Below are 57,671 nucleotides of genomic sequence, written 5' to 3' on the forward strand. Positions count from 1 at the left end.
GCTCCTCCGCACCCTCGGCGCGAGCGTGACCTTCGCGGCCCCGCCGACGCTGCTGCCCGTCACGACGACCCCGTTCGGCGCCGCCGTGCACCACGACCTCGACACCGCCCTCGCCGAGGACCCGGACGTCGTGATGACGCTCCGCATCCAGCAGGAGCGCATGAACGACGCCTTCTTCCCGAACCCGCGCGAGTACACACGCCACTGGGGCCTCACCGCCGCGCGGTTCGCGCGGCTCTCCGAGCGCACGCTCGTGATGCACCCCGGGCCGATGAACCGCGGCCTGGAGATCGCCGGCGTCGCCGCCGACTCGCCCGCATCGACGATCGTCGAGCAGGTCGAGCACGGCGTCTCCGTCCGGATGGCCGTCCTGTACCTGGCCCTCACGGGCGACCTGGGCCTCACGGGCGCAGGCGCCCCGTCCGGCACCGACCAGAAGGAGTCCGTCGCATGACCGCTCACCTCATCCGCGGCGCGCAGCTGGTCGACGGCTCGCGTGCCGACATCCGCCTGGAGGGACGGCGCATCACCGCGATCGGGTCCGGTCTCGACGCGGCCGGCGCCACCATCGTGGACGCGGACGGCCTGATCGCCCTGCCCGGTCTCGTGGACCTGCACACCCACCTCCGCGAGCCCGGTCACGAGGAGTCCGAGACGGTCCTGTCCGGCTCGCGCGCCGCGGCCGCTGGCGGCTTCACCGCCGTGAACGCGATGGCGAACTCGAGCCCGGTCGCGGACACCGCGGGCGTGGTGGAGCAGGTCCAGGCGCTCGGCGACGACGCGGGCTACGTCACGGTCCGCCCGATCGGCGCCGTCTCGCAGGGCCTGCAGGGCACGCACCTGTCCGAGATCGGTGCGATGGCGACCTCGCGGGCGAAGGTCCGGGTGTTCTCCGACGACGGTTCGTGCGTGTCCGACCCGCTCCTGATGCGCCGGGCGCTCGAGTACATCAAGGGCTTCGGCGGTGTCCTCGCGCAGCACGCACAAGAGCCCCGCCTGACCATCGGCGCGCAGATGAACGAGGGTCGTCTGTCCTCGGAGCTCGGCCTCGCCGGGTGGCCCGCCGTGGCGGAGGAGGCGATCATCGCCCGGGACGTCCTGCTCGCCGACCACGTCGGAGCACGCCTGCACGTGTGCCACGTCTCGACGGCCGGCAGCGTCGAGGTGATCCGCTGGGCCAAGTCCCGCGGGATCGACGTCACGGCAGAGGTCACGCCGCACCACCTGGTGCTCACCGAGGACCTCATCGCGGGGATCGACGGTGCTCCCGGGTACGACGCCCGCTACAAGGTGAACCCGCCGCTCCGTGCTCGTGAGGACGTGGACGCCCTCCGCGCCGCCCTCGCCGACGGCACGATCGACATCGTCGCGACGGACCACGCACCGCACACGGCAGAGGCGAAGTGCTGCGAGTGGCCGGCGGCCGCGAACGGCATGGTCGGTCTCGAGTCCGCGCTGAGCGTCGTCCAGGCCGCGGTGGTCGAGGACGGCCGCCTCGACTGGGCCGACATCGCCCGCGTGCTCTCGAGCGCTCCCGCCCGGATCGGCCAGGTCGAGGGCCACGGTCAGGCGATCGCCGAGGGCGCCCCCGCGGAGATCACCCTCTACGACCCGAGCGCGAGCCGCGAGTTCGCCGTCACCGACCTCGCCGGGCAGTCGCAGAACTCGCCCTACCTCGGGATGCGCCTGCCCGGGCGCGTCGTCGCGACGTTCCACCACGGGTACCCGACGGTGCTCGACGGCGCGGTCGTCGACGCGGAGACCATCGCAGCAGCCGCTGCCGCAGCGCGGACGGCGGTGACCGCGTGAGCGGCGACGCCGCACGCTGGCTCCTCGGCGGCGTGATCCTCCTCGCGGTGGCCGCGCTGTTCGTGGCCATGGCGCGCACGTGGCGGACGCGGGTGCGCAAGCAGACGGAAGCCGTGCCTCCCGTCAGCGTGCCGTCCGACGTCGGACCGGCGGCCGGGTCGTGGGACGGCTTCACCGTCGCGACGACCCGCGCCGACCTGCCGCTCGAACGCATCACCGCCGGCGGACTCGGCTTCCGCGGTCGCGGCGGCGTGACCGTCCACGACGACGGCGTCGTCCTGCACCTCGCCGGCGCGGACGACCGCTGGCTCGCCGCGGACGCGCTCCGCGGCGCCGACCGCGCCACGTGGGCCATCGACCGTGTGGTCGAACCCGGGGGACTGGTCCGTCTGCGATGGACGGCGACCGGCGCCGCAGGTGCGACGGACCTCGACACCTACTTCCGGTTCCCGGAGGACGACGCAGCAGCACTGCGGGCGCTCCAGGAGCTGGCGACGAAGCACAACCACCCGCACACCGCGGGCGAAGGGACGAACTGATGACACGCGAACGGGCCGTGCTGGTCCTCGAGGACGGCACCCGCTACGACGGATGGGCCTACGGCGCCCGCGGACGCACCCTCGGCGAGGTCGTCTTCGCAACCGGGATGACCGGGTACCAGGAGACGCTGACCGATCCGTCCTACGCCGGGCAGATCGTGGTGCAGACCGCGCCGCACATCGGCAACACGGGTGTGAACGACGAGGACCCCGAGTCCCGTCGCATCTGGGTCGCCGGGTACGTGGTGCGCGACCCCAGCCGCGTGGTGTCGAACCACCGTGCGAACGCCTCGCTCGACGACCACCTGGAGCGCGACGGCATCGTCGGGATCTCAGGGATCGACACCCGCGCGATCACCCGCCGGATCCGTGACGCCGGCGCGATGAAGGGCGGCGTGTTCAGCGGCCCGGACGCGGCCCTGTCGCCCGAGGAGCAGGGCCGGCTCGTGCGCGAGCAGGTCGACATGGCGGGGCAGAGCCTCTCCGCGGCGGTCTCCACCGCCGAGCCGTACGTCGTCCCCGCCGTCGGCGAGCAGATCGGCACGCTCGCCGTGCTCGACCTCGGCGTCAAGGCGTCGACCACGCGCTACCTCGCCGCCCGCGGCTTCGAGGTGCACGTGCTGCCGCAGGACTCGACGATCGAGGCGCTCCGCGACCTCGCGCCGGACGCCCTGTTCTACTCGAACGGCCCGGGTGACCCGGCCGCGTCGGAGTCGCAGGTCGCGCTGCTGCAGGAGAGCCTCCGCGACGGCCGCCCGTTCTTCGGCATCTGCTTCGGCAACCAGCTCCTCGGCCGCGCGCTCGGCTTCGGCACCTACAAGCTGCCCTTCGGCCACCGCGGCATCAACCAGCCGGTGCTCGACACCACCACCGGCAAGGTCGAGATCACGAGCCAGAACCACGGCTTCGCGGTCGACGCCCCCGTCGGCGAGGTGCTCGAGTCCCCGGTCGGCTTCGGTCGCGTCGAGGTCTCGCACTACTCGCTCAACGACAACGTCGTCGAGGGCCTCCGCGCGCTCGACATCCCGGCGTTCAGCGTGCAGTACCACCCCGAGGCGGCCGCCGGACCGCACGACAGCATGTACCTGTTCGACCGCTTCCGGGACATGGTCGTGGCGCGCAACGAGGGCCGTCCGCTGGACGCAGCCACCGCCGACGCGACCACCCCCGCAGCCGACGTCACGAAGGAAGGCAACTGATGCCGAAGCGCCCTGACATCAACTCCGTCCTGGTCATCGGCTCCGGCCCGATCGTCATCGGGCAGGCCGCCGAGTTCGACTACTCCGGCACCCAGGCCTGCCGTGTCCTCCGCGCCGAGGGCATCCGCGTGATCCTCGTCAACCCGAACCCGGCGACGATCATGACGGACCCGGACTTCGCCGACGCCACCTACATCGAGCCGATCACGAACGCCTCGATCGAGGAGATCATCCGCATCGAGCAGCCGGACGCGATCCTGCCGACGCTCGGCGGCCAGACCGCGCTGAACGCCGCGATCGCGCTCGACGAGGCCGGCATCCTCGCCGAGCACGGTGTCGAGCTCATCGGCGCCAAGGTCGACGCGATCCAGCGCGGCGAGGACCGGCAGCTCTTCAAGGAGCTCGTGCTCGAGTCCGGCGCCGACGTGGCCCGCAGCCACATCGCCCACACGCTCGAAGAAGCCAAGGAGTTCGCGAAGGACCTCGGCTACCCGCTCGTCGTCCGCCCGTCCTTCACCATGGGCGGTCTCGGCTCCGGCTTCGCGTACACCGAGGAAGAGCTGATCCGGTTCGTCGGTGACGGGCTGCAGTCCAGCCCGACGACCGAGGTCCTGCTCGAGGAGTCGATCCTCGGCTGGAAGGAGTACGAGCTCGAGCTGATGCGGGACAACTACGACAACACCGTCGTGGTCTGCTCCATCGAGAACGTCGACCCGGTCGGCGTGCACACCGGCGACTCGATCACCGTCGCCCCCGCGCTCACGCTGACCGACCGCGAGTACCAGAACATGCGGAACATCGGCATCGACATCATCCGTCGCGTCGGTGTCGACACCGGTGGCTGCAACATCCAGTTCGCCGTCGACCCGGCGAACGGCCGTCTCATCGTCATCGAGATGAACCCCCGTGTCTCGCGCTCCAGCGCGCTGGCGTCGAAGGCGACGGGCTTCCCGATCGCGAAGATCGCCGCGAAGCTCGCCATCGGGTACCGCCTCGACGAGATCCAGAACGACATCACCCGGGTCACCCCGGCGAGCTTCGAGCCGACGCTCGACTACGTCGTCGTGAAGACCCCGCGCTTCGCGTTCGAGAAGTTCCCGGCCGCCGACGCCACCCTGACCACGACGATGAAGAGCGTCGGCGAGGCGATGGCCATCGGCCGGAACTTCGCCACCGCCCTGCAGAAGTCGCTCCGCTCGCTCGAGAAGCGCGGCTCGAGCTTCCACTGGGACACCCCGGCGGCCGAGCTCGACAAGGACGCCCTCCTCGAGAAGTCGAAGATCCCGACCGACGGCCGCATCGTCACGGTGCAGCAGGCGCTCTACGCCGGTGCCACCGTCGAAGAGGTCTTCGCGGCGAACGCGATCGACCCGTGGTACCTCGACCAGATCGTGCTGATCAACGAGGTCGCGGCCGAGGTCCGGGACGCCGAGACCCTCGACGCGGACACGATCCGCTGGGCCAAGGAGCACGGCTTCAGCGACATCCAGATCGCGTCGCTGCGGAGCACCGCCGACCAGCAGGTCACCGAGCAGCAGGTCCGCGACGCCCGGCACGAGCTCGGCATCCGCCCGGTCTTCAAGACGGTCGACACCTGCGCCGGCGAGTTCCCGGCCCTGACGCCGTACCACTACTCGTCCTACGACACCGAGACCGAGGTCGCCCCGTCGAGCCGCAAGAAGGTCGTCATCCTCGGCTCCGGCCCGAACCGCATCGGCCAGGGCGTCGAGTTCGACTACTCCTGCGTGCACGCGTCCTTCGCGCTGAGCGACGCCGGGTTCGAGACGATCATGATCAACTGCAACCCTGAGACGGTCTCCACCGACTACGACACCTCGGACCGGCTGTACTTCGAGCCCCTGACCACCGAGGACGTCCTCGAGGTCATCGAGGCCGAGGCCGCGTCCGGCGAACTCGTCGGTGTCGTCGTGCAGCTCGGCGGCCAGACGGCCCTCGGGCTCGCGAAGCCGCTCGAGGCCGCCGGGATCCCGATCCTCGGCACCAGCCCGACGGCGATCGACTCCGCCGAGGAGCGCGGTCAGTTCTCCGCGATCCTCGACGCGGCCGGGCTGCTCGCGCCGCGGAACGGCACCGCGCACGACCTGGAGAGCGCGACCGCCGTCGCCGAGGAGATCGGGTACCCGGTCCTCGTCCGCCCGTCGTTCGTGCTCGGCGGCCGTGGCATGGAGATCGTCTACGACGCCACCGCGATGGCCGACTACTTCGGCCGGATGGCCGACCAGGCGATCATCGGCCCGGACCTGCCGCTCCTGGTGGACCGGTTCCTCGACGACGCCGTGGAGATCGACGTCGACGCGCTGTTCGACGGCGAGCGGCTCTACATCGGCGGCATCATGGAGCACATCGAAGAGGCGGGCATCCACTCGGGTGACTCGTCCTGCACGCTCCCGCCGGTCGGTCTCGGCCGCGGCGAGATCCAGGCGGTCGTCGACGCCACCGAGAAGATCGCGCGCGGCATCGGCGTGCGCGGGCTCCTCAACGTGCAGTTCGCGATCGGCGCCGGCGTGCTCTACGTGCTCGAGGCGAACCCCCGCGCCAGCCGCACCGTGCCGTTCGTCTCGAAGGCGCTCGGCATCGCCCTGGCGAAGGCGGCCGCCCGGATCATGACCGGCACCTCGGTCGACGCCCTCGTCGAGGAAGGGCTCCTGCCCGCCCGCGACGGCGCGTTCGTGCCGGCGCAGGCCCCGGTCGCGGTCAAGGAAGCGGTGCTGCCGTTCCGCCGCTTCCGCACCGCCGAGGGCCAGGTCGTCGACTCGGTGCTCAGCCCCGAGATGCGCTCCACCGGTGAGGTCATGGGCATCGACCGCGACTTCCCGCGGGCGTTCCTCAAGTCCCAGATCGCGGCGTACGGCGGGCTGCCGACCAGCGGCACCGTGTTCGTGAGCGTCGCGGACACCGACAAGCGCGCCATCGTGCTGCCCGTGCACCGGCTGCAGCAGCTCGGCTTCACGATCACCGCGACCGAGGGCACCGCCGAGGTGCTCCGCCGCAACGGCATCCTCGTCGACGTGGTCGGCAAGTACAGCCAGGGCGGCGAGAGCGTCGTCGACCTGCTCGCGCGCAACGAGGTCGACATCGTGATCAACACGCCGAGCGGCGCGTCGGGTCGTGCGGACGGCTACGAGATCCGCGCGGCCACGGTCGCCGCGGACAAGCCGCTGTTCACGACGATCGCGCAGCTCGGCGCGGCCGTCGCGGCGATCGAGACGATCGGCACCGCGCACAGCGTGCGCAGCCTGCAGGACTACGCGCTCGAGCGGGCGGGCTGGTGACGGAGGGCCCCGTGGACGCTGCGCAGCCTGGGCCCACGCCGCCGGTTCCGGACCGACGCGCCAGCGGCGGGACGGCCGTGCCGGTGGGGGGAGGGCCGACCCCGTTCGGCGTCCGGCTCGCCGCCGCCATCGGGTCGCGTTCCGCCCTGTGCGTCGGGATCGACCCCCATGCCGCCACCCTGGCGGCGTGGGGGCTCGGTCGCGACGAGGCGGGGCTGACCGCGTTCGGCGCGACGCTCGTGGACGCGGCCGCCGGCCGCGCCGCGGTCGTGAAGCCGCAGGTCGCCTTCTTCGAGGCGGCCGGGGTGGCCGGCTACCGCGCGCTCGACGCGACGATCCGTCGGGCACGCGATGCGGGCCTCCTGGTCGTCGCCGACGTGAAGCGGGGCGACATCGGCTCGACCGGTGACGACTACGCGACCGCGTGGATCGACGCCGACGGGCCGTTCGCAGCCGACGCGATGACGGTGTCGCCGTACCTCGGGTACGGGTCCCTGCGCGGCACGATCGACGTGGCCCGGCGGAACGGCGCCGGCGTGTTCGTGCTCGCCGCGACGAGCAACCCCGAGGCCCGGGTGCTCCAGACGGCGGTCCTGGCGGAGGGGCCGCGTGCCGGGCGCTCCGTCGCTGCCGGTATCGTTCTGGACGTGGCAGACGACAACCCGGCCGTGGACGACCAGGCCATCGGGGACGTCGGGCTCGTGCTCGGCGCCACCCTCGACCTGACGGACTTCGGCATCGGCGCGGACGAGATCGGCACGTCGCCGGTCCTCGCACCGGGCTTCGGTGCCCAGGGCGCCCGCATCGAGGACCTCAGTGCCCTGTACGGCTCGCGTGCCGAACAGGTGCTCGTGAGCGAGTCCCGCGGGCTCCTGACCGACGGCCCGGACGGCGTGGCGGCCCTGGTGGCCGACCGTGCGGACCGGATCCGTCTTGCGCTGGCGTCCGACGGCGGGTCGGCCGCATGACGGACGACCGCACGGACCTCCCCGCGCACCGCAACCCGCCGGAGGTGGACCGGGCCGCCGCTGCCCGTGCCGCCGTCGCCGCCCGTCGCGCCCGCGCCGCCGTCAAGGCCGCCGTCGCGTCGGGGGAGCGGTCCGCGCTCGACGTCGCCCGTGCCGCCTGGGACGAGGACGTCACCGCCGAGACCGCCGCGGAGCGCTCGCTCCGGGTCCGCGACCTGCTGACGAGCCTGAGCGGCATCGGCCCGGCCCGTGCCGAGACCATCATGGGGACGCTCCGCATCGCGCCGTCGAAGCGGCTCGGCGGACTCGGCAGCCGGCAGCGTGCCGCACTGGCCGAGTGGCTGGCCGCCCGTGGCCGGAAGCGTGGCACCTCGAAGCTCGTCGTCCTCGCCGGACCCACCGCGGTCGGCAAGGGCACGGTCAGCGCGTACATCCGCGAGCAGTACCCGGACGTGAACCTCAGCGTGTCCGCGACGACCCGGAAGCCCCGCCCGGGCGAGGTCGACGGCGTGCACTACTACTTCGTCGACGACGCCGAGTTCGACCGGATGATCCGGGAACGCGAGCTGCTCGAGTGGGCGACCGTGCACAACTCGTACCGGTACGGCACTCCGCGGCCGCCGATCGACCGCGCGCTCGACGCCGGCGACAAGGTGATGCTCGAGATCGACCTGCAGGGTGCCCGGCAGGTGCGGGACGCCATGCCCGAGGCCGTGCTCGTCTTCCTGCTGCCGCCCACGTGGGAAGAACTGGTCCGCCGGCTCATCGGCCGCGGCACCGAGTCCTCCGAGGAACAGGCCCGTCGGCTCGAGACCGCGAAGGTCGAACTCGCCGCCCAGGACGAGTTCGACGTGCGGATCGTGAACTCCGATGTCGGCACCGCGGCACGTGAGGTCGTAGACTTGTTCACTGCGCCCTAGCCGGGAGCGCGCGCCGTGCCCACGGGCACGACTCATCCTTCGTTGACTGGAGACACCATGGCCAACCCCCAGGGCATCATCGACCCGCCCATCGACGACCTGCTGTCCAAGGTCGAGTCGAAGTACGCGCTCGTCATCTTCGCGTCGAAGCGTGCGCGCCAGATCAACGACTACTACGCCGACCTGCACGAGGGCTCGCTCTTCGACAACGTCGGTCCGCTCGTCGACTCCACGATCGACGACAAGCCGCTGTCGGTGGCCCTCCACGAGATCAACGAGGACAAGCTCACCGTCACCAAGCAGCAGCCGCAGCCCACCGTCTGATCCCGGTGACGTCCAGCACGCTGCGCCTCTTCACGTCCGAGTCGGTGACGGAGGGGCACCCCGACAAGATCTGCGACCAGATCTCGGACAGCATCCTCGACGCCCTGCTCACGGTGGACCCGCACGCGCGCGTCGCCGTGGAGACCATGGTGACGACCGGACTCGTGCACGTCGCGGGTGAAGTCACCACGTCGGGCTACGTCGAGATCCCGAAGATCGTCCGCGACGTCATCACGGGCATCGGGTACAACTCGTCGGAGGTCTCCTTCGACGGCCACACCTGTGGCGTCGAGGTCTCGATCGGCGCGCAGTCGCCGGACATCGCCCAGGGCGTCGACGAGTCGCTCGACTCGCGCTCCGGCGCCGTCGACCCGCTCGACCGCCAGGGCGCAGGCGACCAGGGCATCATGTTCGGCTTCGCGACGAACGAGACCCCGGAGTACATGCCCGTCGCGATCTGGCTCGCGCACCGTCTGGCCGAGCGTCTCGCCGCCGTGCGCAAGTCCGGCGAGCTGACGTTCCTGCGCCCCGACGGCAAGACCCAGGTCACGGTCGGGTACGACGGCGTCGTCCCGAAGACCGTCGAGACCGTCGTCGTGTCGACGCAGCACTCGCCGAGCGTCACGCTCGACGAGCTCACCGCGGCGATCACCGAGCACGTCATCCGTCCGGTCCTCGACCTCGTCGACCTGGACTCCTCGCACGTCGACGTCATCGTGAACCCGACCGGCCGCTTCGAGATCGGCGGCCCCCAGGGCGACGCCGGCCTCACCGGTCGCAAGGTCATCGTGGACACCTACGGCGGTGCCTCCCGGCACGGCGGTGGTGCGTTCAGCGGCAAGGACCCGTCGAAGGTGGACCGTTCGGCCGCCTACGCGCTCCGCTGGGTCGCGAAGAACGCCGTCGCCGCTGGTCTCGCCGACCGGCTGGAGGTCCAGGTCGCCTACGCGATCGGCCGTGCCGCCCCGGTCGGGCTGTACGTCGAGTCGTTCGGCACCGGACACGTCGACGACGCCACCATCGAAGCGGCGATCCGCAGCGTGTTCGACCTCCGTCCGGCCGCGATCATCCGCGACCTCGACCTGCTCAAGCCGCGCTACGCGCAGACCGCGACCTACGGCCACTTCGGCCGCGAGCTCCCCGGCTTCACCTGGGAGCAGCTCGACCGCGTCGACGCGCTCCGCGAAGCCGCAGGACTCGTCGCCGCCGCGGTCTGACCACCGCGTGACCACCGTCGCGCGCGTCGTCCTCGACTCGCCGCTCCCGCAGTTGGACCGTCTGTTCGACTACCGGGTGCCGGCCGAGCTCGAGGACGACTGCGTGCCGGGGGTCCGCGTGAAGGTCCCGCTCCGCACCGGCGCCCGGATGTCCGACGCGTACGTGGTCGAGGTCGTCGACGAGGGCGCGTTCCCCGGGGAGCTCAGTCAGATCGAGACGCTCGTGAGCCCGGTGCCGGTGCTCGCGCCGGAGATCTGGACGCTCGCCCGCGCCGTCGCCGACCGTGCCGCGGGTGTCGCGTCCGACGTGCTGCGGCTCGCGGTGCCGACCCGGCAGGTCCGCGCCGAGAAGGCCTGGCTCGCCCGGGATCCCGAGCAGGTGCTGCCGGCGGTCGACGCCCCTGCCGTCACGGGCTACGCCGAGGGGGTCGTCGAGGAGATCGTCGCGACGAACGGCCGTGCTGCCGTCGCCGCGGTCCCGCACCCCGTGCAGCTCGACGCCGCGGCCGGAGACACGGGCTGGGTCCCCGGCTGGGCAGCCACCCTCGCGCAGGCCGCCGCCCGGACCCTCGCCACCGAGCGTTCCGCCGTCCTCGCGGTGCCGGACTTCCGCGACGTGATGGACCTCGAGCGCGCGCTGCTCGCCCTGGTGCCGGCCGAACGGGTCGTCCGGTTCGACGCGAAGCAGACCAACGGGCAGCGGGCGAAGGCGCTCCTGCAGGCCCGGACGCACCCGGTCGTCGCGATCGGGAACCGCACCGCGATGTACGCCCCGGCCGGCGACCTCGGCCTCATCGCGATGTGGGACGACGGCGACGCCTCGTTCATCGAGCAGCGCGCACCGTACGTGCACACCCGCGACGTCGCGCTCGTCCGTGCGGCGCAGTCCGGCGCGTCGCTCCTGTTCCTCGCGCACGCCAGGAGCACCGACGTGCAGCGGCTCGTCGAGCTCGGCTGGCTCGACGACGTCGTGCCGTACCGCCAGGCGGTGCCGCACGTCGTCCCGACGGCGCAGCAGGTGAACGCCGACGGTCCCGCGGCCCAGGCCCGCATCCCGTCGAGCGCCTGGCGCGCCGCACGAGAGGCGAGCCGCACCGGCCCCGTCCTCGTGCAGGTCGCGAACCCGGGCTTCGGCACCGGGCTCGTCTGCGCGGACTGCGGGGAGCGCGCGCACTGCCGGGTCTGCGGCGGACCGCTCGGTGCCCCGACGCACGGTGCCGTCCCGCAGTGCCGGTTCTGCGGCGCCCTCGCCGCGGGGTACCGCTGCCCGACGTGCGGCGGCGGCGAGCTCAAGGCCGTCGGACAGGGGGCGCAGCGCACCGCCGACGAACTCGGCCGGGCGTTCCCCGGCACGCGCATCGTGGTCGCCGACGGCTCCCGGCCGATCGACGAGGTCCCCGCGAAGCCCGCCGTGGTGGTGGCCACCCGCGGCGCCGAACCGTCGACACCCGGCGGGTACGCCTGCGTGCTGCTCCTCGATGGCGAGAAGATGCTCGGCCGCGAAGGACTGCGCGTGCAGGAGGAGGTGCTGCGCTTCTGGACCAACGCCGCCGCGAAGGGTGCACCTGGTGCGGAGGTGTACCTCGTCGGCATCGGCGGGAAGCTCGCGACGGCGATGGCCCTCTGGCAGCTCGACGGTCCCGCGCACGACGAGCTCGTCGACCGCCGGGAACTCCTCTTCCCGCCGGCCGTCCGGGTCGCCACGCTCTCCGGCACCGAGGCCGCGGTGACCGCAGCGGTCGAGGCCCTCGGCGAGGCGCCCGTCGGTCCGGTCCTCGGTCCGGTGCCGGTGGACGACCCGATCCCGGGGACCGTCCGCGCCATCGTGCGCTTCCCCTACGCGCACGGCGCCGAGGTCGCGGCGACCATCAAGGCCGAGGTGATCCGGCGCTCGTCCACCCGTCGTGTGCTCCCCGGGGGCGCCAAGCGCCGCTCGGCCCCGGCGCTCCGGGCGCGGCTCGACGACGCCGAGCCCTTCTCCGAAGTCTGAGAGACTGGAACCCATGCGTCTCGTCGTCGCCGGCAGCCCCGCTGCGGCCGTCCCCACCCTCCGCCGGCTCGCGGCATCCGACCACGAGATCGCCGCGGTGCTCACCCGTCCGCCGACCCCGCAGGGCCGGAAGCGCGTGCTCACGCCGACCCCGGTCGCACAGGTCGCCGCGGAGCTCGGACTGCCCGTGATCGAGGCCTCCCGCGTCGACGAGGCCGTCACCGCGCAGCTCGCCGCGCTCGACGTCGACCTCGGCGTCATCGTCGCCTACGGCGCGCTGCTCCGCCGCGCCGCGCTCGACACGCCCCGACACGGCTGGGTCAACCTGCACTTCTCCGAGCTCCCCGCGTACCGCGGCGCGGCTCCGGTGCAGCGTGCGGTGATGGCCGGCGACACCCGCACGGCCGCCACGGTGTTCCAGCTCGTCGAGGCGCTCGACGCCGGTCCCGTGTACGCCTCCGAGCCGTTCACCATCGACCCCGAAGCCACCTCCGGTGAGGTCCTCACCGCGATGGCCGAGACCGGTGCCGAGGTGGTCGCGCGGGTCGTCGACGACATCGCCGCCGGCACCGCGGTCGCCACCGAGCAGGTCGGCGAGCCGACGACGGCGCCGAAGACCACCCTCGACGACGGCCGCATCGACTTCGCGCAGCCCGCCGCGGCCGTGCACGCCCGCATCCGCGGCGTCACACCAGAGCCGGGCGCGTTCACGCACCTGGGGGAGACCCGGGTCAAGGTGCTGCGGGCGCAGCGTCCGGACCACCAGCCGGGAGGCCCGGGAGACCCCGCCCCGTCGCTCGCGCCCGGTGCGCTCCGCGTCCTCGGCGGTCGGCTGTTCGTCGGGACCGCCGACGACGCGCTCGTGCTCACCGAGGTGCAGCCGGCCGGCAAGAAGGCGATGGACGCCGCCGCCTGGGCCCGTGGCCTCGGCACGCTCGACGGGAAGGTCTTCGCATGAGCCCGCACCAGCAGCAGCAGCCCCGGACCGTCCGCGGTCCGAGCGCCCGCCGTGTCGCGTACGACGTCATCCGGGCCGTCCAGGTCGACGACGCGTACGCGAACCTCCTGCTCCCCACCCGGATCCGCCGCGCCGCACTGTCCGCGCGGGACGCCGGGTTCGCCACCGAGCTCACCTACGGCACCATCCGGATGATCGGCCGCTACGACGCGATCGTCGAGGCCGCGTCCGGACGCCGTGTCGCCAACATCGAGGCCGACGTGCTCGACGTGATGCGGCTCGGCGTGCACCAGCTCCTCGCGATGCGCACCCCGACGCACGCCGCCGTCTCCGCGACCGTCGAGCTCGCCCGGGAGGTCGGCGCCCACCGTGCCACCGGTTTCGTGAACGCCGTGATGCGCAAGGTCGCCGCGAAGAGCCCGGAGGACTGGGACGCCGAGATCACCCGTGGCCTGTCCGGCGACGACCTGCTCGCGACGCGCTGGTCCCACCCGGCGTGGGTGGTGTCCTCGCTCCGCGACGCGCTGGCCGCCGAGCGGTCCCGCGACGAGCTCGTGGCACTGCTGGCCGCCGACGACGTCGCCCCGCGCGTGCAGCTCGCCGCGCTGCCCGGACTCGCGACCGAGGCCGACGTGGCCGCGGTGACCGCTGCCGTGACGGCGACCGACGACGAACCGACGGCCGACGACGTGACCGGAGCCGAGCCTCCCGTCGGTGTCGGTGCAGAGGTCGTGGCGGACGCGGACGCCCTGCCGGTCTCGCCCGTCGGGATCCGCGGCGTCACCGGCGACCCCGCGCGGGTGCCGGGTGTCGCCGCCGGACGGCTCCGCGTGCAGGACGAGGGCTCGCAGCTCGCGGCGCTGGCGCTCAGCCGGGCGTCCGCGGTGCGCGCGGGGGAGCGGTGGCTGGACCTGTGCGCCGGACCCGGCGGCAAGGCGGCGCTCCTCGCCGCCGAGGCCGCACAGGGCGGTGCGACCCTCGTCGCCAACGAGCTCGTCCCCGCGCGTGCCGGGCTCGTCCGGAAGGCCCTCGCGGACTTCGGCGAGACCGTCACCGTCGTCGAGGGCGATGCCCGTCGCTACGGACTCGACGGCGCCGGCGTGACGTACGACCGGGTGCTGCTCGACGCGCCGTGCACCGGGCTCGGGGCGCTCCGGCGTCGCCCGGAGGCGCGCTGGCGGAAGGTACCGGAGGACGTCCAGGAGCTCGCGGTCCTGCAGGCCGAACTGCTCGACGCAGCCGTGCGGGTGCTGGCGCCCGGCGGGACGCTGGCGTACGTGACGTGCTCGCCGCACCTCGCGGAGACGCGCGGGCAGGTCGACGCGCTGATGGCGCGGCACGGTGACGTGCTCGAGCAGGTCGACACGGCCGCGGTCGTGCGGTCCGTGGCCGCGCGGGACCCGCAGGTCGCGGACGGCAACACGGCGCAGCTGTGGCCGCACCGGGTCGGCACGGACGCGATGTTCATCGCGCTGTTCCGGCGGGTCGCCTGACGGATTGCACCGCGTGCCGCCCGCGTGATATGTTGGCTGGACAAGACCGGTTCCGCCTGCTCCGCAGGTCCAGGGCCGGTCCTTTTTTCGGCCGGGGGAGGCGACGGGTGGGAGCGCCGAAGCCGTTTCGGTCGTACGAGGTCTCCGCGGTCAGCGGTCGACGCGGAAGCTGAAGGCGGGCTTCGTCACGAGCCTGGCCGCCGCACGCACGAACCGGGCACCTTTGCCCGGGGTGCCGTCCGGGGCCGGAGCACGGTGCTCCTCGGCCTCGCGGATGCGCCAGGCGAGGTCGGTGCCGCGAGCCTGGTACGCAACGCGCTCCATCGCCTCCAAGACGTGCTTCTCGGCGACGTCGATCGTCACCACGGCGGGCGCGGCCGTACTCGACGCTGCGGTGCGCAGCACTGCCTCGACGGCGCTCACCCCTTCGTGAACCTGCGGGTAGGCAAGGCCGAGGCCGCCGGACATGACCAACCGGAGGGCCACCGACACCGGCTTCCCGTGGTCCAGTTCGTCGACCCGCACCTGCCCCCGACCTCCGCCGTGCTCCCACCGGCGGGCATCGCCGTGCGCGAGGAAGAAGGCGAAGTCCACCGCCTCGTGGACGTCCTCGAGTGCTCCGATCGTCTCGCTCAGCGGCACACCACGGTCCTCGGCGAACTCGACCCGCACGCGGATCGACTCCCCGTCCGAGCGGATCTGGTCATCGGTCACGATCTGCAGCCTACGGGCGCCGGTAGGGTGGTGCGGTGACGATCCGCATCTCGCCGAGCATCCTGTCCGCCGACTTCGCGAACCTCGAGCGGGAGCTCGACCGGATCGCGACCGCCGACATGGTGCACGTCGACGTGATGGACAACCACTTCGTGCCGAACCTGACGCTCGGCCTCCCGATCGTGCAGCGCCTGCAGGAGGTCTCCCCGGTGCCGCTCGACGTCCACCTGATGATCACCGACGCCGACACCGAGGCCCCGAAGTACGCCGAGACCGGCGCCGCGAGCGTGACGTTCCACTTCGAGGCGGCGACCGACCCGATCGCCACCGCCGCCGCGATCCGCTCGAACGGCGCCCGCGCGGCCGTCGCGGTGAAGCCCGGCACGCCGATCGCCCCCGTGCTCGCGCACCTGGACGCCTACGACATGATCCTGCTGATGACCGTCGAGCCCGGGTTCGGTGGCCAGTCCTTCATGCCCGAGGTGATGCCGAAGCTCGCCGACGCACGCGCCGCGGTCGACGCCTCCGGGCTCGACGTCTGGCTCGAGGTCGACGGCGGCATCTCGGTCGAGACCGTGCCGACGGCCGTGCGGAGCGGAGCCGACACCCTGGTCGCCGGGTCCGCGGTCTACGGCGGCGAGCCGGAGCCGCGCATCCGGGACCTCCGCGACGCGGCGCAACGTGCGCTCGCGGGACGGTAGCCTGGGAGCGTGAAGACGTTCGACGAGCTGTTCGCGGAGCTGACCGAGAAGGCCGCATCGCGCCCCGAGGGCTCCGGCACCGTCGCCGAACTGGACGCCGGCGTGCACCAGATCGGCAAGAAGATCGTGGAGGAAGCGGCCGAGGTCTGGATGGCGGCCGAGTACGAGGGTGACGTCCGCACGGCTGAGGAGATCTCCCAGCTCGTGTACCACCTGCAGGTGCTCATGGTCGCGAAGGGCCTCACCCCGGCGGACGTCTGGCGACATCTGTAGGACGCGCTCCGGCGCACCCACAGAGAAGTCACCGACCCCGCCGACAGAAAGCAGACCCCCTGATGCTCCGCATCGCCGTGCCCAACAAGGGTTCCCTGTCCGAGACCGCCTCCGAGATGCTGCGGGAGGCCGGGTACGCCGGTCGCCGTGACCCGAAGGCCCTGCACCTGGTCGACGAGCGCAACGGGGTGGAGTTCTTCTACCTCCGTCCGCGTGACATCGCCACGTACGTCGGCTCCGGCGCACTCGACGTCGGCATCACCGGCCGTGACCTGCTGCTCGACTCCGGGTCCGCCGCGCACGAGGTCGAAGCGCTCGGGTTCGCCGACTCCACGTTCCGCTTCGCCGGGACGCCCGGTCGGTTCTCCTCCTTGCAGGACCTCGACGGCGTCCGGGTCGCGACGAGCTACCCGGGCCTCGTGGGCGAGTTCCTCGGCCGGCACGGCGTGACGGCGACCCTGGTGCAGCTCGACGGCGCGGTGGAGAGCGCGGTGCGCCTCGGCGTGGCCGACGCGGTCGCCGACGTCGTGTCCACCGGCAGCACCCTCCGCCAGGCCGGCCTGGAGATCTTCGGCCCGGTCATCCTCGAGTCGACGGCGCTGCTCATCAGCACCGACGAGACCATCGCCGGCATCGACGTGCTGCGCCGGCGGCTGCAGGGCGTCCTCGTCGCACGCGGCTACGTGATGCTCGACTACGACATCCCGACCGACCTGCTCGAGCAAGCGACCGCGATCGCGTCGGGCATCGAGTCCCCGACGGTGTCGCCGCTGCACGGCCGGGACTGGTCCGCCGTCCGGGTGATGATCCCGAAGGACGACGCCAACCTCATCATGGACGCGCTCTACGACCTCGGCGCCCGCGCCATCCTCGTGAGCCCGATCCACGCCGCACGCCTGTGAACGCCGACGTGGCCGGCGCGCTCGGCGGCGTCGCGATCCGCGTCGTGCCCTGCCTCGACGTCTCCGGCGGCCGCGTGGTCAAGGGCGTCAACTTCCTCGACCTGCAGGACGCCGGCGACCCGGTGGAGCTCGCCGCGCGGTACTACGAGCAGGGCGCCGACGAGCTGACCTTCCTCGACGTCGGCGCGACGGTGGAGAACCGCGCGACGATGTACGAGACCGTGACCCGGACCGCCGAGCAGGTCTTCATCCCGCTGACCGTCGGCGGCGGCGTGCGGAGCGTCGACGACGTGTCCCGCCTGCAGCAGTGCGGCGCGGACAAGATCGGCGTGAACAGCGCCGCGATCGCCCGACCCGACCTCGTCGGTGAGATCGCCGACCGGTTCGGGGCGCAGGCCGTCGTGCTCTCGCTCGACGTCAAGCGCTCCGACCGGATGCCGTCCGGCTTCGTCGTCACCACGCACGGCGGGCGTACCGAGACCGACATCGACGCGGTCGCCTGGGCACGCGAAGCCGTCGAGCGGGGCGCGGGGGAGCTCCTCGTGAACTCGATCGACGCCGACGGCACGAAGAACGGCTTCGACCTCGAACTCGTCCGTGCCGTGCGCGCCGTGTCCACCGTCCCGGTGATCGCCTCCGGCGGCGCCGGGCGCGTCGAGCACTTCGCCCCGGCCGTCGACGCCGGGGCCGATGCGGTGCTCGCGGCGAGCGTGTTCCACCGCGGCGAGATGACCATCGGCGACGTCAAGGCAGCGCTCCGGGAGACCGGGCACGCCGTACGCTAGGAGCCTCATGACCGACAGCACCAGCACCAGCACCGATGCGGTCCTCGACCGCGCGCGCTTCGGTGCGGACGGGCTGCTCCCGGCAGTCGTGCAAGAGGAGTCGTCCAAGGACGTCCTCATGCTCGGCTACATGGACCGGGAAGCCCTCCGCCGCACCCTGACCGAGGGGCGGGTGACCTTCTGGTCCCGCTCGCGGCAGGAGTACTGGCGGAAGGGCGACACCTCCGGACACGCGCAGTACGTGCGCGCCGCGGCGTTCGACTGCGACGCGGACACCCTCCTCGTCACCGTGCAGCAGGTCGGTGCCGCGTGCCACACCGGGGCGCACCGCTGCTTCGACGTCGACCCGCTCGACCCGACGACCGCGACCGCACCCGACACGACGGGGGCGACCCGATGACGAACGCGACCACGTCGCCTGCCCCGGCGGTCTCCGACGAGCCGCACACGACCTCCCGTCCGGAGTTCGACGACCTGGTGGCGGACGGCCACCGCGTCGTCCCGGTGGTGCGTGCGCTGTACGCCGACAGCGAGACCCCGGTCGGCGTCTACCGGAAGCTGGCCGACGGCCGGCCCGGTTCCTTCCTGCTCGAGTCCGCCGGACAGGGCGGTCTCTGGTCCCGCTGGTCCTTCGTCGGCGTGCGGAGCTTCGGCGTCCTGACGCAGGAGGGTGACCACGCCGCGTGGATCGACACCGGCATGAGCGCCGAGCGCGCCGTCGGGTCGCTCGACGGCGAACCGCTCCACGTCCTGGCACGGCTCCACGAGCGCTGGGCGACCCCGCGCGTCCCCGGCACACCGCCGCTCGTCGGCGGGACCGTCGGGTTCATCGGCTGGGAAGCCGTCCGGCAGCTCGAACACCTGCCGAACGTCCCGCCGGCCGACTTCGACGTCCCCGGGCAGTCGCTCGCCTTCGTCGCGGAGCTCGCCGCCCTCGACCACCGCACCGGGCTCGTGCTGCTCGTCGCGAGTGCGCTGAACGACGGCACCGACGACGCCGACACGCTGTGGGCCGGGGCGCAGGAACGACTCGACCGGATGCAGGCCGACCTCGTGCAGCCGAGCATCGCCACCGTCGCCGAGGCGTTCGAGATGGCCGAGCCGACCCCGACGCACCGGTCGACGCCGGACGAGTACATGGCCTCGGTCGTGCGCTCGAAGGACTTCATCCGCGACGGCGACGTCTTCCAGGTCGTCATCTCGCAGCGCTTCGACCACGACGTCACGGCGGACCCGCTCGACGTGTACCGGGTGCTCCGCACGCTCAACCCGAGCCCGTACATGTACTACCTGTCGCTGCAGGACACCGCGGGCAAGCCGTTCTGGATCGTCGGCGCGTCCCCGGAAGCACTCGTCAAGGTGCAGGGCGGCCGGGCGATCACGCACCCGATCGCCGGTTCACGCCCGCGCGGCGCGACGCCGGAAGAAGACGTCCGCTTCGGCGAGGACCTGCTCGAGGACCCGAAGGAGCGCGCCGAGCACCTGATGCTCGTGGACCTCTCCCGGAACGACCTGCAGAAGGTCTGCGAACCCGGCACCGTCGCGGTGACCGAGTTCATGACCGTCGAGCGGTTCAGCCACATCATGCACCTCGTGTCGAGCGTCGAGGGCGTCCTGCGTCCGGACGCCTCGGCGATCGACGTGTTCCGGGCGACGTTCCCCGCCGGGACCCTGTCCGGTGCGCCGAAGCCGCGCGCGCTGGAGATCATCGACGAGCTCGAACCCGCCAAGCGCGGGGCGTACGCGGGGGTCGTCGGCTACTTCGACTTCGCCGGGGACGCCGACCTCGCGATCGCGATCCGCACCGCGCTCATCCAGGACGGCGTCGCCCGCGTGCAGGCCGGTGCCGGTCTCGTCGCGGACTCCGACCCCGCGACCGAGCACGCCGAGGCGGTCAACAAGGCAGCGGCGCCGCTCCGGGCCGTCGCCACCGCCAACCGGATGCGGGAGGTCCGTTCGTGAAGCGCTCGCGCCCGCTCGTCGTCGTCATCGGGCTCGCCGTCGCCGGCATCGTGATGCTCTCCTGGACCCAGACCTGGTTCACGGTGCACCTCGACACGTCCGCCGCGGTCACCTCGACCGTGGTGGCCGACGGGTCCAAGGCCGTCCCGCAGTTCACCGCGCTGGCGATCGCGTCGCTCGCGCTGTTCCTCGCGATGACCATCGCCGGCAAGGTCGTCCGCATCGTGCTCGCCGCGATCGAGATCCTGCTCGGCCTCGGCATCGTGGTCTCCGGCATCACCGCGCTCCGTGACCCGGTCGGCGCCGCGAAGGGCGCCATCGGGGACGTCGCGGGCGTCAGCGACCTCGCTGCCGTCCGGCGCATCGTGACGAGCGTCGACGTGAGCGCGTGGCCGGCCGTGGGCATCGCCGGGGGAGTCCTCGCGGTGCTGCTCGGGGTCGTCGTGCTCGTCGTGCAGCGGTCCTGGCCCGGGCCGAGCCGGAAGTACGCGGCGAACCCGGCGGGGACCGCGCCGAAGGCCGCTCCGGTCCAGCGCGACGCGATCGTGGACTGGGACGACCTGAGCGCCGGGGTGGACCCGACGGACGCCGCTGCCGTGGACGGGCCCGACGCCGCTGTCGTGGGCGCGCCCGACGCCACCGTGGTGGACGCGCCCGACGCCGCCGTGGTGGAGCCGACCGGAGCCGACGACACGATAGGATCGGGAGTGCGCCGGTCGACCGACGGCGCCACCGACCACGAGGAGCACCGTGAGCACCACTGAGCCCGCAGAACTCGGCGAAGGCCACTCGCCGGCAGCCTGGACGTCCGTCATCATCATGCTGGTGGCGTTCGCGATCGGCACGATCTGCTTCTGGTTCAGCATCGTGTGGGGTGTCTGGGCCGCTGCCGCGCTGCTCGTCGTCGGACTCATCGTCGGCTACGTGATGGGCAAGGCCGGCTACGGCGTCAACGGTCCGAAGTACGTCGCCAAGCACCACAACGAGTAGGCCCGGCATGCCGAACGTGCTCGAGACCCTCGTCGCGGGCGCGCTCGAGGACGCCGCAGCCCGTCGCCTCGACCGCCCGTACTCGGACGTCGAACGCGACCTCGACCGGGTGGCATCGCCGCTCGACGCCCTCGACTTCCTCGCCCCCGGTGACCGGGTCAAGGTCCTCGCCGAGGTCAAGCGGGCCAGCCCGTCGCGCGGTTCGATGGCCCCGATCGCTGACCCGGCTGCCCTCGCGGCCGAGTACGAGCGTGGCGGTGCCTCCGCGATCAGCGTGCTGACCGAGGGACGCAAGTTCCTCGGCACGCTCGCCGACCTCGAAGCGGTGAAGGCCCGCGTCACCGTCCCGGTGCTCCGCAAGGACTTCATCGCCGACCCGTACCAGGTGATCGAGGCGCGGGCGTCCGGAGCGGACCTCGTGCTGCTCATCGTCGCCGCGCTCGACCAGCCGCAGCTGACCGAGCTGCACGCCCTGGCGGAGGAACTCGGCATGCGCGTCCTCGTCGAGGCCCACTCCGCGGACGAAGTCGCCCGTGGCCTCGACGCCGGTGCCCGCATCCTCGGGATCAACGCCCGTGACCTCACCGACTTCTCGCTCGACCGCGACCTCTTCGGCTCGCTCGCCGACCGGATCCCCACCGGGGTCGTCCGCGTCGCCGAGTCCGCGGTGTCCGGTCCCGACGACGTCGCCCACTACCGCGCAGCGGGTGCCGACGTCGTCCTGGTCGGGGAAGCGCTCGTGACCGGCGCCGACCCCGCAGCAGCCCTCGCGTCGTTCCTCGACGCCTGACATCCCGTCCGGCCCCGCGCCGGACAGATCCGTCCGGCACCGTCCGGACTCGTCTGGAGCACCATCGTGACCTCACTCCGCGACCTCCACGGCCCGTACTTCGGCGACTTCGGCGGACGGTTCGTCCCCGAGTCCCTCGTGCTGGCGCTCGACGAGCTCGAAGCCGCGTTCCGCGAAGCCTGGGCGGACCCGGCCTTCCACGCCGAACTCGACGCCCTGCAGCGTGACTACACCGGTCGGCCGTCGATCATCACCGAGGTGCCCCGGTTCGCCAAGCACGCCGGTGGCGCCCGGGTGATCCTCAAGCGCGAGGACCTCAACCACACCGGCTCGCACAAGATCAACAACGTGCTCGGCCAGGCCCTCGTGGCGAAGCGGCTCGGCAAGACCCGCCTCATCGCCGAGACGGGTGCGGGTCAGCACGGCGTCGCCACCGCCACGGCCGCCGCCCTGTTCGGGATGGACTGCGTCGTGTACATGGGCGCCGTCGACACCGACCGTCAGGCGCTCAACGTCGCGCGGATGCGGCTGCTCGGCGCCGAGGTGATCCCGGTCGAGACCGGCTCGAAGACCCTCAAGGACGCGATCAACGACGCGCTCCGCGACTGGGTGGCGAACGTCGACTCCACGCACTACCTGCTCGGCACGGTCGCCGGCCCGCACCCCTTCCCGGAGATGGTCCGCGAGTTCCACAAGGTGATCGGCGTCGAGGCGCGCCAGCAGGTCCTCGACCTCGTCGGCCGCCTGCCGGACGCCGTCGCCGCGTGCGTCGGCGGCGGGTCGAACGCGATGGGCATCTTCGAGGCGTTCCTCGACGACGAGTCCGTCCGGTTGCACGGGTACGAAGCGGGTGGCGACGGCGTCGAGACCGGTCGGCACGCGGCGAGCATCACGCTCGGGCGTTCCGGTGTGCTGCAGGGGGCGAAGTCGTACCTGATGCAGGACGAGGACGGCCAGACCATCGAGAGCCACAGCATCTCCGCCGGCCTCGACTACCCGAGCGTCGGGCCCGAGCACGCGTACCTGGCGTCGATCGGCCGCGCGCAGTACGAGCCGATCACCGACACCGAGGCGATGGAGGCGTTCCGGCTCCTCAGCCGCACCGAGGGCATCATCCCGGCGATCGAGTCGTCGCACGCCCTCGCCGGCGCGATGAAGCTCGGCAAGGAGCTCGGACCGGAGGGCGTCATCCTGGTGAACCTGTCCGGGCGCGGTGACAAGGACGTCGCCTCCGCCAGCCGGTACTTCGGCATCCTCGACGAGAGCGCGGTGCAGCTGTGAGCACGACGAACCCCACCCCGACCCGGACGGTCGCGTCGACGATCGACCGCGCCAACGCCGACCGTGACGGTGCCGTCATCGGCTACCTGCCCGCCGGGTACCCGGACGTGCAGACCAGCGTCGACGCGGCGGTGGCCCTCGCCGAGAACGGCGTCGACGTCATCGAGCTCGGCCTGCCGTACTCCGACCCGGTGATGGACGGCCCGGTCATCCAGCGCGCGGCCGAGGAGTCGCTCGCGAACGGCTTCCGCGTCGCGCAGGTCTTCGACGCGGTCAACCAGATCACCGAGCGGGCCGACGTCCCCGTGCTCGTGATGACGTACTGGAACCCCGTCCTCCGCTACGGCGTGGAGCGGTTCGCAGACGACCTGGTCGCCTCCGGCGCCGCCGGGCTCATCACGCCGGACCTCATCCCGGACGAAGCCCGGGAGTGGATGGACGCCTCCGAGCGCACCGGCCTCGACCGGGTCTTCCTCGCTGCGCCGTCGTCCTCGGACGTCCGGATGCGCCAGGCCGTCGAGGCCAGCCGCGGGTTCGTGTACGCGGTGTCGACGATGGGTGTGACGGGTGCGCGTGCCGGGGTGGACTCCGCCGCGCGCACGGTCGTCTCGCGGCTCCGTGACGCCGGGGTCGCCCGCACGTGCGTCGGCCTCGGGATCTCCACCGCCGACCAGGTGGCCGAGGTCCTCGACTACGCCGACGGTGCGATCGTCGGGTCCGCGTTCGTCCGCGCCCTCGCGGACCTCGGGGTCACGGGCGTCGGCCAGCGCGCAGCGGAGCTGACGGCGGGCGCGCGCCGCCGCTGACGCAGCGTCCCCTGACGATCCGGACGGGAGGCCCGGCTCGCGTCCGCCGGATCGGCGGACGTCAGCCGGGCCTCCCGTCCACCGCGCATCACGGTTTCCACAGACAGCCGCCGCTGGTTCCTGACCACCGCGCCACCCGCGCTACAGTGATCCGGGGCCGAAGCAACGTGATCGGCGTCCCCGCCCGGCCGCAATGAAAGGCACCGCACCTCCATGCCCCTCCTGAGCATCCCGAGCCCCAGCACGGCCTGGCAGTACTTCGACCTGACGGCCTGGCTCCGCGACGTGTTCGGCTGGTCGCTGCCCCTCGACTTCCGCATCCACGCGTACGCGATCTGCATCCTGCTCGGGATCGTCGCGGCCGTCATCGTGACGAACCGCCGCCTGAACGCCCGCGGCGTCGAGCGCTGGATCATCATCGACATCGCGATCTGGGCGGTCCCCGCCGGCATCATCGGCGGCCGCCTGTTCCACGTGTTCACGCACGTCAGCGACTACTTCGGCCCCGGCATCGACCCCTGGTCCTTCCTCTACATCTGGGAAGGCGGCCTCGCGATCTTCGGGGCGCTCATCCTCGGGTCGGTCGGCGCCTACATCGGCTGCCGTCAGGTCGGGCTCCGCTTCACCGCGTTCCTCGACGCCGTCGCGCCCGCGATGCTCCTCGCCCAGGCGTTCGGTCGCCTCGGCAACTACTTCAACCACGAGCTGTTCGGCATGCCGACCAGCCTGCCGTGGGGCCTGCAGATCGAGTCGTCGAACGCGGCCTACCCGACCGGCCTGCCCGAGGGCACGCTGTTCCACCCGACGTTCCTCTACGAGATCATCTGGAACGTCCTCGGCTTCGTCGTGATCATCCTGCTCGACCGCAAGTTCTCCCTGCAGTGGGGTCGCGTCCTCGCGCTCTACCTCATCTGGTACGGCGTCGGCCGGTCCTTCCTCGAGTCGATCCGCGTCGACACCAGCGAGACCTTCTTCGGCATCCGCACGAACGTCTGGGCCGCCTTCGCCGCGATCATCCTCGGCGTGATCATCTTCTGGGTGCAGTCGAAGCGGCACACCGGCAAGGAGCCGAGCCCCTACCGGCCCGGTCGCGGGCCCGCCGCGAAGTCCGATGTAGACTCGGACGACACCTACTCGGAGCACGGTGAGGACGCACCCCTCGTCACCGGTTCCGGTTCGGTCGCCACAGCAGTCGACCGTTCCTGAGTGCGCACGCCGTCGGGCCACCAGCTCCTGACGGCGAGCACGGGCACCAGTCCCGCCCGCTCCGGGCGGAACGCATCGTCGGGCCACCGCTGTCCCTGTTCCACTTCCTCGTGAGGACGGTTCCCCATGGCGCTCCTGCCACCCCAGTACTCGTCTCCGGCCAAGGCCGACGCAACGGCCACGGCCGGTGTCGCACGGCTCCGTCCGGCGCACCAGCGGTTCTCCGCGGTGCCCGAGGCCACCGGCATGTACGACCCGACGAACGAGAAGGACGCCTGCGGCCTCGCGATGGTCGCGACGCTCCGTGGGACGGCCGGCCACGACATCGTCGACGCCGCACTCGGCGCGCTCCGCAACCTGGAGCACCGCGGCGCGGTCGGCTCGGACGCGGGCACCGGTGACGGCGCCGGCATCCTCTGCCAGGTCCCCGACGAGTTCTTCCGCGCGGAAGCGCCGTTCGCGCTGCCGGCAGCGGGGGAGTACGCCGTCGGGACCGCCTACCTGCCCGTCGACGCGGCCGACCGCGCCGCCGTGAAGACCGCGGTCGAAGCGGTCGCCGTCGACGAGGGACTCCGTGTCCTCGGGTGGCGCGAGGTCCCGGTCCGCCCCGAGGTCCTCGGCACCCTGGCACGCGCGGCGATGCCCGCCTTCGAGCAGCTCTTCGTCGCGTCGACCCGGCACGACGACCAGGGCGAGACCTGGCGCGGGATCTCCCTCGACCGGCAGACCTTCCGGCTGCGCAAGCGCGTCGAGCGCGAGCACGAGATCTACTTCATGTCGCTCTCGAGCCGCACCATGGTCTACAAGGGCATGGTCACGACCCTCCAGCTCGAGCCGTTCTACCCCGACCTCAGCGACGAGCGCTTCGCATCGAAGCTCGCGATCGTGCACTCGCGGTACTCGACGAACACCTTCCCGTCCTGGCCGCTCGCGCAGCCGTTCCGCACGCTCGCGCACAACGGCGAGATCAACACCGTCCGCGGCAACCGCAACTGGATGCGGGCGCGGCAGTCGCAGCTCGAGAGCGAACTGCTCGGGGACATGGCGCCGCTGCTGCCGATCGTCAGCCCGGGTGCGAGCGACTCGGCGTCCTTCGACGAGACCCTCGAACTCCTGACCCTGACGGGTCGGTCGCTGCCGCACGCGGTGTCGATGATGGTGCCGGAAGCCTGGGAGAACCAGGTCGACATGGACCCGGACCTCCGGGCGTTCTACGAGTACCACTCGATGCTCATGGAGCCGTGGGACGGCCCCGCCGCCATCACGTTCACCGACGGGTCGCTCGTCGGCGCCACGCTCGACCGCAACGGTCTGCGCCCCGGTCGCTTCCTCGTCACCGACGACGGTCTCATCGTGATGGGGTCGGAGACCGGCGTCATCGACGTGCCCGCAGCCAAGGTGGTCCGCAAGGGCCGCCTGCGTCCCGGCCGGATGTTCCTCGTGGACACCGAGGCCGGCCGCATCATCGAGGACGACGAGGTCAAATCGGGCCTCGCCGGCTCCGGGCCGTGGGGCGAGTGGCTCGAAGCCGGGCGCATCAACCTCCGCGACCTGCCCGAGCGTGAGCACATCGTGCACACCCCGGCGTCCGTCACCCGTCGGCAGCGTGCCTTCGGCTACACCGAGGAAGAAGTCCGCATCCTCCTCCGCCCGATGGCGCAGACCGGCGCGGAGCCGCTCGGTGCGATGGGGTCGGACACGCCGATCGCCGTGCTGTCCGAGCGCCCCCGGCTGCTCTTCGACTACTTCACGCAGCAGTTCGCGCAGGTGACGAACCCCCCGCTGGACTCCATCCGCGAGCAGGTCATCACCTCGATGGGGATGGGCCTCGGTCCGGAGCGCAACCTGCTCGACGCGGGGCCGGAGCACGCGAAGCAGATCGTGCTCGACTTCCCGGTCATCGACAACGACCAGCTCGCCAAGGTCCAGCACTTCGAGACCGAGTCCGGCCGGCACCTCACCGTGACGATCAAGGGGCTGTACCGCGTCGACGCCGGCGAGCAGGCGATGGAGCAGCGCATCCAGGCAGTCTGCGACGAGGTGGACGAGGCGATCGAGTCCGGCAAGCAGTTCATCGTGCTGTCCGACCGTGACGGCAACGCCGAGAACGCGCCGGTCCCGAGCCTGCTGCTGCTCGCCGCGGTCCACCACCACCTGATCCGCACCGAGCAGCGCATGAAGGTCGGGCTCATCGTCGAGGCCGGCGACGTGCGGGAGGTCCACCACGTCGCGACCCTGATCGGGTACGGCGCGTCGGCGATCAACCCCTACCTGGCGATGGAGACCTGCGAGAACCTGGTCCGCCAGGGGATGATCAGCGGGATCACGCCGGAGCAGGCCGTCAAGAACGTGATCAAGGCGCTCGGCAAGGGCGTCCTGAAGATCATGTCGAAGATGGGCATCTCGACGGTGTCCAGCTACGCGGGCGCCCAGGCGTTCGAGGCGGTCGGGCTCTCCCAGGCGTTCGTCGACCGGTACTTCACCGGCACCTCGTCGATCCTCGGCGGCGTCGACATCGACGTCATCGCGAAGGAGAACGCGGAGCGCCACGTGCAGGCGTACCCGCAGGACGGTGCGGTGCTCGCACACGAGCGCCTGCAGACCGGTGGCGAGTACCAGTGGCGTCGCGACGGCCCGCCGCACCTGTTCAACCCGGACACGGTGTTCCGCCTGCAGCACGCCACGCGTGCCCGCCGGTACGACATCTTCAAGGAGTACTCGAGCGCGGTCGACGACCAGTCCGAAGCGCTGATGACCCTCCGCGGGCTGTTCCGCTTCAAGCACGGCGAGCGGAAGCCCGTCTCGCTCGAGGACGTCGAGCCGATCGAGTCCATCGTCAAGCGGTTCAACACCGGCGCGATGTCGTACGGCTCCATCTCGAAGGAAGCCCACGAGACCCTCGCGATCGCGATGAACCGGCTCGGCGGGCGGTCGAACACGGGTGAAGGCGGCGAGGACGTCGACCGCCTCCTCGACCCGGAGCGCCGCAGTGCGATCAAGCAGGTCGCGTCCGGGCGCTTCGGCGTCACGAGCATGTACCTGACGCACGCCACCGACATCCAGCTGAAGATGGCGCAGGGCGCGAAGCCGGGCGAGGGCGGCCAGCTGCCCCCGCAGAAGGTGTACCCGTGGGTCGCGCGCACCCGGCACGCCACCGCGGGCGTCGGGCTCATCTCGCCGCCGCCGCACCACGACATCTACTCCATCGAGGACCTCAAGCAGCTGATCTTCGACGTCAAGCGCGCCAACCCCTCGGCACGCGTGCACGTCAAGCTCGTCAGCCAGTCCGGCATCGGCGCGGTCGCGGCCGGCGTGACGAAGGCCCTCGCCGACGTCGTGCTCGTGTCCGGCCACGACGGCGGCACCGGCGCGTCCCCGCTGAACTCGCTGAAGCACGCGGGCACCCCGTGGGAGATCGGCCTCGCCGAGACGCAGCAGACCCTGATGCTCAACGGCATGCGGGACCGCGTCGTGGTGCAGGTCGACGGCCAGATGAAGACCGGCCGCGACGTCGTCGTCGCCGCGCTCCTCGGCGCAGAGGAGTACGGCTTCGCGACCGCACCACTCGTGGTGGAGGGCTGCATCCTGATGCGCGTCTGCCACCTGGACACGTGCCCGGTCGGTGTCGCGACGCAGAACCCCGAGCTCCGCAAGCGCTTCTCCGGCAAGCCGGAGTTCGTCGTGAACTTCTTCGAGTTCATCGCCCAGGAAGTCCGCGAGATCCTCGCCGAGCTCGGCTTCCGCACCCTCGACGAGGCGATCGGCCGTGCCGACGCACTCGACGTCGACCGTGCGGTCGAGCACTGGAAGGCGTCCGGTCTCGACCTCGAACCCGTGCTCACCGGCCCGGACTTCGCTGCGGACGAGCCCCGTCGGCACCACCGTGAGCAGGACCACGAGCTCGAGCAGCACTTCGACGTGCCGCTCATCCACCAGGCCTCGGACGTGCTCGAGCACGGGGGCACGCTGACGCTCGACCTGCCGATCCGCAACACGGAGCGTGCAGTCGGCACGATGCTCGGCCACGAGGTCACCCTGCGCCACGGTGAGAACGGCCTGCCCGCCGGGTCGATCGACATCACGCTGCGCGGCTCCGCGGGGCAGTCGCTCGGTGCCTTCCTGCCCGCCGGCATCACGCTGCGGCTGATCGGTGACAGCAACGACTACGTCGGCAAGGGCCTCTCGGGCGGTGACATCGTCGTGCGTCCGACCGAGACGAGCGGCTTCGAGCCATCGGAGAACGTCATCGCCGGCAACGTCATCGGCTACGGCGCGACCCAGGGCAGCATGTTCATCCGCGGCATCGTGGGCGAGCGCTTCCTGGTCCGGAACTCCGGCGCCACCGCGGTGGTCGAGGGCGTCGGCGACCACGCGCTCGAGTACATGACCGGTGGTCTGGCGCTCATCCTCGGGGAGACCGGCCGCAACCTCGGCGCCGGCATGTCCGGGGGCACCGCGTACGTCCGTGGCCTCCGCACCGAGCACGTGAACCAGGACTCGCTCGGCAGCGGGGAACTCCGGCTCGAGGAGCTCGACAGCGCCGACGTCGCGATCGTGACGGACCTGCTCCAGCGGCACGCCGCCGAGACGGGGTCGACCCTCGCCGCCGACCTGCTCGAGTCCGGCGACCTGTCCGAGTTCGTCAAGGTGCTGCCGCGCGACTACGCGGCGGTGCTCGAGACCCGCAAGCAGGCCCTCGACGAGGGCCTCGACCCCGATGGCGACGTCGTCTGGAATCGCATCATGGAGGTAACAGGTGGCTGACCCCAAGGGATTCCTGAAGGTCCAGGAACGCGAGCTGCCGAAGCGTCGGCCCGTCCCCGTGCGGCTCATGGACTGGAAAGAGGTCTACGAGCAGCAGGAGTCCGGCCAGCTGAAGCGCCAGGCCGGCCGCTGCATGGACTGCGGCGTGCCGTTCTGCCACCAGGGCTGCCCGCTCGGCAACCTCATCCCGGAGTGGAACGACCTCACGTGGCGCGGCGAGGGTCGCCAGGCGATCGAACGCCTGCACGCGACGAACAACTTCCCCGAGTTCACCGGCCGGCTCTGCCCGGCCCCCTGCGAGTCGTCCTGCGTGCTGGGCATCAACCAGCCCCCGGTGACGATCAAGCAGGTCGAGGTCTCGATCATCGACGAGGCGTTCCAGAAGGGCTGGGTCACCCCGCACCCGCCGGAGCGCCTGACCGGCAAGACGGTCGCCGTCGTCGGTTCCGGCCCAGCCGGGCTCGCCGCCGCGCAGCAGCTGACCCGTGCCGGCCACACCGTCGCGGTGTACGAGCGCGACGACCGGATCGGCGGGCTCCTCCGCTACGGCATCCCGGACTTCAAGATGGAGAAGCGCCAGATCGACGCGCGCCTCGCCCAGATGCAGGCCGAGGGCACCCGCTTCCGCGCGGGTGTGGAGATCGGCCGCGACATCACCTGGGACGACCTGAAGTCCCGCTACGACGCGGTCGTCGTCGCCACGGGTGCCACGGTCCCGCGTGACCTGCCGATCCCGGGGCGTGACCTCGAGGGCGTGCACTTCGCGATGGAGTACCTCGTCCAGCAGAACCGTGCGGGCGCCGGCACCGTGGTCGACAACCAGATCACGGCCGAGGGCAAGCACGTCGTCGTCATCGGCGGTGGCGACACCGGCGCGGACTGCATCGGCACCGCGCACCGTCAGGGCGCGCTCAGCGTCACCAACCTGGCGATCGGCAAGCAGCCGCCGCTCGAGCGTCCGGACACCCAGCCGTGGCCGATGTTCCCGACCGTGTTCGAGGTCACGAGCGCCCACGAAGAGGGCGGGGAGCGCAGCTTCCTCGCCTCGACGGTCGAGTTCCTCGCGAACGAAGCCGGCGAGGTCCGTGCCCTCCGCGTCGCGGAGACCGAGTACCTCGACGGCCGTCGCGTCCCGAAGGCCGGCACCGAGCGCGAGATCCCCGCGGACCTCGTCCTCGTCGCGATGGGCTTCACCGGTCCGGAGACCGACACGCTCGAGCCGCAGCTCGGGCTCCCGGTCGCCGTCTCCGGTGCCGTGGCCCGTCAGGCCGACTACACGACCAACGAGCCGGGTGTCTTCGTCGCGGGCGACGCCGGCCGTGGCCAGTCGCTGATCGTCTGGGCGATCGCGGAGGGCCGTGCAGCCGCCGCGAAGGTCGACGAGTACCTCGAGGGCACGACGATGCTGCCCGCCCCGGTCAAGGCGACCGACCGGGCGATCTCCATCTGATGCCCACCTCAGGGTGAGCGGGAGGCCACCAGCACTCGATAGGGTGCTGGTGGCCTCTCTTCGTATCTGCGAAGCCCCACGCACGACCAAGCAGCAGCCGCAAGCCCCACAACCACCACACGAAGGAATCCATTGAGACGCGCAAAGATCGTTTCGACCCTCGGACCGGCCACCTCGGACTACGAGACCGTCAAGGAGATCATCGAGGCAGGCGTCGACGTCGCTCGACTCAACCTCAGCCACGGTGACTACAGCGTCCACGAGGCCAACTACGAGAACGTCCGCCGTGCCGCCGCGGACCTCGGCAAGCCCGTCGCGATCCTCGTCGACCTGCAGGGTCCGAAGATCCGCCTCGCGAAGTTCGCCGACGGCCCGCACGACCTCGCGGTCGGCGACGTGTTCACCATCACGACGGAGGACGTCCCCGGCTCGAAGGAGATCTGCGGGACCACGTTCAAGGGCCTCCCGCAGGACGTCAAGCCCGGCGACCCGCTGCTCATCGACGACGGCCGGGTCCGCCTCCGCGTGCTCGACACCGACGGCGTGCGCGTCCGCACGGAGGTCGTCGTCGGCGGCACCGTCTCGAACAACAAGGGCATCAACCTGCCCGGTGTCGCCGTGAACGTCCCCGCGCTGAGCGAGAAGGACGAGGCCGACCTCCGCTGGGGCATCCGCCAGGGCGCCGACCTCATCGCGCTCTCGTTCGTCCGCAACGCCTCGGACGTCGTCCGCGCCCACGAGATCATGGACGAGGAGGGCAAGCGCCTCCCCGTCATCGCGAAGATCGAGAAGCCGCAGGCCGTCGATGCGCTCGAGGAGATCATCGACGCCTTCGACTCGATCATGGTCGCCCGTGGTGACCTCGGCGTGGAGCTCCCGCTCGAAGCCGTCCCGATCGTGCAGAAGCGCGCCGTCGAGCTGGCCCGTCGCATGGCGAAGCCGGTCATCGTGGCAACGCAGATGCTCGAGTCGATGATCTCGTCGCCGATCCCGACCCGCGCCGAGACGTCCGACGTCGCGAACGCGGTCCTCGACGGTGCGGACGCGGTCATGCTCTCCGGTGAGACCAGTGTCGGCGAGTACCCGGTGCAGACCGTCCGCACGATGGCCCGCATCGTCGAGTCCACCGAGGACCACGGCCTCGAGCGCATCGCGCCGCTCGGCACGAAGCCGCGCACGCTCGGTGGCGCGATCACGCTCGCCGCGGTCGAGATCGCCGAGTTCACCGAGGCGTCGTACCTCTGCGTGTTCACCGAGTCCGGCGACTCCGCGCGCCGCATGTCGCGCCTCCGCCACGGCCTGCCGATCATCGCGTTCACGCCGAACGAGGCCACCCGTCGTCGCATGGCGCTGACCTGGGGCGTCCGTTCGTTCCTGGTCCCGCGCATGAAGCACACCGACGAGCTCTTCGGTCAGGTGGACGACGTCCTCATCCACAACGGCCTCGCCTCGCCCGGCGACCGCGTCATCGTGACGGCCGGGTCGCCCCCCGGACTCGAGGGGTCGACGAACGACCTCCGCGTGCACCGCGTCGGTGACGCGCACGCCGAGGCGGCGCCGGCGTACGTTCGGGACTAGTCCAGACAGTCCCAGCGCGCTGACGGGGCGCGGACGGGAGGCCCGGTGCAGGTTCTGCAGACGGCCTCCGGTCCGCGCCCCGTCGCGTGCTCCCGCCCCCGTCCCGTCGACAGGAGACGACCGCGATGACCGAACCGAGCCTCCAGACCGGTGTGGGTGCCAGGCGTCCTGCGGACGTGCGCCGGTGGCGTCGCTACCTGGCGGACGAGCGCGCCGAAGCGGCGGTGTACCGGAACCTCGCCGCCCGACGTTCCGGTGAGGAACGCGAGATCCTGAGCGCGCTGGCCGAGGCGGAGGGCCGCCACGAGCAGCACTGGACCGACCTGCTCGGTGCCGACGTCGGCCGGCCGCTCCGGGGGAGCCTCCGCACGCGCGTGCTCGCGTCCCTGGCGAAGCGCTTCGGGTCGGTGTTCGTGCTCGCGCTGATGCAGCGGGCGGAGGACCGGTCCCCGTACGCCGACGACGCCGACGCGACCGCGACCATGGCGGCCGACGAACGGATCCACGGTGAGGTCGTCCGCGGACTGGCGAACCGGGGTCGGATGCGGCTCTCGGGGACGTTCCGTGCCGCGGTCTTCGGGGCGAACGACGGCCTGGTGTCGAACCTCGCGCTCATCATCGGCATCAGCGCGTCCGGTGCGGACCGGCACTTCGTGCTGCTGAGCGGCATCGCCGGTCTCCTCGCCGGAGCGCTCTCGATGGGCGCGGGGGAGTACGTCTCGGTGCGGTCGCAGCGGGAGCTCCTCGAGGCGTCGGCACCGCACCCGGACGCCGGGGACGCCGTGGCGGACCTGGACGTCGACGCCAACGAGCTCGCACTGGTCTACCGCGCGCGGGGCATGCCCGAGGCCGAGGCGGAGGCGCACGCGACCGAGGTGCTCGCCGGGCTCGGGAGCGGTCCGGACACCCGCCCGACGCGGGTCGTCGACGACCACGAGGCGGTCGGGAACGGGATGAGCGCGGCGATCTCGAGCTTCTGCTTCTTCGCGTCCGGCGCGATCATCCCGGTGCTGCCGTACCTGTTCGGCCTCGACGGCTGGGCCGCGATCGGTGTCGCCGCCGTGCTCGTCGGGATCGCCCTGCTCGGCACCGGCGCCGTCGTCGGCGTGCTGAGCGGCGCGTCGCCACTCCGCCGGGCGCTCCGGCAGCTCGCGATCGGGTTCGGCGCCGCGGTGGTCACCTACCTGCTCGGGCTGCTCTTCGGGACCGGCTCCGCGTAGGGGACGGCCGGCTCCGCGGAGTGGCGCCGCGTCCCGTCGCGTCGCGTTGCGCTCAGCGGCGGACGGCTGCGCGCGGGGGGAGCAGGAGCAGCGCTCCGGCACCGACGACGATGAGCGCGATCCCGGCGAACACCATGAACACCGTCAGCGCCAGACCCGGGGCGACGAGGACCGCGACACCGCCGAGGATCGAGAGCACGCCGCTCACGAACGACGGGACGCGGGACGATCCGGGGTGGCCGACGAAGCCGCCGACGATGGCCGCGATGCCCTCGATCAGGAACCCGACGCCGGCGAGCACCGCGTAGACGACGAGCGGGACGACCGGGTCGAGGAGCGTCACGAGGCCGGCGATCGCGACGAGTGCCCCGACGACGCCGGAGGTCCAGCGCCAGACCGGGGGCGTCCCGTGCCCGCGGACCGCGGCGAACACGCGGAGCACCCCGGCGACGACGAGGTACACCCCGAAGAGGAGCGCGACCACGACGAGCGAGGGGCGGGGCCAGACGATGGCGACGATGCCGAGCGCGATCGCGACGACTGCGGTGACGACGACGAACACCCGGAACGTGCGGACGGCACGGGAATCCACGAGCACTCCTCCCTGATCTGGACTGCTGGTCGCCTCGAACGCTACCCGGCGGAGCGTCCCGCGTCCGTGCAACCGGATGCAACCCCCACGCTCGTACCGTCGGGCGCAGGCGCGCGGACCGTGCGCCACGACAGCGTCGTCGAGAGGCACCACCATGACCATCGCACCATCGCCCACCACCTACGCCGCACCCGGCGAGGAGGGCGCGCTCGTCTCGTTCCGGTCGCGCTACGACCACTTCATCGGCGGGGAGTACGTCCCGCCGGCGGGTGGGCAGTACTTCGAGAACCCGACGCCCGTCACCGGCAAGACCTTCACCGAGGTCGCACGGGGCGACTCGTCCGACGTCGACCGCGCGGTACAGGCGGCGTGGAAGGCGTTCCCGGCGTGGGGGAAGACCAGCGTCACGGAGCGCGCGAACATCCTGAACCGCATCGCGGACCGGATGGAGCAGAACCTGGAGCTCCTCGCCGTCGCCGAGACGTGGGAGAACGGCAAGCCGATCCGGGAGACCCTCGGCGCGGACATCCCGCTCGCGATCGACCACTTCCGCTACTTCGCCGGGGCCATCCGGGCGCAGGAGGGTTCGACGGGGGAGATCGACCACGACACCGTGGCGTACCACTTCCACGAACCGCTCGGGGTGGTGGCACAGATCATCCCGTGGAACTTCCCGATCCTGATGGCGGTGTGGAAGCTCGCACCGGCCCTCGCCGCGGGCAACTGCGTCGTGCTGAAGCCGGCGGAGCAGACCCCGGCATCGATCCACGTGCTCATCGAGCTCATCCAGGACCTCATCCCCGCCGGCGTGCTCAACGTCGTGAACGGGTTCGGGTTCGAGGTCGGGGCACCGCTCGCACAGCACCCCGACGTCCGGAAGGTCGCCTTCACCGGTGAGACCACCACCGGCCGCCTGATCATGCAGTACGCGTCGCAGAACCTCATCCCCGTGACCCTGGAGCTCGGCGGCAAGAGCCCGAACGTGTTCTTCGCCGACGTGGCCCAGGAGAAGGACCCCTTCTACGACAAGGCGCTCGAGGGCTTCGCGTTCTTCAACCTCAACCAGGGCGAGGTCTGCACGTGCCCGTCCCGGGCGCTCGTCGCGAAGGAGATCTACGACGGCTTCGTCGCGGACGGTCTCGAACGGGTCCGTGCCGTGAAGCAGGGCCACCCGCTCGACATCTCGACCATGATCGGCGCGCAGGCGTCGAACGACCAGCTCGAGAAGATCCTCAGCTACATCGACATCGGCAAGCAGGAGGGCGCGAAGCTGCTCACCGGCGGCGAACGGGCCGACCTCGGTGGGGAGCTCTCCGGCGGGTACTACGTCACGCCGACGGTGTTCGAGGGCGACAACGCGATGCGGATCTTCCAGGAGGAGATCTTCGGCCCGGTGCTCGCGCTGACGTCCTTCAGCGGGTACGACGACGCCATCGCGATCGCCAACGACACGCTCTACGGCCTCGGCGCCGGGGTCTGGAGCCGCGAGGCCACCACGCTCTACCGGGCCGGCCGGGACATCCAGGCGGGTCGCGTGTGGGAGAACACCTACCACCAGTACCCGGCCGGTGCGGCGTTCGGCGGGTACAAGCAGTCCGGCGTCGGACGCGAGAACCACAAGATGATGCTCGACCACTACCAGCAGACGAAGAACCTGCTCGTGTCCTACGCCGAGGGTCCGATGGGGTTCTTCTGATGCCGCACACCGAGCGCGTCGCGGTGACGGCGGCGGCGGGGGAGCTCCTGCGCTCCCTCGCCGCCCGGCACGGGCCGCTGATGTTCCACCAGTCGGGCGGCTGCTGCGACGGCTCCAGCCCGATGTGCTACCCGGTCGGGATGTTCATGACCGGGTCCGGGGACGTGCTCCTCGGCGCGCTGGAGGTCGAGGGGATCGACCGCGTCGAGGTGTACATGTCCCGGTCCCAGTTCAAGTACTGGAAGTACACGCACCTGACGATCGACGTCGTCGACGGTCGGGGCGGTGGCTTCTCGCTCGAGGTCCCGGAGGGCAAGCGCTTCCTCACCCGCTCGCGGATGTTCACCGACGCGGAACTGGAGGAGCTCGGTCTGGTCCCGGCGGCCGGCCGGACGTAGGCTGACCGCACCCGGCGCGACGACGCGGCGGGCGGACCCGGGACGGAGGACGCATGCGCGCACCCCGACCCGGATCCGTCCGGCCGCTCGTCGCCGAGTCGTGGCGACGCTCCGCGCGGGTGGACCCCGACGGAGCGCCACGACTGACGCTCGGCACCGACGAACTCGACGCCGCCCGGCGCGACGGGCCCCTCGCCACCCTGCTGCCGATCGTGCGGCGGCTGCTGCTCGACGACTCCCGCTCGGCGGGCTGCGTCGTGGCGGTCGGCGACGCCGCGGGCCGGCTCGTCTTCGTCGACGGTGCCCGTTCCGCGCGCCGGGCCGCCGAGGACATGGGGTTCGTCCCCGGCGCCGACTGGGCCGAGGAGCACGTCGGGACGAGCGCCCCCGGCACCGCACTCCGGCTCGACCGGCCCGTGCAGATCCGCCGCGACGAGCACTACGCCACCGCCGTCAAGCCGTGGTCCTGCACCGCGGTGCCCGTGCACGACCCCAGCGGCCGGGTGGTCGGGGTCCTCGACGTCACCGGCGACGAGCGGGCCGTCGAACGCCACACCCTGCCGCTCCTCACCGCGACCGTCGCCGCCGCGGAGGCCGAGCTCGCCCTGGCGGTCCTCCGGGCGCCGAACCCACCCGCACCACGGGCCCCGGCGACCACCGCGGACGCCGAACTCGTGCTGCTCGGGGCCGACACCGCCACCCTCCGCGTCGACGGCCGCGCGGTCGGGCTCTCCGCCCGGCACTCCGAGATCCTCGCGGTCCTCGCGACCGCCCCCGGCGGGCTCCCCGCCGCCGACCTCGCCGCCGCCGTCTACGGCGACCCCGGCGCGACCGTGACGCTCCGGGCAGAGGTGGTCCGGCTCCGCCGGGTCCTCGCCGCGACGGCCCCGTGCGTGACGATGGCCTCGCGCCCGTACCGGGTGGGCGGTGTGCGCACCGACGTCGACACCGTGCTGGCGGCGCTCGATCGCGGGTCGCGCCTCCAGGCCGTCAGCCGGTACCCCGGACCCGTCCTGCCGGGATCCGACGCCCCGGGGGTGGACGCGCTCCGCGACCTGGTCCGCGGACGCTTCCGGGAAGCCGTGGTGACCGACGGGTCCGCGGAGGCGCTGCTCGCCTGGGCGCGGACACCGGACGGGGCAGCGGACACCCGCGTGCTGCGGGCGTTGCTCCGGACGCTGCCGCCGCGATCGCCGCGACGGGCCGGGTTGGTGGCGGCCGTCGAGGCGCTCGAAGGGGTGTGACCGGCTGGTAGTCTGGCCACCTCGCGAGTGTGGTGGAATCGGCAGACACGGGGCACTCAAAATGCTCTGCCTCACGGCGTGCGGGTTCAAGTCCCGCCACTCGTACAACGCGGCTCACGGCGTGCGGGGCAGTCCCGGACACCCGTGTCCCGCCACTCGTACAACGCCTTTCATGCGAAGCAGCACTTCCGACGTCTAGTAGGCTTTCGGTCGTGAGTGACTCAGAAGCAACTGCAACCGCACCCCGTCGCGTCGTCGTCGCCGAGGACGAGTCGCTCATCCGTCTCGACATCGTCGAGATCCTCCGTGACAACGGCTTCGACGTCGTCGGCGAAGCGGGTGACGGCGAGACCGCCGTGCAGCTCGCGACCGACCTCCGTCCCGACCTCGTCATCATGGACGTCAAGATGCCCCAGCTCGACGGCATCTCCGCGGCCGAGAAGCTCTCGAAGAACCACATCGCCCCGGTGGTCCTCCTCACGGCGTTCAGCCAGAAGGAACTCGTCGAGCGTGCGACGGAGGCCGGAGCGCTCGCGTACGTCGTGAAGCCCTTCACCCCGAACGACCTGCTGCCCGCGATCGAGATCGCACTCTCCCGGTACCAGCAGATCATCACCCTCGAAGCCGAGGTCGCCGACCTCGTCGAGCGCTTCGAGACCCGCAAGCTCGTCGACCGCGCCAAGGGCCTGCTCAACGAGAAGATGGGCCTCACCGAGCCCGAGGCGTTCCGCTGGATCCAGAAGGCCTCGATGGACCGCCGCCTCACCATGCACGACGTCGCCAAGGCGATCATCGAGCAGCTCAGCGCGAAGAAGTAGTCCGCCGGACCGGGCAGCGCTCGTGCCGGTGACCAGGGACGACCTGCCCGCCATCGTGGTCGACACGAGTGACGTCGCCGCGGTCCGGACCCCTGCAGGACGCGGTGCGTCCACCTCGGTGTACGCGCTCGCCTACGCGTCCGGCGTGCTCGCGTTCATCGCCATCGGCGTGTACCAGAACGCCTGGCTGCACCGGAGCGTCGGCACCTCGTTCCTGCTCGCAGCCCTGTGGGTCGTGCCGTTCATCGCGCTCGCACACGTCCTGGACGCCGCCCTGTACCGGGGGCGTCGTCGTGCTCGGAGCGCGACGGGCCGTCGCGCAGCCGTCCGGATCGCCGCCGCCGCCGCAGCCGCCGGGTATCCGGACCTCCCCGTCGAGCTCCTCGCGTCGCGACTGCTGCAGGACGACAACGGTCCGGTCCCGTACACCGGGGTCGGGCGGGAGCCGTACCAGCCCCTCCGCACGTGGGAACTCGCCACGGCGGACCCCTCGATCGCGGTCACGGTCACCCGCGACGGCGCTCCTGAGACCACCCGTGTCAGCGCGGCCACCGTGCCCGCACGACGCGATGGCGCACCGTAGGATCCGAGCTGTGGGGTTCTTCGACAGGTGGCGGCGACCGAAGGGCGTCGACGACGGCGTCGACCAGACCGGGTACGACATCCTGGACGAGGTCGAGCCCGACGACCAGATGGTCGCGGAGGCCGTCACGGAGCGCGTGCTCCCGGGCTTCCTCCGGTTCGACGACGTCGTCGAGGCGGTCGTCGAGTGGTACGCCGACGACGTTCCCGACGAGGCCGAGTTCCGGGCGATCGTCGTCGCGCGGGCGCGTCCGATCTGGGACGCGCGGCGCCGCGAAGAAGCGTCGTGGACGTGGGGCAGCAGCCAGCACGACGAGCTCGAGCTCGCGTTCCGACGACTCGAGCGCCTCGGGTTCGTGACGGGGATGGACCTCGGCGTCGACCAGGGCGACGGCTTCCTCGAGGCGCGTGACCTGCGCACGCCGGACGAGGACGCACCCGGCGGGTTCCGGGAGTGGGCGTACGCGTACTTCCACACCCAGGACGCCGAGGGGCTCTGCCTGGACCGCCACGTGCTGCGCCTGGCCTTCGGGTCGTTCCGCCCGGCGCCCGACATCGACCCGGACCTCGTCGCGACGGCGATGCGCTCCAGCCGTGGCGAAGCCACGATCAACGAACGGTCCCAGCTCTCGGCCGGGCAGCAGGTCGCCGACGTCCTGACCGACCGCGGGTTCGAGCTCGACTGGGACGGCACCGCGGGCAAGCGCATCGGGATCGTCATCGAGCAGTGGCGGAAGGCGCTGCCGTTCAGCGACCTCGACGAGGCCCGACGGGTCGTCGCGGACGAGCACCTCCGCGTGCTGTGGCCCGGCGAACGGGGCACCTCCGACGCCGCTGCACTCGAGGAGCACGACGGCCGGTGGCACGTCTGGGCGACCGACGAGAAGGGCGGCCCGTGGTCGAACGGCTCGTGGCACGATGACCTCGGCGCAGCGCTCGACCGATTCGTCCAGATCGCCCGCATCAACGCGAGGTACGCAGGGCGGTAGGCCGAGCGGACCCGAACGCACGCCCGTGACCGACGTGCCCTCGAGCCGACCATCTGCGAAGGTGGAGCCGTGAACGACGTGGTGATCCGAGCCTCCAGTCCGGCCGACATGCCCGCGGTGGCCGACCTGCGGTGGCGGTGGAGCATCGACGAGGACGGGCGCACCCCCGGACAGTCGCCCGCGGCGTACCGGGACGCGATGACGGCCTTCGCGCTGGAACACCCGGAGACGCACCGGTGCGTCGTCGCCGAACGCGACGGCGCCGTGCTCGGCATGGCGTGGCTCGGGCTCACCGCACGACCGCCCGCGCCGAATCGCCCGGGGGGACGGATCACGGCGGACGTGCAGACCGTCTACGTGCACCCGGACGTGCGTGGGCAGGGTGTCGCCGGACGGCTGGTCCACCGGCTGCTCGAGATCGCGGACGAGCTCGGCGCCGAACGCGTCTCGGTGCACTCGAGTGTGGACGGCGAGCGGCTCTACCGGCGGCTCGGCTTCGGCGACGCCCGGCTGCTGCTGCAGCGCCCACCGGAGGACTGAACGCCCGCTGGCGCCTCGGCTGCTGTCAGCTCCGGACGGGCAGCTGCTGCAGGGTCCAGGCGTTGCCGTCGGGATCGATGAAGAAGACGAAGCGGCCCCAGGCCATCTCGTCGACCCCGACGGCGTTCACGTCGAGCGACTGCAGGTGTGCCAGTGCCTCGTCGGCATCGGGCACCACGACCTGGATGGACTTCAGCGACCCGGGCACGACGTCGGGCGACATGATGCCCTGGCCGAACGCGATCGAGCACGCGGATCCGGGCGGGGTGGCCTGGACGAAGCGGACCTCGTCGGAGACACGCTGGTCGTGGTCGATCGTGAAGCCGAGCGATGCGTAGAAGTCGCGGGAGCGGTCGACGTCGCTGACGGGGACCATGATGAGTTCGATCTTCCAGTCCATGAGGACTCCCTGGTGTTGCACGGGCGCGCGGCCCCGCGGGGGCGTCAGCGCACGTCGCGGATGAGGTTGGTGATGCGGACGGTGGAGCAGCGTCGCCCCTGGTCGTCGGTGAGCACGATCTCGTGCGTGGTGAGCGTGTTGCCGAGGTGGATCGCGGTGCAGACACCCGTGACGACGCCGGAGGTGGCGCTCCGCGTGTGGGACGCGTTCAGCTCGATGCCGACGGCGTAGCGCCCTTCGCCAGCGTGGACGGTGGCCGCCATCGAGCCGAGGCTCTCCGCCAGGACGACGAACGCGCCACCGTGCAGGAGCCCGACGGGCTGGCGGTTGCCCTCGACCGGGATGGTGCCGACGGCGCGCTCCGCGGAGAGCTCCGTGATGACCATGCCCATCTTGTCGGCGAGTTCGCCCATGCCCCGTTCGGCGTACTTCGCGATGCCCTCGGCGGACCCGGTGAGTGTCTGTTCGTCGGTCACGTCGAGGTGCCCTTCGCGCTGGTCGGCCCTGTCGGGGGCCGTCGGTAGGCTGTCCAGGTGTCGGACTCCGCAAAGCCTACCCTCATGGTCATCGACGGCCATTCGCTCGCCTTCCGGGCCTTCTACGCCCTGCCGGTGGACAGCTTCGTCAACCGCGACGGGCAGCACACCAACGCCATCCACGGCTTCATCTCGATGCTGCTGATGCTCCTGCAGCGGGAGAAGCCGACCCACCTGGCGGTCGCGTTCGACATCTCCCGGTTCTCCTTCCGCACGCGGGAGTACGAGGACTACAAGGGCACGCGCTCGGAGACCCCGGCGGAGTTCAAGGGGCAGATCCCGCTCCTGCAGCAGGCGCTGGAGGCGATGGGCATCACGACCGTCACGAAGGAGGACTACGAGGCGGACGACATCCTCGCGACGCTCTCCTCGCAGGGCTCCGCGCAGGGGTACCAGGTCTACGTGGTGTCCGGCGACCGCGACTCGATCCAGCTCGTCAACGACGACGTCACGCTGCTCTACCCGTCGGTCCGCGGCGTCTCCGAGCTCACCCGCTACGACCGCGACAAGGTCTACGAGCGGTACGGCATCGAACCGCACCAGTACCCGGACATCGCCGCGCTCGTCGGTGAGACCAGCGACAACCTGATCGGCATCGACAAGGTCGGCGAGAAGACCGCCGTCAAGTGGATCACCCAGTACGGCTCGCTCGACGGCGTGCTCGAGCACGCGGACGAGATCAAGGGCGTGGTCGGCAACAACCTGCGCGAGCAGAAGGACCGTGCGATCCGCAACCGCAAGCTGAACCGCCTCGTCACCGACGTCGAGCTGCCGGTCGGCCCCGGTGACGTCGCCCTGCGGCCCCTCGACGAAGCCGCCGTGCGCGAGCTCTTCGCGAAGCTGCAGTTCCGGACGCTGCTCGACCGTGTGTTCAAGGTCGCGGGCAACGGGGAGCCGAGCGACGCCACCGCGGTCGAGGGCGGCATCGAGGATGCCGGCGTCACCCCGCCGCCCGTCAAGACCCTCATCGACGAAGAGCTCGGCTACTGGCTGGAGCGCAAGAACGCCGCCGCCGCGGAGAACGGGTACGGCGTCGCGGTCGAGGTGATCGACGGCCGCCTCAGCGCCATCGGCATCGCCACCCACGACGACGCCGTGCTGGTGCCGGGCGGCAGCGGCGCGAAGGACTACGAGCAGCTCAGTGCCTGGTTCGCCTCGGACGCTCCGAAGCACTTCCACGACGCCAAGGCCGCCATCAAGGCGCTCGGCACCGTGGGCATCACCGTCAACGGGGTCGCCGGCGACGCCCGGATCATGGGCTGGCTCGCGAACCCCGGCAAGCAGGGGCAGCCCCTCACCGACCTCGTCTACCAGGAACTCGGCGAGGAACTCCCCACCGCCGACCCGAACCAGCTCGTCCCCGAGACCGACCCGGTGAACGTCGGCGTGCACGCCTGGTACGTCCTCCGGGTCACCACCGCGCTCCGCGCCCGGATCGACCCCGGCTCGCTGCAGGTCCTCGACGACATCGAGCTCCCGCTCGTCTCGGTGCTCGCGCAGATGGAGACCACGGGCGTCGGCATCGACCGCCCGGTGCTCACCGGCCTGTCGAAGGAACTGGGGGAGCGCGCCGCCGAACTCGCCCAGCAGGCCTTCGCGGAGATCGGGCACGAGGTCAACCTCGGGTCACCGAAGCAGCTGCAGGAAGTGCTGTTCACCGAGCTCGCGATGCCGAAGACCCGCAAGACGAAGACGGGCTTCTCCACCGACGCGGCCAGCCTCACGGACCTGCAGGAACAGCACCCGCACCCGTTCCTCGGGCTCCTGCTGCAGCACCGCGACGCGACGAAGCTCCGCCAGATCGTCGACACCCTCGACGCCGCGGTCGTCGACGGCCGCATCCACACCCGGTACGAGCAGACCGGCACCAGCACCGGCCGGGTGTCCTCGACGGACCCGAACCTGCAGAACATCCCGGTGAAGACCGCGGTCGGCCGTCGGATCCGGTCGGCGTTCGCCGTCGCCGAGCCGTACACGACGCTCCTCACCGCGGACTACTCGCAGATCGAGATGCGGATCATGGCGCACCTCTCCGGCGACCCCGGGCTGATCCAGGCCTTCAACGAGGGCGAAGACCTGCACCGGTTCGTCGGTGCCCGGGTCTTCGGGGTCGAGCCGTCGGACGTCTCCGCGGAGATGCGCACCAAGGTCAAGGCGATGTCCTACGGGCTCGCGTACGGCCTCAGCGCGTTCGGGCTCTCGAAGCAGCTCCGCATCGAGCAGAGTGAAGCGCGGACGCTGATGACCGAGTACTTCGCCCGGTTCGGTGCCGTCCGCGACTACCTCCGGAACGTCGTCGAGCAGGCGCGGGAAGACGGCTACACCGAGACGATCTTCGGCCGTCGCCGTCCCTTCCCGGACCTCAAGAGCCCGAACCGGGTGCTCCGCGAGAACGCCGAGCGTGCGGCGCTGAACGCCCCGATCCAGGGCTCGGCGGCGGACATCATGAAGATCGCGATGCTCGGCGTCGCGGCCGACCTGCGCGACGGCGAGCTCGAGACCCGCCTGCTGCTGCAGGTGCACGACGAGCTCATCCTCGAAGTCGCGCCCGGCGAGCAGGACCGCGTCGAGGAGATCCTCCGTACCCGGATGGGCGGCGCGGCGGACCTGACGGTCCCGCTCGACGTCCAGGTCGGGACCGGCGCCAACTGGGAGGCAGCGGCGCACTGACGCGCGGCTCACGGGGCACTGCGCCCGCGTCGTGACCAGGGGGCGCTGCGCCCGGGTCGTGACCCGGGGCACGGCGGCCGCGTCGTGACGGACGGGAGGCCCGGTGCCGGCTGGCACCGGGCCTCCCGTCGGTCATTTGGTTGCGGTGCCGCCGCCGTGGCTCCGGTCGCGGCGCGGCAGCCGTCGGTCAGACGGCGACGACGGCGAAGACCTCGCCCTGGGCTCCGGCCACGACGGCGGAGCGACCGAACGGGCTGTCGAACGGCCCCATCAGCACGGAGCCGCCGTGCGCGGTGACCGTTGCGACCGTCGCGTCCGTGTCGGTCGAGCCGAACCAGGTGAGCCAGTACCCGGGGACGCCGTCGGGCAGTCCGCCGGGCGGCGTGAACACCCCGGCGACGGGCGCGGGGTCCTCCGGGTGCAGCTTGGCGGCCGCGTACGGTTCGGCGGGGTCGCCGAACACGTCGTAGGTGTACCTGAACAGCGTGGCGTAGAAGGTCTTGGCGGCCTCGGCGTCGCGGGTGTGGACCTCGTTCCAGCAGGGTGCGCCCGCCTGGTTCACGAGGCCGTACCCGTCGTGTGCCCGGCCCTGCCACAGTCCGAACACGGCACCGGTGGGATCGGCCGCGATCGCCATCCGGCCGACGTCCATCACGTCGAAGGGTGGCGTGACCACGGTCCCGCCGGCGCTCGTGACGGCCGTCGCGGTGGTGTCGGCGTCGTCGGTCGCGAGGTACGCGGTCCACGAGACGGGCTGTCCCTCGCCCATGAGCGGGCCGACGCCCGCGACGGGACGGTCGTCGAGGAGCGCCATCACGTACCCGCCGGACTCGGGCGGACCGTCCTCGAACCGCCAGCCGAAGACGCCGGCGTAGAAGTCTCGCGCCGCAGGCACGTCGCCGACGCCGAGGTCCGACCAGCACGGTGATCCCGGTGCCCACGCACCAGTGTGTTCCGACATGCAACATCCCCTCGACTGGCCGGTTGGTCCGGCGGGTCGAGCGTAGCGCGCGGCACCGACGGCGGTCGGTGGGTGCCCGCGCGCCGCGTCGACGCCTGTCGGTAGGGTCGGAGCATGACCGAAGAGCGCCCCGTCCGCCAGCCGTCCGCCGTCGACCGCGTCGCCGAGGGATGGGTGTCCACGCTCGTCGACCTCGACCCGACGATCGCCACGTACATCGGCGTCCCCGGGCGCACGGGGGAGTACGGCGACACCTCGCCGGCCGGCGCCGCGGCGATGGCGGACGCGGCGAGGTCGGCCGCGCGGTCCCTGGCCGCGGCCGAGCCGGTGGACGACGTCGACCGCGTGACGAAGACCGACCTCGGCGCCGAGCTCGACCTCGTCGTCGAGTCGTACGACCGGAAGCTCCACCTCCGTGACCTCAACGTCATCGCGAGCCCGGCCCAGTCGCTCCGCGAGATCATCGACCTCATGCCGACCGCGACCGAGTCGGACTGGGCCGACATCGCCAGCCGCGTGCGTGCGCTGCCCGGTGCACTCGAGGGGTTCCGGGAGACGCTGCTCGAGGGCACGCGCGAGGACGTCACCCCGGCGAAGCGACAGGTGGAGCTCGTCGCGGAGCAGGCCGCCCGGAGCGGTGCGGCGGACGGGTTCTTCCAGCAGCTCGCCGCGGAGGCCACCCTGGACGACGGGTCGCCCGTGCCGGACGCACTCCGCGCGGAGCTGACCCGGCACGGCGAGGTCGCAGCGGCCGCCTACCGTTCGTTCGGACGCTTCCTCGAACACGAGCTGATGCCGCTCGCGACGCCGGTCGACGCGGTCGGACGGGACGCCTACGAGCTGCACTCCCGCCGCTTCCTCGGCGCGGTCGTCGACCTCGACGAGACCTACGAGTGGGGGCTCGAGGAGCTCGCGCGCATGCGCGACGAGCAGGAGCGCATCGCGGACCGCATCGACCCGGGCGCGTCCGTGGCGCGCGCGGTCGAGGTGCTCGACGCCGACCCGTCCCGCATGCTGCACGGCACCGACGCGCTGCAGCGGTGGATGCAGGAGACGAGCGACGCCTCGATCCGTGCGATGGACGGCGTCTACTTCGACATCGCGGACCCGATCAAGCGGCTCGAGTGCCGGATCGCCCCGACGCAGGAGGGCGGGATCTACTACTCCGGCCCCTCCGACGACTTCTCCCGCCCCGGCCGCATGTGGTGGTCCGTGCCGCAGGGCGTCACCGAGTTCCAGACCTGGCGCGAGAAGACGACCGTCTACCACGAGGGCGTCCCCGGCCACCACCTGCAGATCAGCCAGGGCGTCTACAACCGCGGCGAGCTCAACACCTGGCGCCGGCAGCTGTCCGGGTCGTCCGGCCACGTCGAGGGCTGGGCGCTCTACGCGGAGCGCCTTATGGAGCAGCTCGGGTTCCTCGACGACGAGGGGGACCGGCTCGGCATGCTCGACGGGCAGCGCATGCGTGCGGCCCGGGTCGTGCTCGACATCGGGGTGCACCTGCAGAAGACGAACCCCGACGGCGGCGGGTGGACGTGGGAGTACGCGCTCGACTTCATGCGCCAGAACGTGAACATGGACGACGCCTTCGTGCGCTTCGAGGTGGCCCGGTACTTCGGGTGGCCGGGACAGGCACCGTCGTACAAGGTCGGCCAGCGCGTCTGGGAGGCCATCCGTGACGAGGTGGCCGCGCGTGAGGGTTCGGCGTTCGACCTGAAGTCCTTCCACCACCGGGCGCTCGCCCTCGGCAGCATCGGGCTCGACACGCTGCGTTCGGCGCTGCTCGACTAGACGCCCGGCGACACGCGCGGCACCCCGCTTGTGAGGGGTCGCGCGCACCGGTTAGACTTGTGCGGCGCAATCCGCGCGCCCACAACCAACCGCCACGGCGGCACCATGCGGGGACATGTCTCCCGCGTCGTCCTGGCCCGACTCATGTCCGTTCGGAGCAATCTCTACATGACAACCACTACGACCAAGGCTCCTAAGCAGGTCGCCATCAACGACATCGGTTCGGCTGATGACTTCCTGGCCGAGGTCGAGAAGACCCTGAAGTTCTTCAACGACGGCGATCTCATCTCCGGCACCGTCGTGAAGATCGACCGCGACGAGGTCCTCCTCGACGTCGGTTACAAGACCGAGGGCGTCATCCCCTCGCGCGAGCTCTCGATCAAGCACGACGTGGACCCCAACGAGGTCGTCAACGTCGGCGACGAGGTCGAGGCCCTGGTTCTCCAGAAGGAGGACAAGGAAGGCCGCCTCATCCTGTCGAAGAAGCGCGCGCAGTACGAGCGTGCGTGGGGCGACGTCGAGAAGATCAAGGAGTCCGACGGGGTCGTCACCGGCACCGTCATCGAGGTCGTCAAGGGTGGCCTCATCGTGGACATCGGTCTCCGCGGCTTCCTCCCGGCCTCGCTCATCGAGCTCCGCCGCGTGCGTGACCTCACGCCGTACCTCGGCCAGGAGATCGAGGCGAAGATCCTCGAGCTCGACAAGAACCGCAACAACGTGGTCCTATCGCGCCGTGCGCTCCTCGAGCAGACGCAGTCCGAGTCCCGGACCACGTTCCTCAACAACCTGCACAAGGGCCAGGTCCGCAAGGGCGTCGTCTCGTCGATCGTCAACTTCGGTGCGTTCGTCGACCTCGGCGGCGTCGACGGTCTCGTCCACGTCTCCGAGCTCAGCTGGAAGCACATCGAGCACGCCAGCGAGGTCGTCGAGGTCGGTCAGGAAGTCACCGTCGAGATCCTCGAGGTGGACCTGGACCGCGAGCGCGTGTCGCTCTCCCTCAAGGCCACGCAGGAAGACCCGTGGCAGGTCTTCGCCCGCACCCACGCGATCGGCCAGATCGCACCGGGCAAGGTCACGAAGCTCGTGCCGTTCGGTGCCTTCGTCCGCGTCGCGGACGGCATCGAGGGTCTCGTCCACATCTCGGAGCTCTCGAACAAGCACGTCGAGCTCGCCGAGCAGGTCGTCTCCGTCGGCGACGAGGTCTTCGTGAAGATCATCGACATCGACCTCGACCGTCGCCGCATCTCGCTCAGCCTCAAGCAGGCGAACGAGGGCGTGGACCCGGAGAGCGCCGAGTTCGACCCGGCTCTCTACGGCATGCCGACCGAGTACGACGACAAGGGTGACTACAAGTACCCCGAGGGCTTCGACCCGGAGACCAACGAGTGGCTCGAGGGCTACGACACCCAGCGCGAAGAGTGGGAGCGTCAGTACGCCGCCGCCCAGGGTCGCTGGGAGGCCCACAAGGCCCAGGTCGCCAAGTCCCTCACCGAAGAGGCGCAGGGTGGCTTCGACCTCCCGGCCAGCGCTTCCTCGTCGTTCACGAGCGAGCAGGCCGGTCAGGGCACCCTGGCCGACGACGCCTCGCTCGCGGCGCTCCGCGAGAAGCTCAGCTCGACCAACTGATCGCAGCTGCGTGAACCGGAAGCCCGGCACCCTCACAGGGTGCCGGGCTTCCGGCGTCCCAGGAGACAGCGATTCCCGAGAAGCAGCCGCCTACGCTGGTCGCCGTGCGCATCATCGGACTCACGGGCGGCATCGCCGCGGGCAAGTCGACCGTCTCCGGACGCTGGGCCGACCACGGGGCGGTGATCGTCGACGCCGACCGGCTCGCCCGCGACGCCGTCGCCCCCGGCAGCCAGGGTCTGGCCCGGGTCGCCGAGCGGTTCGGCCCCGGCGTCATCGCGGCGGACGGCTCGCTCGACCGGCCGGCGCTCGGCGCGATCGTCTTCACGGACCCCGCCGCGCGGAAGGACCTCGAGGGGATCACCCACCCCGAGGTGTGGCGCCTCGCGCAGCAGGCCTTCGACGCGGCCGCGGCAGCCGACCCCGACGCGGTCGTCGTCTACGACGTGCCGCTCCTCGCGGAAGCGCGGGGGTCGCGCCCGCTGCACTTCGACGCGGTCGTCGTGGTGGACGCGCCCGCCGCCGTCCGGGTCGAGCGCCTCGTCGAGCACCGCGGCATGTCCCGCGAAGAGGCCGAGCGTCGCGTCGGTGCGCAGGCCTCGGACGCGGAACGCCTCGCACTCGCCGACCACGTCGTCGACGCCACCGGGACGCTCGAGGACACCATCGCCTCCGCCGACGCCGTGTGGCGCCGGGTGCGTGGCTGACGCGGTCATGCGGCACCGTGTCCTGCTGATCCTCGCCGCCGTGCTCCTGGTGGCGATCGGTGGCGGCACCCTGGTCGCCGCGAACGTGATGGCGGAGCAGCGTGTGGAGCAGCACGGCCGCGAAGCGGTGCACGCGAACGGTGGCCGGAACACCAAGGCACGCGGGGACGCGAACGGCCCGCAGGACGAGTTCCACCGGTTCCGGCTCGGTGCGATCGACGGCGAACGGCTCTCCCCGAACCGTGACGACTTCGCCGCCAGGACCGCCAGCGACGGCCCGCTGCTGCTCTTCCTGCCCGCGACCCGCGCTCGCCCGGCCGAGTACCAGCGGTTCCTGACGACGGCGCTCGGGGACGGGTACCACGTGCTCGGGCTCGACTACTGGAACCTCGGCAGGACGCTCTCCGGCACCTGCGAGGCCGACCCGCACTGCTACGGCGCGGTCCAGCGGAACCGGTTCGACGGCTCCCGCCCGTCCGACTTCAGCGCCGTGTCCCCGGCCGGCTCGATCGTGTCGCGCTTCCGGGACGCGATCGCGCACCTCGACGACGTGGACCCCGACGGGGGTTGGGGTCGGTTCGTGACACCGGCGAAGGAGAACCCGGGCAAGGGCCAGGACGCCGTCGACACCATCTCCTGGAAGGACATCGTCGTCGCCGGGCACTCGCAGGGCGGCGGCGAGGCGGCGTACATCTCGCACATCCGTCCGGTGCTCGGCGCACTGATGTTCTCCTCCCCGGTGGAGTCCCTCGGTCCGGTGCACGCGGCGTGGATGGACCGACCCGGTCGCACCCCGCCGGCGCGGATGTACGCCATCGACGACGTCCGGGACGTCTTCGGTCCGCGCATCCGCGGGTCGTGGCGCGCGCTCGGGCTCGACACCCCGGCGACCCCGGGCGGCGCCGCGGGGCCGTGGCGCACCGACACCGCGGCACCGCCGGAGGGGTCGGATCCGCACGCGATCCTCACCGACATCCGCGTCGGCACGCCCGCGGAGTCGCACTCGCGCACGATCAAGGACACCACGCCGCTCGACGCCTCCGGGCAGCCCCGGATGGAGGGGCTCTGGCAGTGGCTGCTGCACCGCTTCGCGCCTCATGGCGCATCCTCCGGCGAGTCATAGGAAGCGGATCTAGCATTGGCTGGTGCAGCAAGAAGGTCGATCACCTGAACCCAGCCTGCGCGCGCTGATCCGGGAGCGCGCAGCCACCGACGCGAACCGCGTGTACCTGGAGGACGCCCGGTCCGACCGGATCCTCAGCTACGGCGCGCTCGGTGCCGCCGTCGACGCGTGGGCCGCCACCTTCGACGTGATCGGGGTCGGTGACTCCGGTGCGGTGCTCGTGGACGTGGGGGACCCGCTGTCCTTCGCCGTCGTGCACCTCGCCGCCGTGGCCTCCGGCCGTCGCGCGGTCCCCGTCGACACCGGACAGCCGACCACCGAGCCGGCACGCCTCGCCGACCTGCTCGGCGGCGCGTCGATGGTGGTGTCGGACCGTGCCGTGGACGCGACCATCCCCGGGGCGCCGGCCGCCCGCGTCGACCCGGCCACGGGCCTCCCGTCCGACGTCCGTGACGGCGACCTGCCCGGCGAGAGCCCGGACGCGCCGGGGGAGGGCTCCGTCGTCCTGTTCACGTCCGGTTCGACCGGGACGCCGAAGGGCGTCGAGCTGCCCGAGTCGCAGCTGCTGTTCGTGGCGCACGCCGTCGCCCGGCACAACCGGCTGGCGCGGGACGACCGCGGGTTCAACTCGCTGCCGCTGTTCCACGTCAACGCCGAGGTGGTCGGCCTGCTGGCGACGCTGGTCGCCGGCGCCACGCTCGTGCTCGACCGCCGCTTCCGCCGGACCGGCTTCTGGGAGCTCCTCGCCGAGCGCCGGATCACCTGGCTGAACGCGGTGCCGGCGATCCTCGCGGTGCTCGCGAAGACCGGCCCGCTCGACTTCCCGGCCGGACTGCGGTTCGTCCGGAGCGCCTCCGCGCCGCTGCCGGACCCGGTCCGCGCCGCGCTCGGGGACGTCCCGCTCATCGTCAGCTGGGGCATGACCGAGGGTGCCAGCCAGATCACGGCGACGCCGCTCGACGCTCCCGCGCGTGCCGGCACCGTCGGTGTGCCGGTCGGCTCCGAGGTCCAGGTCCGCGGTGAGGACGGCGCCGTGCTGCCCGCGGGACAGGTCGGTGCGCTCTGGGTGCGCGGGCCCGGCATCGTGCACTCGTACCTGTTCGGTCGGGCGTCCGAACGCTTCGACGCCGACGGCTGGCTCTCGACGGGTGACGTCGGCTCGGTGTCCGAGGACGGCTGGGTGGCCCTCGCCGGCCGCTCCGACGACGTGATCAACCGCGGCGGCGAGAAGGTCTACCCGTCGGAGGTCGAGGACGTGCTCCTCGGCGACGCCCGCGTGCTCGAAGCCGTCGTGGTCGGCCGCCCGGACGACGTCCTCGGGAGCGTGCCGATCGCGTACGTGATCCCGCAGCCCGACGAACCCGTCGACGCCGAGGCACTGGTCGCCGACCTCACCGCACGCGCCGAACGCTCGCTCACGCGGTTCCGCCGCCCGGTCGAGATCGTCGTCGTGCCGGACCTGCCGCGCGCACCGACGGGCAAGATCCAGCGGGCGCGCGTCCGCGGGATGGCGGCGTCGTGAGCGGAACGGACCAGCGAACGCGCCCGGGCTCGGACGGCACGGTGGACGCCCCGGCGAAGCCCGACGGCACGGTGGTCGCCCCGGCGAAGCCCGACGGCGCGGTCGACGCGCCGGCGCAGCCCGTCGGTGTGCAGACCCCCACCAGGACCGCTTCGGGCAAACCGCGGCACCTGTACGAGGTCGACGTCCTCCGGATCCTGACGTTCGCGTGCGTGCTCGGCGTGCACACCACGAGCCACACGATGGCGTCCGACGACATCGGGCTCGCCGGGCTCCTCTCGCTGCTGCACTTCACGCGGCTGGTGTTCTTCACGCTCACCGCGTTCGTGCTCGTCTACAGCTACTCGATCCGCCCGAAGCCGATGTCGGTGTTCTGGCCGAAGCGCTTCCTGCTCGTCGGGGTGCCGTACCTGGCGTGGTCGTTCGTCTACGTGGCGTCCGCGTGGCTGCTCGACCCCGGGCAGCGTGGCGACGTGCCCGCACTCGTGACGACCTTCGCGACCGGGGTCGTGACGGGGACCGCGAAGTACCACCTGTACTTCCTGCTCGTGACGATGCAGGTCTACCTGTTGCTCCCCGCGATCATGTGGCTGGTCCGGAAGACCCGCGGGCACCACGTGTGGGTGCTGGTCGTCTCGCTCGTCTTCCAGCTCGTGGTCTTCGCCGGCTACAAGTACTTCCCCGCGAGTGACGCGTGGCTGAACGGGTACCAGAAGCAGTTCTTCTTCTCGTACGTGTTCTTCATCGTGTCCGGTGCGATCGCGGCGGACCACGCCGAACGGTTCCTCGGGTTCATCCGCACGTACCGTCGCGGGATCATGTGGGCCTTCCTCGGGGGAGCGCTGCTCACCCTCGCGGTGTTCGTCGTGCAGCTGCTCGCCGGGCAGTCGCCGTACGCTGCCGGCACGCCGCTGCAGCCGATCGAGGCCGTGTGGAGCACCGTGGTCTTCGTCGGCTTCCTGGCGATCGGCGCCTGGTGGGCAGACCGTCGCGTCCCGGGGAGCCGGCTGGCGAAGGTCGTCGACTACGCCTCGGACCGGTCGTTCGGCATCTTCCTGAGCCACCCGCTGGTCATCTGGCTGCTGCTGTACGGGTCGAGCCCGCTCGAGGCGCTCGTCCCGAAGCCCTGGCTGACGCTCGTCACCTACCTGCTCGTGGTCGTGCTCGCGGTCGCGATCACCGAGGTGTTCCGCTGGACCCCGCTCAGCGTGCCGCTGACCGGTCGTCCATCGTTGTCGTCCCGGAAGATGCGTGCGGCGCGCGCCGCGAAGTGTGCGGCGGCTGCGGCTGCGGCCGCGCCGTCTGCTTCGGCGGCTTCGCGGACCCGTCGGGTGGTGCGTCGACGTCGCGGCGTGCGCCCGGCGGTGGACTGGCCACGTGCCGGCCTGGAGGCTCGGTGCGGGCCCGACCCGAGCCTCCGGTCGCGTGGGTGGTCGCGCACGGGTGCGCGCGACAGACCCGGGCCTCCCGTCGGGTGGGTGGTCGCGTACGGGTGCGCGCGACAGACCCGAGCCTCCCGTCGGGTAGAGCGTCGCGCGCGGGTGCGCGCGACCGACCCGAGCCTCCCGTCGGGTGGGTGGTCGCGGCGCGCTGCGCGTGGTGCGGGTCGGCCGGTCGATGGTCGACGCGCCGTCCCTGCGGCGGGCCGGTGTCGGCGTGCCATGCGACACCGTGCGTCGATCTGCGCCGCGCATTCGTGTACCCGATGTCGCCTGCCCCGATGCATGCACATCGAGCGACAGGCGACGGTGGGAAGCGCGGCGCGAACGCACGTGCGGTGTCGCTTTCGTCGCGCCCGCGCCCGCGCACCTGCCCGAGCGCCCGCCCGCGCACCGGACGCACGAGAGCCCGCGCGGTCGGGGACCGGGCGGGCTCTCGGGGTGGCGGGGGTCAGGCGGTGGGCTGCTGCTCCGCCTTCGGGGTGCCGATCTCGAGCACGCCGTCGGTCATGGTGAGGCGCTGCGGCTTCATGAACCAGGCGACGACCGCGGCCGCGAACAGCAGCGCGCAGGAGAGCGCGAACGGCAGCTGCCAGCCCGAGGCGTCGATGAGCAGACCGAACACGATGGGGGAGACGACGCCGGCGATGCCGAAGCCGGTGTTCATGAAGCCCGAGGCGGTGCCGGACCACTGCGGTGCGACGTCCATCGGGATCGCCCAGAGGTTCGCGTTGCAGAGCTCGAGGAAGAAGAACGACAGCGCGAGCGAGATCGTGGCGACGACGAGCCCCTGCCCGATCACGAGCGGGATGAGGCAGATCAGGGAGCCGCCGAGGCCGATCACCAGGATCGTTCGCCGGGCGTTCCGGGTGTTGCCGCCGCGGTGGATGATGCGGTCGCTGAGCATGCCGCCGACCGTGTCCCCGACGACACCGGCGAGCAGGATCAGCGTCGTGAAGAGTGCGAACGACCCGATCTCCAGGTTGTACGTGGAGCTGAGGAACGTCGGCAGCCAGGTGAGGAACACCCAGAGCGTCCAGCCGTACCCGAAGTCGACGAACGTGACCGGGAGGATCTGCTTCGCCATCTGGCCCCACGGGACCGGCGGACGCGTGGCGCGGGTCTCGACGGGAGGCAGCTCGGAGAGCTCGATCGGCTTGATGCCCTTCGCGGACTCGGGCTTGTCGCGGAAGAAGAACCACCAGACCACGGCCCACGCGAAGGACAGCACGGCGGTCGCGAAGAACGCGAGGCGCCAGCCGCTGATCGCGATGAAGTAGGCGACGACGAGCGGTGCGAGCGCGTTGCCGAGGCGGGCGGCCGAGTGCACGACGCCCTGCGCGAAGCCGTTCCGGTCGCGCGGGATCCACCGGCTCATCGCCTGGGTCGCGGTCGGGAACGCCGCCGCTTCGCTGAGGCCGAGGAGCGCGCGGGCGGCGAAGAGCGTCCAGAACCCGACCGCGAACCCGGTGAGGAGCGTCGCGACGCCCCAGATCACGGTGATCACGAAGAGCGACTTGCGGGGACCGAACTTCTCGCTGATCGTTCCGCCGAACACCTGCAGCAGCGCGTACGGCAGCGAGAACGCGGAGATGATCAGGCCGGCCGTGGCCTCGTTGAAGCCGAACTCCGCGGTGATGTGCGGCAGGGCGGTGGAGATGTTGGTGCGGTCGACGTACGAGATCGCGTACATGAAGCACAGGAGGATGAGCACGCGCCCGCGGATGCGTCCGCGGAACGGGGTGCCCTTCGTCGGTGCGGCGGGAGTCGCCGTGGTCATTGGGGGCCTCTTCGGGGGAGTGAGCGCTGGTCGGGTTGCTGAACGGTTGGGACGCTAACCCTGGTTTCTATCAGGATCCTCGATGGTTCGTCGCGGAATCCGATGGGCCAACGGGACGCGCTACGCCGTGGGCGAGCACCCCGGCTCGCTGTCGGTGGCCCCGCCTAGCATTGAGGGCATGGCAGTGGCAATCGAACCCACCCGCGCGGTCCGCCCGTTCGAGGTGATCAGCGAGTACTCGCCGAGCGGCGACCAGCCCGCGGCGATCGCCGAACTCGCAGGCCGGATCAACGCCGGTGAGACCGACGTGGTGCTCCTCGGCGCGACCGGTACCGGCAAGTCCGCGACCACCGCGTGGCTGATCGAGCAGGTGCAGCGTCCGACGCTCGTCCTCGCGCACAACAAGACCCTCGCGGCGCAGCTCGCGACGGAGTTCCGCAGCCTCCTGCCGAACAACGCGGTCGAGTACTTCGTCTCGTACTACGACTACTACCAGCCCGAGGCGTACGTCCCGCAGACGGACACCTTCATCGAGAAGGACTCCTCGGTCAACGCCGAGGTCGAGCGCCTCCGGCACTCCACCACGAACTCGCTGCTCAGCCGGCGCGACGTCGTCGTGGTCTCGACGGTCTCCTGCATCTACGGCCTCGGCACGCCGGAGCAGTACATGAACGCCTCGGTGGCGCTGACCCGCGGCCAGACGATCTCCCGCGACCAGCTCGTCCGCCGGTTCGTCGCGATGCAGTACCAGCGCAACGACGTCGACTTCGCCCGCGGCACCTTCCGCGTGCGCGGCGACACCATCGAGATCATCCCGATGTACGAAGAGCACGCGATCCGCATCGAGATGTTCGGCGACGAAGTGGAAGCGCTCAGCTCGCTGCACCCGCTCACGGGCAACGTGATCGAAGACCTCGACGCCGTGTCGATCTTCCCGGCGTCGCACTACGTCGCCGACACCGACGTGATGCACCGCGCAATCGGCACCATCAAGGAAGAACTGGCCGAGCGGCTCGCCGAGCTCGAAGGCCAGGGCAAGCTGCTCGAGGCCCAGCGGCTCCGGATGCGCACCACGTTCGACATCGAGATGATGGAGCAGATCGGGTTCTGCTCCGGCATCGAGAACTACTCCCGGCACGTCGACGGCCGGATGCCGGGGGAAGCCCCGCACTGCCTCCTCGACTACTTCGCGGACGACTTCCTCATCGTGATCGACGAGTCGCACGTCACCGTCCCGCAGATCGGCGCGATGTACGAAGGCGACGCCTCCCGCAAGCGCACGCTCGTGGAACACGGCTTCCGGCTCCCGAGCGCGATGGACAACCGCCCCCTGCGGTGGGAAGAGTTCCTCGAGCGCGCGGGCCAGAAGGTCTACCTCTCGGCGACGCCCGGACGGTACGAGCTCGGGATCACGGACAGCGTCGTCGAGCAGATCATCCGCCCGACCGGCCTGGTCGACCCGGAGATCGTCATCAAGCCCTCGGACGGCCAGATCGACGACCTGCTCGAAGAGATCCAGGTCCGCGTCGAGAAGGACGAGCGCGTGCTCGTCACCACGCTCACCAAGCGCATGGCCGAAGAGCTGACGGACTTCCTCGGGAACGCCGGCGTGCGGGTGCGGTACCTGCACTCCGACGTCGACACCCTGAAGCGCGTCGAGCTCCTGACCGAGCTGCGGCAGGGCGTCTACGACGTGCTCGTCGGCATCAACCTGCTGCGTGAGGGCCTCGACCTGCCCGAGGTGTCCCTCGTCGCGATCCTCGACGCCGACAAGGAAGGCTTCCTGCGCTCGTCGACCTCGCTCATCCAGACCATCGGTCGTGCCGCCCGCAACGTCTCCGGTCAGGTGCTGATGTACGCGGACAAGATGACCGACTCCATGAAGCAGGCGATCGAGGAGACCGACCGCCGTCGTGAGAAGCAGGTCGCGTACAACCTCGAGCACGGCATCGACCCGCAGCCGCTCCGCAAGAAGATCGGCGACATCACCGAGGCACTGGCGCGCGAGAACGACGACACCAAGGAACTCCTCGAACGCCGGAACAGCAGCGCGCGGGACGGCAAGCGGTCGCCGACGCCGTCGCTCAAGCGCACCGGCATCGCGGGCGAAGGTGCGACGCAG

General features: G+C 71.5%; 49 protein-coding genes and 1 tRNA gene (2 of these 50 running past the window's edge). 44 read left to right on the top strand and 6 right to left on the bottom strand.

The window, feature by feature from the left end:
* The 12 genes from EDF24_RS16535 to EDF24_RS16590 all read left to right on the top strand — a co-directional run.
* On the top strand, positions 1-454 hold the end of the coding sequence (locus EDF24_RS16535) for an aspartate carbamoyltransferase catalytic subunit (protein ID WP_123704290.1). It extends 542 nt beyond the left edge of the window; the window shows 454 of its 996 coding nt (coding positions 543-996); its start codon lies off the left edge, out of view; the stop codon is at positions 452-454.
* A complete protein-coding gene (locus EDF24_RS16540) occupies positions 451-1,809 on the top strand; it encodes a dihydroorotase (RefSeq protein ID WP_123704292.1) in 1,359 nt (452 codons plus the stop codon). The genes EDF24_RS16535 and EDF24_RS16540 overlap by 4 nt, the downstream gene beginning before the upstream one ends.
* Entirely contained in the window at positions 1,806-2,348 is a 543-nt protein-coding gene (locus EDF24_RS16545) for a hypothetical protein (RefSeq protein ID WP_123704294.1), read from the top strand. The genes EDF24_RS16540 and EDF24_RS16545 overlap by 4 nt, the downstream gene beginning before the upstream one ends.
* Positions 2,348-3,547 (top strand): glutamine-hydrolyzing carbamoyl-phosphate synthase small subunit, encoded by a 1,200-nt coding sequence (gene carA, locus EDF24_RS16550; RefSeq protein ID WP_123653561.1) that lies wholly within the window; start codon positions 2,348-2,350, stop codon positions 3,545-3,547. Before EDF24_RS16545 ends, carA begins: the two co-directional genes overlap by 1 nt.
* On the top strand, positions 3,547-6,840 hold the full coding sequence (gene carB, locus EDF24_RS16555) for a carbamoyl-phosphate synthase large subunit (RefSeq protein WP_123704296.1): 3,294 nt from the start codon (positions 3,547-3,549) through the stop codon (positions 6,838-6,840). Before carA ends, carB begins: the two co-directional genes overlap by 1 nt.
* A 77-nt stretch (positions 6,841-6,917) precedes the next feature.
* Positions 6,918-7,808, top strand: coding sequence for an orotidine-5'-phosphate decarboxylase (pyrF, locus tag EDF24_RS16560; RefSeq protein ID WP_185021703.1), 891 nt, complete (start codon positions 6,918-6,920; stop codon positions 7,806-7,808).
* Positions 7,805-8,728 (top strand): guanylate kinase, encoded by a 924-nt coding sequence (gmk, locus tag EDF24_RS16565; RefSeq protein ID WP_123704300.1) that lies wholly within the window; start codon positions 7,805-7,807, stop codon positions 8,726-8,728. Before pyrF ends, gmk begins: the two co-directional genes overlap by 4 nt.
* A gap of 57 nt (positions 8,729-8,785) precedes the next feature.
* Positions 8,786-9,052 (top strand): DNA-directed RNA polymerase subunit omega, encoded by a 267-nt coding sequence (gene rpoZ / locus EDF24_RS16570; RefSeq protein ID WP_056124209.1) that lies wholly within the window; start codon positions 8,786-8,788, stop codon positions 9,050-9,052.
* Between the two features lie 5 nt (positions 9,053-9,057).
* Complete coding sequence (gene metK / locus EDF24_RS16575; protein ID WP_185017084.1) at positions 9,058-10,269, top strand: methionine adenosyltransferase; 1,212 nt, start codon at positions 9,058-9,060, stop codon at positions 10,267-10,269.
* A gap of 7 nt (positions 10,270-10,276) precedes the next feature.
* Positions 10,277-12,259, top strand: a complete 1,983-nt coding sequence (locus tag EDF24_RS16580; RefSeq protein WP_123704302.1) for a primosomal protein N' — start codon at positions 10,277-10,279, stop codon at positions 12,257-12,259.
* Between the two features lie 13 nt (positions 12,260-12,272).
* On the top strand, positions 12,273-13,217 hold the full coding sequence (fmt, locus tag EDF24_RS16585) for a methionyl-tRNA formyltransferase (protein ID WP_123704304.1): 945 nt from the start codon (positions 12,273-12,275) through the stop codon (positions 13,215-13,217).
* Positions 13,214-14,710: an RsmB/NOP family class I SAM-dependent RNA methyltransferase gene (locus EDF24_RS16590; protein ID WP_123704306.1), complete on the top strand. Its 1,497-nt coding sequence runs from the start codon at positions 13,214-13,216 to the stop codon at positions 14,708-14,710. The genes fmt and EDF24_RS16590 overlap by 4 nt, the downstream gene beginning before the upstream one ends.
* 150 nt (positions 14,711-14,860) lie before the next feature.
* Here the strand turns inward: EDF24_RS16590 and EDF24_RS16595 are convergent, their stop codons facing one another.
* Positions 14,861-15,424 carry a hypothetical protein gene (locus EDF24_RS16595; protein WP_123653553.1) on the bottom strand — a complete coding sequence of 188 codons (564 nt, stop codon included), beginning with the start codon at positions 15,422-15,424 and terminating at the stop codon, positions 14,861-14,863.
* 35 nt (positions 15,425-15,459) lie between these two features.
* On the opposite strand from EDF24_RS16595, the gene rpe reads away from it, so the two are divergent.
* From rpe to EDF24_RS16675, 16 genes are all read left to right on the top strand, one after another.
* Positions 15,460-16,125: a ribulose-phosphate 3-epimerase gene (rpe, locus tag EDF24_RS16600; RefSeq protein ID WP_123704308.1), complete on the top strand. Its 666-nt coding sequence runs from the start codon at positions 15,460-15,462 to the stop codon at positions 16,123-16,125.
* A gap of 9 nt (positions 16,126-16,134) precedes the next feature.
* On the top strand, positions 16,135-16,398 hold the full coding sequence (locus EDF24_RS16605) for a phosphoribosyl-ATP diphosphatase (RefSeq protein ID WP_071275117.1): 264 nt from the start codon (positions 16,135-16,137) through the stop codon (positions 16,396-16,398).
* A gap of 62 nt (positions 16,399-16,460) precedes the next feature.
* On the top strand, positions 16,461-17,300 hold the full coding sequence (gene hisG, locus EDF24_RS16610; RefSeq protein WP_123704310.1) for an ATP phosphoribosyltransferase: 840 nt from the start codon (positions 16,461-16,463) through the stop codon (positions 17,298-17,300).
* Positions 17,297-18,085: an imidazole glycerol phosphate synthase subunit HisF gene (hisF, locus tag EDF24_RS16615; protein ID WP_243698366.1), complete on the top strand. Its 789-nt coding sequence runs from the start codon at positions 17,297-17,299 to the stop codon at positions 18,083-18,085. The genes hisG and hisF overlap by 4 nt, the downstream gene beginning before the upstream one ends.
* A 7-nt stretch (positions 18,086-18,092) precedes the next feature.
* Complete coding sequence (gene hisI, locus EDF24_RS16620) at positions 18,093-18,485, top strand: phosphoribosyl-AMP cyclohydrolase (protein ID WP_123653550.1); 393 nt, start codon at positions 18,093-18,095, stop codon at positions 18,483-18,485.
* Positions 18,482-20,047 carry an anthranilate synthase component I gene (locus EDF24_RS16625; RefSeq protein ID WP_123704312.1) on the top strand — a complete coding sequence of 522 codons (1,566 nt, stop codon included), beginning with the start codon at positions 18,482-18,484 and terminating at the stop codon, positions 20,045-20,047. The genes hisI and EDF24_RS16625 overlap by 4 nt, the downstream gene beginning before the upstream one ends.
* Positions 20,044-20,811, top strand: coding sequence for a Trp biosynthesis-associated membrane protein (locus tag EDF24_RS16630; RefSeq protein ID WP_123704314.1), 768 nt, complete (start codon positions 20,044-20,046; stop codon positions 20,809-20,811). Before EDF24_RS16625 ends, EDF24_RS16630 begins: the two co-directional genes overlap by 4 nt.
* Positions 20,798-21,037 carry a DUF6704 family protein gene (locus EDF24_RS16635; protein WP_123653547.1) on the top strand — a complete coding sequence of 80 codons (240 nt, stop codon included), beginning with the start codon at positions 20,798-20,800 and terminating at the stop codon, positions 21,035-21,037. The genes EDF24_RS16630 and EDF24_RS16635 overlap by 14 nt, the downstream gene beginning before the upstream one ends.
* 16 nt (positions 21,038-21,053) lie before the next feature.
* Positions 21,054-21,827: an indole-3-glycerol phosphate synthase TrpC gene (gene trpC, locus EDF24_RS16640; RefSeq protein ID WP_123704403.1), complete on the top strand. Its 774-nt coding sequence runs from the start codon at positions 21,054-21,056 to the stop codon at positions 21,825-21,827.
* Positions 21,828-21,893: 66 nt separating this feature from the next.
* Positions 21,894-23,108, top strand: coding sequence for a tryptophan synthase subunit beta (trpB, locus tag EDF24_RS16645; protein ID WP_123653546.1), 1,215 nt, complete (start codon positions 21,894-21,896; stop codon positions 23,106-23,108).
* Entirely contained in the window at positions 23,105-23,914 is an 810-nt protein-coding gene (gene trpA, locus EDF24_RS16650) for a tryptophan synthase subunit alpha (RefSeq protein WP_123704316.1), read from the top strand. The genes trpB and trpA overlap by 4 nt, the downstream gene beginning before the upstream one ends.
* Positions 23,915-24,127: 213 nt before the next feature.
* Entirely contained in the window at positions 24,128-25,120 is a 993-nt protein-coding gene (gene lgt / locus EDF24_RS16655; RefSeq protein WP_123653544.1) for a prolipoprotein diacylglyceryl transferase, read from the top strand.
* 126 nt (positions 25,121-25,246) lie between these two features.
* Positions 25,247-29,884 (top strand): glutamate synthase large subunit, encoded by a 4,638-nt coding sequence (gene gltB, locus EDF24_RS16660; RefSeq protein WP_395868352.1) that lies wholly within the window; start codon positions 25,247-25,249, stop codon positions 29,882-29,884.
* Positions 29,877-31,334: a glutamate synthase subunit beta gene (locus tag EDF24_RS16665; RefSeq protein WP_123653543.1), complete on the top strand. Its 1,458-nt coding sequence runs from the start codon at positions 29,877-29,879 to the stop codon at positions 31,332-31,334. The genes gltB and EDF24_RS16665 overlap by 8 nt, the downstream gene beginning before the upstream one ends.
* A 132-nt stretch (positions 31,335-31,466) precedes the next feature.
* The gene (gene pyk, locus EDF24_RS16670; protein ID WP_123653542.1) at positions 31,467-32,912 is read left to right on the top strand and encodes a pyruvate kinase; all 1,446 of its coding nucleotides are present in this window, start codon (positions 31,467-31,469) and stop codon (positions 32,910-32,912) included.
* Between the two features lie 125 nt (positions 32,913-33,037).
* A complete protein-coding gene (locus tag EDF24_RS16675) occupies positions 33,038-34,132 on the top strand; it encodes a VIT1/CCC1 transporter family protein (RefSeq protein WP_123704318.1) in 1,095 nt (364 codons plus the stop codon).
* 52 nt (positions 34,133-34,184) lie between these two features.
* On the opposite strand, the gene EDF24_RS16680 is transcribed toward EDF24_RS16675, so the two are convergent.
* Entirely contained in the window at positions 34,185-34,724 is a 540-nt protein-coding gene (locus EDF24_RS16680; protein WP_165931510.1) for an HdeD family acid-resistance protein, read from the bottom strand.
* 154 nt (positions 34,725-34,878) lie between these two features.
* On the opposite strand from EDF24_RS16680, the gene EDF24_RS16685 reads away from it, so the two are divergent.
* The 8 genes from EDF24_RS16685 to EDF24_RS16720 all read left to right on the top strand — a co-directional run bounded on the left by EDF24_RS16685 (position 34,879) and on the right by EDF24_RS16720 (position 40,991).
* On the top strand, positions 34,879-36,420 hold the full coding sequence (locus EDF24_RS16685) for an aldehyde dehydrogenase family protein (RefSeq protein WP_123704322.1): 1,542 nt from the start codon (positions 34,879-34,881) through the stop codon (positions 36,418-36,420).
* On the top strand, positions 36,420-36,818 hold the full coding sequence (locus tag EDF24_RS16690; RefSeq protein ID WP_123704324.1) for a DUF779 domain-containing protein: 399 nt from the start codon (positions 36,420-36,422) through the stop codon (positions 36,816-36,818). The genes EDF24_RS16685 and EDF24_RS16690 overlap by 1 nt, the downstream gene beginning before the upstream one ends.
* 53 nt (positions 36,819-36,871) lie before the next feature.
* Positions 36,872-38,062: a GAF domain-containing protein gene (locus EDF24_RS16695; RefSeq protein WP_123704325.1), complete on the top strand. Its 1,191-nt coding sequence runs from the start codon at positions 36,872-36,874 to the stop codon at positions 38,060-38,062.
* Positions 38,063-38,085: 23 nt separating this feature from the next.
* Positions 38,086-38,167 (top strand) — tRNA-Leu (locus tag EDF24_RS16700).
* 107 nt (positions 38,168-38,274) lie between these two features.
* Positions 38,275-38,880: an ANTAR domain-containing response regulator gene (locus tag EDF24_RS16705; protein WP_123653536.1), complete on the top strand. Its 606-nt coding sequence runs from the start codon at positions 38,275-38,277 to the stop codon at positions 38,878-38,880.
* Between the two features lie 28 nt (positions 38,881-38,908).
* A complete protein-coding gene (locus tag EDF24_RS16710) occupies positions 38,909-39,463 on the top strand; it encodes a hypothetical protein (RefSeq protein WP_148070915.1) in 555 nt (184 codons plus the stop codon).
* Positions 39,464-39,473: 10 nt separating this feature from the next.
* On the top strand, positions 39,474-40,451 hold the full coding sequence (locus EDF24_RS16715; RefSeq protein WP_123704329.1) for a DUF6891 domain-containing protein: 978 nt from the start codon (positions 39,474-39,476) through the stop codon (positions 40,449-40,451).
* Between the two features lie 69 nt (positions 40,452-40,520).
* The gene (locus EDF24_RS16720) at positions 40,521-40,991 is read left to right on the top strand and encodes a GNAT family N-acetyltransferase (RefSeq protein ID WP_260233482.1); all 471 of its coding nucleotides are present in this window, start codon (positions 40,521-40,523) and stop codon (positions 40,989-40,991) included.
* A gap of 25 nt (positions 40,992-41,016) precedes the next feature.
* On the opposite strand, the gene EDF24_RS16725 is transcribed toward EDF24_RS16720, so the two are convergent.
* Together EDF24_RS16725 and EDF24_RS16730 are read right to left on the bottom strand one after the other, a co-directional pair.
* The gene (locus tag EDF24_RS16725; RefSeq protein ID WP_123704331.1) at positions 41,017-41,391 is read right to left on the bottom strand and encodes a VOC family protein; all 375 of its coding nucleotides are present in this window, start codon (positions 41,389-41,391) and stop codon (positions 41,017-41,019) included.
* Positions 41,392-41,435: 44 nt separating this feature from the next.
* The gene (locus EDF24_RS16730) at positions 41,436-41,804 is read right to left on the bottom strand and encodes a hotdog fold thioesterase (RefSeq protein WP_123653858.1); all 369 of its coding nucleotides are present in this window, start codon (positions 41,802-41,804) and stop codon (positions 41,436-41,438) included.
* 147 nt (positions 41,805-41,951) lie between these two features.
* On the opposite strand from EDF24_RS16730, the gene polA reads away from it, so the two are divergent.
* Positions 41,952-44,597: a DNA polymerase I gene (gene polA / locus EDF24_RS16735; RefSeq protein WP_260233483.1), complete on the top strand. Its 2,646-nt coding sequence runs from the start codon at positions 41,952-41,954 to the stop codon at positions 44,595-44,597.
* Between the two features lie 187 nt (positions 44,598-44,784).
* Here polA and EDF24_RS16740 read toward each other — a convergent pair whose 3' ends face one another.
* Entirely contained in the window at positions 44,785-45,558 is a 774-nt protein-coding gene (locus tag EDF24_RS16740) for a VOC family protein (protein WP_123704335.1), read from the bottom strand.
* A gap of 114 nt (positions 45,559-45,672) precedes the next feature.
* On the opposite strand from EDF24_RS16740, the gene EDF24_RS16745 reads away from it, so the two are divergent.
* The 6 genes from EDF24_RS16745 (at position 45,673) to EDF24_RS16770 (ending at position 54,285) form a co-directional block, all read left to right on the top strand.
* Positions 45,673-47,352, top strand: coding sequence for a DUF885 domain-containing protein (locus EDF24_RS16745; RefSeq protein ID WP_123704337.1), 1,680 nt, complete (start codon positions 45,673-45,675; stop codon positions 47,350-47,352).
* A 168-nt stretch (positions 47,353-47,520) separates the two neighbouring features.
* Positions 47,521-48,978, top strand: coding sequence for a 30S ribosomal protein S1 (rpsA, locus tag EDF24_RS16750; RefSeq protein ID WP_123653529.1), 1,458 nt, complete (start codon positions 47,521-47,523; stop codon positions 48,976-48,978).
* 104 nt (positions 48,979-49,082) lie between these two features.
* Complete coding sequence (coaE, locus tag EDF24_RS16755; RefSeq protein WP_123704339.1) at positions 49,083-49,685, top strand: dephospho-CoA kinase; 603 nt, start codon at positions 49,083-49,085, stop codon at positions 49,683-49,685.
* On the top strand, positions 49,678-50,808 hold the full coding sequence (locus EDF24_RS16760) for a BPSS1187 family protein (RefSeq protein WP_123653527.1): 1,131 nt from the start codon (positions 49,678-49,680) through the stop codon (positions 50,806-50,808). The genes coaE and EDF24_RS16760 overlap by 8 nt, the downstream gene beginning before the upstream one ends.
* 22 nt (positions 50,809-50,830) lie before the next feature.
* Entirely contained in the window at positions 50,831-52,330 is a 1,500-nt protein-coding gene (locus EDF24_RS16765; protein WP_123704341.1) for a class I adenylate-forming enzyme family protein, read from the top strand.
* The gene (locus tag EDF24_RS16770) at positions 52,327-54,285 is read left to right on the top strand and encodes an acyltransferase (RefSeq protein ID WP_123704343.1); all 1,959 of its coding nucleotides are present in this window, start codon (positions 52,327-52,329) and stop codon (positions 54,283-54,285) included. The genes EDF24_RS16765 and EDF24_RS16770 overlap by 4 nt, the downstream gene beginning before the upstream one ends.
* Here EDF24_RS16770 and EDF24_RS16775 read toward each other — a convergent pair.
* Positions 54,221-55,549 (bottom strand): MFS transporter, encoded by a 1,329-nt coding sequence (locus EDF24_RS16775; RefSeq protein ID WP_123653524.1) that lies wholly within the window; start codon positions 55,547-55,549, stop codon positions 54,221-54,223. The two genes, EDF24_RS16770 and EDF24_RS16775, sit on opposite strands and share 65 nt — an antisense overlap.
* 190 nt (positions 55,550-55,739) lie before the next feature.
* Between EDF24_RS16775 and uvrB the strand changes: the two genes are divergently transcribed.
* Positions 55,740-57,671, top strand: the 5' portion of a protein-coding gene (gene uvrB, locus EDF24_RS16780; RefSeq protein ID WP_123653857.1) for an excinuclease ABC subunit UvrB. It continues 147 nt past the right edge of the window; the window shows 1,932 of its 2,079 coding nt (coding positions 1-1,932); its start codon is at positions 55,740-55,742; the stop codon falls past the right edge of the window.

The sequence above is a fragment of the Curtobacterium sp. PhB130 genome, from assembly GCF_003755165.1.
Lineage (GTDB): Bacteria > Actinomycetota > Actinomycetes > Actinomycetales > Microbacteriaceae > Curtobacterium.

Coding starts and splice junctions, on each gene's coding strand:
- EDF24_RS16775 (WP_123653524.1), bottom strand. CDS start 55,549: ATGACCACGGCGACTCCCGCCGCACCGACGAAGGGCACCCCGTTCCGC.
- gltB (WP_395868352.1), top strand. CDS start 25,247: ATGGCGCTCCTGCCACCCCAGTACTCGTCTCCGGCCAAGGCCGACGCA.
- hisG (WP_123704310.1), top strand. CDS start 16,461: ATGCTCCGCATCGCCGTGCCCAACAAGGGTTCCCTGTCCGAGACCGCC.
- EDF24_RS16690 (WP_123704324.1), top strand. CDS start 36,420: ATGCCGCACACCGAGCGCGTCGCGGTGACGGCGGCGGCGGGGGAGCTC.
- lgt (WP_123653544.1), top strand. CDS start 24,128: ATGCCCCTCCTGAGCATCCCGAGCCCCAGCACGGCCTGGCAGTACTTC.
- gmk (WP_123704300.1), top strand. CDS start 7,805: ATGACGGACGACCGCACGGACCTCCCCGCGCACCGCAACCCGCCGGAG.
- hisI (WP_123653550.1), top strand. CDS start 18,093: ATGACCGACAGCACCAGCACCAGCACCGATGCGGTCCTCGACCGCGCG.
- EDF24_RS16590 (WP_123704306.1), top strand. CDS start 13,214: ATGAGCCCGCACCAGCAGCAGCAGCCCCGGACCGTCCGCGGTCCGAGC.
- EDF24_RS16675 (WP_123704318.1), top strand. CDS start 33,038: ATGACCGAACCGAGCCTCCAGACCGGTGTGGGTGCCAGGCGTCCTGCG.
- rpoZ (WP_056124209.1), top strand. CDS start 8,786: ATGGCCAACCCCCAGGGCATCATCGACCCGCCCATCGACGACCTGCTG.
- EDF24_RS16745 (WP_123704337.1), top strand. CDS start 45,673: ATGACCGAAGAGCGCCCCGTCCGCCAGCCGTCCGCCGTCGACCGCGTC.
- EDF24_RS16540 (WP_123704292.1), top strand. CDS start 451: ATGACCGCTCACCTCATCCGCGGCGCGCAGCTGGTCGACGGCTCGCGT.
- EDF24_RS16730 (WP_123653858.1), bottom strand. CDS start 41,804: ATGGGCGAACTCGCCGACAAGATGGGCATGGTCATCACGGAGCTCTCC.
- EDF24_RS16625 (WP_123704312.1), top strand. CDS start 18,482: ATGACGAACGCGACCACGTCGCCTGCCCCGGCGGTCTCCGACGAGCCG.
- carA (WP_123653561.1), top strand. CDS start 2,348: ATGACACGCGAACGGGCCGTGCTGGTCCTCGAGGACGGCACCCGCTAC.
- fmt (WP_123704304.1), top strand. CDS start 12,273: ATGCGTCTCGTCGTCGCCGGCAGCCCCGCTGCGGCCGTCCCCACCCTC.
- carB (WP_123704296.1), top strand. CDS start 3,547: ATGCCGAAGCGCCCTGACATCAACTCCGTCCTGGTCATCGGCTCCGGC.
- EDF24_RS16740 (WP_123704335.1), bottom strand. CDS start 45,558: ATGTCGGAACACACTGGTGCGTGGGCACCGGGATCACCGTGCTGGTCG.
- polA (WP_260233483.1), top strand. CDS start 41,952: ATGGTCATCGACGGCCATTCGCTCGCCTTCCGGGCCTTCTACGCCCTG.
- rpsA (WP_123653529.1), top strand. CDS start 47,521: ATGACAACCACTACGACCAAGGCTCCTAAGCAGGTCGCCATCAACGAC.
- EDF24_RS16725 (WP_123704331.1), bottom strand. CDS start 41,391: ATGGACTGGAAGATCGAACTCATCATGGTCCCCGTCAGCGACGTCGAC.
- EDF24_RS16695 (WP_123704325.1), top strand. CDS start 36,872: ATGCGCGCACCCCGACCCGGATCCGTCCGGCCGCTCGTCGCCGAGTCG.
- EDF24_RS16685 (WP_123704322.1), top strand. CDS start 34,879: ATGACCATCGCACCATCGCCCACCACCTACGCCGCACCCGGCGAGGAG.